Genomic DNA, 57,671 nt, shown 5'->3' on the forward strand with positions numbered 1-57,671 from the left:
GCCCCCCAACCCCGGGTGTTTCCACAACCCGGCCCCCCCCCCGCCTGCCCATAACCCCACCCTTTGCCGCCCCTCGCCCGTGCGGCAGGCCCCCCGCGGCGACGGCATTTCCGGGCCCCTGCGCAGGAAGTCGGCCAGACCGACTTCCTGCGCAGAAGACGGGAGGGTTGTGGGTCAATCACAGCTCCTTTCGCCGTCCCGCCGCGATCGTGATCGCGGCGGGACGGAACGCGCTGCAGGGTGAGCAGGGAGCGGATGGGATGGCAAAGGCCTGGCCCGCGTCATCGGACGCGGGCCAGCCCAAACATCAGGTGCCCCGCCCGCCCACCCCGTTGGAACGCCACGGGTGCCAGTGCGACGGAAGCGCTCCCACCTGGCCCGACCCGCAACCGCCGCGATGGGCGGGCGGCCGGGCCGCCCGAACCCGGGGGAATCCGGGCGGACCCGCCCCCGAGGCCCGAGCCCTTCGCGGCCCGCTCGCGCCGGCACTTCCGCTGACGGGCGCGCCAGCAGGCCGGAGGTCAGACACCCCATGTCGTTGGGTGTCAAGCGGCAATGGGTTGGGCGTGGTGTGACCAGGCGGTCGCCTCGTCGTAGAGGGTGCGGGTCTTGAGGCAGCCGTGGAGTATGCCGACCAGGTGGTTGCCGACCTGCCTGAGGGCCGGGTTGTAGCCGGCCTCACGGGCGCGCTGCTTGTCGTAGTAGGCGCGGGCGCCGGGCGAAGCCCTCAGGGCGGAGAACGCCTGCGTCTGCAACGCGTCGGCGAGCCGGTTGTTGCGGACGTAGCGGGCAGCCCCGAAGGCAAGTCCCCGACGGTCTACTTCGACGACGTGACGGGCAACTACATCCTCCAAGGCTGGAAGGTGCTCGACCTGGAACGTCTCTCGCAGATGGACATCCCCGGGCACGAGACCGTGATCGAATTCCCCAAGCGCATGATGCAGTTCTTCCCGGAGGTGAACGGTGGCAGCAGTCCCATCGCTTGAGGATCTGCTGCGGACCTGCACCCGCTCAGCTCTCCACCTGGAGATGCGCGATGGATACATGCGGGACGACCCGCTGTTCCTCCGTTGGCTCAGCGGACAGCGCGACGACCCTGCCGACCGCCCGTCGTGGTGGAGCCCCTGGTTGCAGCTCATCGAGGAGACCACGAGCCGCGGCGTTGAGGTGCGGCGCGCGCGGGTCGTCTCGGAACCGGTGAGCGAGTACATCCGGTTCGAGCACGAGATCACGTTCCGGAACATCGCCTCCGGTGAGCAGGTCAGGTGGCTTCCCCGTCGGCAGGCGACCGGCCTGGCGCTCCCGGGCAACGACTTCTGGCTGATCGACGGACAGCTTCTCCTGGTCCACCACTTCAGCGGTGACGGCGACTTCGTGGACGACGAGGTCACCACCGATCCGCAGACCGTGAAGCTCTGCACCTCCGCCTTCGAGGCCGTCTGGGAACGGGCAGTCCCGCACGAGGACTTCCGGCTGCGCTGACCGTGTCCGCGTCGTCCAGCGTTCAGCAAGCCAAGCAGGCCCTCGGCCAGCGTCTGCGCGACATCCGGCGAGACTCCGGACTCAGCGCGCGGGCGCTGGCCGAAGCTGCTGGGTGGCATGAATCGAAGTGCTCCAAGATCCAGAGCGGCCGGGTGATGCCATCGGAGGCCGACCTACATGTCTGGACGGCCATCTGCGGGGTCCCGGATCAGGCAGCAGACCTCATCGCGACGGCCCGGAACATCGAGGGAATGTACGTTGAGTGGCGGCGCCTTGAGCGCGCCGGCCTCAAACGGGCTCAGGAGTCCGTGCGTCCCCTGTTCGAGCGCACGCGGCGATTCCGGATGTACCAGTCGTGGGTCATCCCCGGCCTGCTCCAGACAGCGGCCTACACGCGCGAAGTGCTGCGCACGATCGTTTCGTTGCGCAGCACTCCGGACGATGTTGACGACGCTCTCGCGGTGCGAATGGAGCGGCAGAAGGTGCTGCATACGGGAGATCACCGGTTCGCCATCCTGATCGAGGAGTGGGTGCTGCGGACCGTCATCGGCACTCCGGACATCCTGGTCGGTCAGCTCGGCCATCTCATCACCGTCGGCTCCCTCCCATCGGTGAGTCTTGGGGTGATTCCCCTCGGTTCGACCAGAGGCGCCGGCTGGCCGGTTGAGTCCTTCACCATCTACGACGATGCGCAGGTGAACGTCGAGCTCGTCTCCGCCCACCTCACCATCACCCAGCCGGCCGAGATTTCCGAGTACGGCCAGGCATTCTCCGAGCTGGCCAGCATCGCTGTCTACGGTGCTGAGGCGAGATCGCTCATCACTGGAGCCATCAACGCGCTCGGGTGAATGCGAGCAAGCTCAAGCAAGTTCGTCGACTGCGCATCCTGCTGCTCCCTACCGTCTCTAAACGTCACCAGACGCCCTGAGACGGAGGGAGCGGCGTCATGCCAATACCGTCCGACCAGCCCGAGAAGTCCCCGAAGACGACCCCCAAGCGGCGCACGGCGAAGCGCGTCTACGGGGACCCGGCCGAGTCCATGAACCCCAAGCGGCCCGAGCTGCCGCCCGGGTGGAAGCCGCTGGACGACTATCGTGAGGCCAACTATTCCGGCCACGCCCCGTCCGTGGGCACTTTGCTCCAGAATGCCGCCGTGCAATCCACTTGCCCCTGTCACAACTGCGTTGCCCGCAGAGGGGCCGAGTGAGGCTGGTGCAGGCTGACGGTCTTCGACGGCTCGTGGACGACGGCCAGGACGCCTACCGGGAGGCTGCCGAACAAGTGGCTCGCGGAGTCCCCACCCCCGGCCGGTCGCCGTCGCTTACACGCTCTGGCTGCTCGTCCTGGTAGCGCTGGCAATAGCGCTGATCGCCTCCGGCCGCTACTGGCCGGCACCCGCGCCTTCGGGCGCCCACAAGCCCTGGCCTCTCGGAGAGGGTCTTCTGCCGGGCCGGACCGCACCACCCCGTAAGACTGCTCGCCCGGGTGCGGGCGAGCAGAGGCCAACCCGATTGGAGAGGTACATGAGCACCGTCACCATCGAGCCGGACCCGGAGGTCACCAACCTGACCCGCCGCCTGGACCACTCGGTCCCGGACGGCGACTTCGCCCCGGCGGGTACCGAGGTCTGACCGCAGTTCCGAACTGATGCCGGTTAGTTGGCGGCATGGGCGGGTCGGCGCGGGTGATCATCCGAGCCGACCCGCCGCTCGGCGTCGAACACACCCCAACCAAGGAGAGTCCGCATTGAAGAACGTCATCGCCACCCGCGTCCCCGCCGGCTCCTTCTTCGACCTCGATCGGAAGGACCCGGAACTGATCCGTCTGCGCGAGGAAGGCGCGGAGCGCGCTCTGCCGTTCGCCCTGATGGAGCGCCTGGTGAAGTCGGGCACCCCCTACGCGGAGCACGCCCGTTCTCTTAGCAGTGAACCCGTGACCGTGGCTGGGGCCACCTTCGGCTGGTTCGACGCCGAGCTTCACGGCGAGATCGCCGACGAGATCAACCTGACGGACTACGAGATCGTCCAGCACACTGACGAGCGCCGCGCGGCGCTGACCCAGGCCCTGGACCGCCTGTCGCTGGTCCACCCCGAGGGGTTCGCCCGCGTGCGCGAGTTCGTCCGGGGGCTGCTGTGGGTGGGCCTCAAGCCGGGCGTCCACACGTCCTCGCTGACCAGCTCCAGCGACCCGGCGCTCCCGTACGTCATCACGTTCTCCGACAAGGCGTGCCGCCACATTCCGCCGAACACGGTCAGCGAGCAGTCGTCCCCCCTCTTCTTGGCGGAGAACCTGCTGCACGAAGGCGTGCACCAGTCGATCAGCTTCCACGTCCTCCAGCGCCAGGTCTTCGCCGACGGGTACTCGGCCAAGACTTGTCCCAAGATCGAGATCAAGTGGCGGGCCGGGCAAGGAGAGGACCGCAACCAGTACTGGGAGATCGACAGGGCCTTCCACGCGACCTGCGTGTACAACCAGCTGCTGCGGTTCCGCCAGTTTGAACTGCGCCGCGACGACCTGACGCCCACCGAGCGCGCGAGCATCCAGAGCGCCTACGACGAGGGCCTGCCGGCCGTCCGCTACCTCATGCGCGAACTCGAACTCCTGCGTGAGCACTTCTCCCCGCACGGGGTGGAGCTGCTGGCCGACCTGCGTCTCGGCGAGGCCAACCTGATCCTCTGCCTCAAGCATGAGCGCCCCACCAGTGCGCCCAGGGTCAGCACCACCGTGTTCATCAACGCCAACGGCTATCTCGAATGCGATCTCGGCGAGGGTGACTGTGTCGTATTCGACGGGGCGCTCACGCCGCACGGCCGGACGCCGCTCAGCGCTGGAGAGAGCGTCACCCTCATCAGCTTCGGCTTCCGTGTGCATGACCAGGCTCTGCGCCCGCTCACGAACCTCCCGCCGGTCCCTCGGTAGGGAAGGTGCATTCAGCCGATCTGATACCCCTGTCCCGCTTCCCGCTGGCCAGCTCGCACCCGCCCGCGGTGCCCTCAACCGTGGGCGGCCCCGGCTGATAACGGCCGGGCCGCCCGGAACCAGGGGGACGCAGGTGATCGACCCGCCGAGCCGGAACGTTACGGCTTCTGCAGCGTCGGGTCGTCCGTCGGCGGCTTCGGCAGCGGGATCGGCTCGGCCGCCCGGTACCGCGGCGAGGTCGGGTCGGACAGCGCCGACGGCGGCGAGGGCTCCGCGATCGCCACCCCGGTGGCCACCGCCGTGGCCTCCTCCTTGACCTTGATCCCGGCCAGGTCGAAGGCCGACTTCAGCCGCTGGCGCAGCGCCCGGGACACCAGCGGCGCCTTGCCCGGCGCCGTCCGGGCCTCGATCCGTACCATCACCGAGTCCGCCGCCACCGACTCCACGCCCAGGATCGACACCGGCGCCCAGACCAGCTCGTCGTACGGCGCCTCCTTGGACAGCGACTCGGCGGTCTCCTGGATCAGGTCCTCGACCCGCTGCAGGTCCTCCTTGTACCCGACCTGCACGTCCACCGAGGCGGTCGCCCAGCCCTGGCTCATGTTGGCGATCCGCTTCACCTCGCCGTTGCGGATGTACCAGATCTCACCGTTGGCCCCGCGCAGCTTGGTCACCCGCAGCCCGACCTCCAGCACGGTGCCGGTGGCCACCCCGGTGTCGATGTCGTCGCCGACGCCGTACTGGTCCTCCATGATCATGAAGACCCCGGAGAGGAAGTCCGTCACCAGGTTGCGGGCGCCGAAACCGATCGCCACACCGGCCACACCAGCACTCGCCAGCAGCGGCGCCAGGTTCACCCCGAGCGCGGAGAGCACCATCAGCGCCGCCGTGCCCAGGATGCTGAACGAGGCCACGCTGCGCAGCACCGAGCCGATCGCCTCCGAGCGCTGCTGGCGCCGCTCCGGGTTCACCACCCCGTGGTTGGCCAGCAGCCCGCCCAGCCGGCTCTCCTCGTGGTGCTCGTGACCACGCGCCATCCGCGCTATCAGCTGGGTGATCAGCTTGCTCACCACGACCCGCAGGACCATCGCGAGCACGATGATGAGGATGATCTGGAGGCCGCCCGCCAGCCAGCTCTGCCAGTGCGTGTCGAACCAGCTGGCCGCCTGCTTGGTGGTGTCGGTGACCTCCTGCGCACTGGTGGGGATGCGCAGGTCCAGCTGCGGCAGCCCCGGCGCGGTGGGGGAGGGAGCCGGCGTCGGGGTGGAGAGCGTCGAGGACGCGTCGGTCAGACCGGTGGCGCCGGAGCGGAACACGTGCGGGACCTTCCTTGCTGGGGGCGTGACGGGCCCGCGCCGCCGCAAGCGGCCCGCGGACCGTGCGCCTCAGCCTATCCGTTGCCGAACACCCGCCCGGACACGCCGAAGGGCGTACAGAAGATCCCGGACGCCCCGTCAACGCCCCGGTGCGCTCCCCCCATGCACCGCCCCCGCGCCACCCGGACCGACCCCGAACGGCCCAGGCAGGCCGCCGTACGGGCCAGGGCGCTGCTCCGAGCGGCCGAGCCGTCCCCCGGGCGGGACGCCGCGCCATACCCCGGCGGCACCATGGTGCAACCCGACCTCTCCCAGGGCATACCGGGTATGACACAAGCCACACCCGGAGTTCATGTCGGGTCCGTTACGCAGGAGTGGTGGCGCCGTACAAAGGCGTAAGGCGACACTGGGGGAGATCGCGCACTCGTTGTGCGATCCAACCGCTCGTCCCGGCGCGAGCCACGCGCCGCAGGCGTCCAAGGAGGCATCCGTGCCGCATGTCCTGGTCCTCAACGCGTCCTACGAGCCACTCGGCGTCGTATCGATGCGCCGCGCACTCATCCTGGTCCTCAACCACAAGGCGGTCAGCCTGGAGGACTCGGGAGTCACTCTGCACAGCGCCACCAGCGCCCTTCCGGCGCCGTCCGTCGTCCGACTGACCCGCTTCGTCCGGGTCCCCTTCTGCGGGCCCGTCCCGCTCACCCGCCGGGCGCTGTTCGCCCGGGACCACGGCCGCTGCGTCTACTGCGGGGCCGCCGCCACCAGCGTCGACCACGTCATCCCGCGCAGCCGGGGAGGCCAGCACCGGTGGGACAACGTGGTGGCAGCCTGCCGCCGCTGCAACCACACCAAGGCCGACCGCCACCTCACCGAACTCGGCTGGCGGATGAAGCGCCCGCCCGCACCGCCCAGCGGCCTCGCCTGGCGGATCATCGGCACCGGGATCAAGGATCCGCGCTGGCGGCCCTACCTGGAGCCCTACGGCGGCTCGGACCAGCTGCGCGCCGCGCAGTGGGGCGAGTACGAGCACCACGACCATACCGAGCCGAACCACTCCGTCCCGATCGGCCGGGCGCACGGCGCCCACCCCGCCCCCGTCCGCCGCGGCGAGCAGCCCGAACCGCTCTCCGCCTGACCGAAGCACCACAAGGGCCCGCCCGTCATACCGTCGGTACGCGCCTCATGGGCCGCCGCGCCCCCCACACTGGGGAGCCCGGCGGCCCGCCGCTTTATTTTGGGGCCCGGCTCGCCGCCCCCTTTTTTTTTGGGCCCGGCTCGCCTCCGGGGCGCTCGGACCCGGCACCGACGGTCGGCGCTCCGGCGCTCGTACCTCGCTTGTCGCTTCTCCCTTTCGGCACCGGCGCGCCCCTTCGGCTCGCCGGGCTTGCCCGGGTGGCCTCCTACTGCTTCGGCGGCGCCGCCGGAGGCGTGGTGGCCGCGACCCCCGGCTGCCCCGGGCCCGGCTGGCCGGGCTGGCCGGGCTGGCTCGGCTGGGCCGGCTGGGTCGGCGGAGTGGTCGGCGGCTGCGGCGGGACGACCGGCGCGGTGACGGCGTACAGCTCGATGCCGTACAGCGAGTAGCCGAACTTGGTGGCCCGCGCCACGCCCTGCATCCGGACGAACCGGACGTTCGAGGCGTCGAAGCGCACCGTCTCGTCCCCGCCCTTGCCGTTGTCCACCACCGCCGCGTCCGTCCAGGTGCTGCCGTCCGGCGAGACCTGGAGCTTGTACGAGGAGGCGTACGCGGCCTGCCAGTGCAGCACCGCCGCGCCCAGGTGGACGGGGTGCGGCAGCTCCAGCTGCACCCAGGCGTCGTCCTTGGCCGGCGAGGACCAGCGCGTCTTGGGGTCGCCGTCGGCGACCGCCGAGGCCGGGAAGGACGGCGTCTCGTCGCCCGAGGAGGTCGCCGTCGAGCCGACCGCCAGGTCCGGCCCGCTGGTCGGCGGCACCACGTGCACCTGCAGCACCTGCTTCACGGTGGTGCCGCCCGCCACATACGACACCGGCACCTGGTACGTCCCGGACGGCGTCCCCGGCGCGGCGGTGACCAGCAGCGGCACGCCCACCCGGCCGCCGCGCGGCACGGTCACCGGGCCGGCCGGGGTCGCGGTCAGGCCCTTGGCGGCGGCCGGCACCTCGGTGCGCAGTTCGCCGGTGGTGCCCTCGGGGCGGCCGGCCTCGACGGTGGCCTGGGTCTTGGCGGGCGAGGCCGCGCCGGTGACCACGTCCAGCGCCGGGTCGGCCAGGCTGAGCCGGGCCGCCGGGACGTCCGAGTACCAGGGGATCACCTGGTTGACCACCGGCGGGTCGCCGCCGGGCTTCCAGGTCAGCCGGAAGGCGTCGGCCAGCTGTCCGCCGGCCGGCAACTCGTTGTAGCCGGGCTGCACGGTGCCGATGTCCGTCCAGGTGCCGTCGGAGCGGCGCACCGCGACGGTGGCGGTGGCGTGCACGTTCGGGTCGGTGAGCACGGTCAGCCGGTCCAGCGGACGGGCGCTGCCGAGCTCGACGGTGAGCGGCTGGTCCTGCGCGGTGGGCGGATTGGCGGCCCGGTACGCGGTGTCCGGGTTGCCGTCCAGCACGGCCGCGGCCGAGGAGCCGGGCAGCGCGTCGGGCCCGCCGGAGACGCTGGCCGGGGCCTCGTCGGGGGCGGTGACGGTGAACTCGCGCACCGCGACGGCGGTCTTCTGCGCGGCCGTGGCCCGCAGCCGTACCGCCCGTACCACCGTGCCCGGCGGCAGCTGGGCGCTGACCGTCTTCTGGTTCTTCACCACGGCGAGCTGCTTCCAGCCGCCCTCGCCGGTGCTGTACTCCAGTACGCCGTCGCGGATGTAGTCGTCCACGGCGGTCTGGGCGTCCGGGCCGTCGCCCCAGCCGCCCATCAGCACGGTGACACCGGTGATCGCCCGGCCGGCGCCCAGGTCCACGCCGACCGAGTCGCCGGGCTGCGGGGGAGCGGAGCTCCAGTAGAAGGTGTCGGCCTGGCCGTCGGCCATCAGCGCGGGCAGGTGGTCGTGCGCGGTGCCCATGCTGGTGGTCGGGGTGACCCCGCCGCTGACCACGCCGGACCAGTTGTCGGCGGCGCGCACCGCGCGGTCCAGGAACGGGCCGAGCACCCCCGCGCCGATGGTCGCCGGGGACTGGGAGAGCTGGGCACGCAGCCGGTTGAGCTGCACCCGGGCCTTCCAGGCCGCCGCGCCGTCGCCGCCCTTCTGGGCCAGCAGCATGTCCAGCGCGGCCTGCCCGGCCAGCCCGTAGTCGTGCAGCGGGCCCAGCCACGGCCCGGCCTCGGCGGCCAGCTGGGCGGTGGCCTGGGTGCCGGACAGGGTCTGCTGGGCGGTGGCCATCGCCGCGAAGGCGTCCCGCAGCGGGCCCGCGGCCTCGATCAGCTTGGCGAGGTCCGGGGTGGCGCCGGAGGTGGGCTCGGCGGCGGCCCAGAACCGGTCCAGCAGCGGCGTCAGGTAGCCGGACTCCTGCTTGGACAGCGGCGAGGAGGTGCTGTTGCCGGCCAGCGCGGTCACCGCGGACAGCGCCGACCCGGCGGGCGTGGCGGCGGCGCCGGTCGGCCCGGCCAGCGAGCGCACCGCGGCCTGCCAGGAGTCGTCGGGCTTGTAGCCGGTCGGGTTCCAGGCGAAGTCGCCGGCCGTGGCGAGCGCTATCCGGGAGGCCACCGGCTGCTGCATCGCGCCGGTCAGCAGCACCGCCGAGCGGGTGGCCACCTCCGGATCGCGCCCGGTGTAGGCACCGAGGAAGAGCCGGTCCGGGCTGGCGTCGTTGACCGGGTAGTTGTCCATGGTGACCAGCGGGTGCCCGTACAGGCTGCCGGTGTCGGAGGTCTGGGCGCCGGTGATCTTCTCCGGGATCACCCCGCCGCCGCTCCAGGCCACCTGCACACCGCTCGGCAGCGCGTCGGCCAGCGCCTTGCGGTACGGCGAGGTGCCCTGCTTGTGGTACTCGGTGGGGACGACGGACAGCGGCGCCAGGCCCGGGTTCTTGGCGATCAGCCGGTCCTGCACCTTCTTGATCAGCGCGGCCTGCGCCTTGGCGGCCGCGGCCGGACCGCTGCCGTAGGCGTCGTGGTCGTCGTCGCAGTGCCACTCGTCGTAGCTGACGTCCAGGAACTGCAGCTGGAAGGCGGTGAAGCCGAGCTTGCGCAGCCCGTCCAGCTTCGAGACCAGCGCGTTGACGTCCTCCTCGGAGCTGAAGCAGAGCGACTGCCCCGGGTCGATCGCGTAGCCGAGGGTGACGTGGTTCTGCCGGGCCCGGTCGCCGAGCTCGCGCAGCTCCGACTGCTGCGCGGCGGGGTAGGCGTCGCGCCAGCGGGACAGCCGGAACGGGTCGTCACCGGGGGCGTAGAGGTAGAAGTTCTGCTTGGAGCGGCCCAGGAAGTCGACCTGGTCGAGCCGCTGCTGGGCGGTCCACGGGGTGCCGTAGAACGCCTCCGCGGTGCCGCGCACCGCCGCGCCGCTCGGCCAGTCCCGCAGCGTGATCCCGGGCAGCCCGAGCCCGGCCGCGCCCGGCCCCTGGCCCTGCCCGGCCGGTACGGCGGAGAGCAGCTGGCGCAGGCTCTGCGCGGCGTAGAAGGTGCCGACCGCGTCCACGCCCGCCAGCACCACCACGCCGTAGGTCCCGCCACCCTGGGCGGGCAGCTGACCGGCCGCCAGCACGTAGCCGCCGTCCGTCATGCCCTCGGTCGAGGGCGCGACGCCGTCCTTGGAGCCGGCCGCGACGGCCAGCTGGCGCAGCGTCCGGTCCACCTCGCCGCCGGCGTCCTCGGCGGCCCCGCCGACGTACACCACCAGCGAGCCGGCGGCCGGCGTCCCGCCGTCCGGCTGCGGGGTCACCGAGGTGGCCCCGGCGATCGTCAGCACCTCGCGCACGGCGTCCACCGCGCCCCGGTCCACCCTGGGCGAGGGCACCAGCGTGACCGCGGCCGGCACCGTGACGGCCTTGCCCGCCACGGTCTGCTCCTGCGGGTGAGGGAACACCTGGGGGTTCGTCACACTGCCCAGCGGCGTCTGCGGCGCGCTGCTCACCACGTCCGGCCCGGGCGTCGCCGCGTACGCCGCCGACGGCATCGGCCCGGCCAGCAGCCCGCCGACCACCGCCGCGGCCGCGACCCCGGCCGCGATCTGCATCGCCCGCCGCCCCGGCCGCCCCGCCGCACGCTCCGCCCGCACGGATGCCAACAGCGGCTCCGTCCCCTTCAGATCGGCGATCAGCCGGTCCGCGGTCCTCGGCGCCAGCTGGCGGCACGTCCGCGCGGTGGCCCGCCGGGCACTCAGCGCGGCCGGATGCTGCAGCACCTCCCGCAGCGCCGGACTCTGCTCCAACTGCTGCCGCAGCCGCCGCCCGGCCACAACGGACACACGGGCTTGCACAGGAGCCTCCTCGACAGGCCTGGACCACAACGCGAGCAACCCCACCAGCTACCCAACCCGGTGTCAACGTCGGGGACGGCTATGTCGAGTTTGCCCGATTTCGCACCCCTGCTGGGACTGCCTCTGACAACGCCTCGGGCCCGCCCCGCCGGGTGGCGGAGCGGGCCCGAGGTGCAGCGCTCAGGAAACGAGGGTCAGGAACCGAGGGGTCATGAACGCGGGGGTGCCGGCAGCGCGGCCGTCCGCAGGTTCGGGATGACCCACTGCTGGGATCCGCCGTAGTGACAGTCCCACAGCTGCAGCCGGTTGCCGTTGGTCGCCTGCCAGCCCGGCAGGTCGAGGCAGCGGCCGGAGGCCGGGTGGTACAGCGCGTCGTTCGCGAGCGGGATCCACTTCTGCGCGGCGGTGCCGTCGCAGGTGCGGTACTCCATCTGGGTGCCGTTGCCCGTACCGGAGTTCACCGGCGCCAGGCACCCGTTCAGGACCCGGACGGTGCCGTCGTTGCCCAGCGAGAACTGCTGAGCGCCGCTCCCGTTGCAGTCCCACAGCTGGATCGCGGTGCCGTTGGCGGCCACAGCGCCGTTGAGGTCCACGCACTTGTTGCCGTCGACGTGAGACCGGATGACGCTGGCGGTGCCCGGTGCGGTGGGCGCCACCGTGAACGGGTAGACGGCGGTGCTGCTGATGCTCCCGTCGAAGCTGTCGGTCGGCTTGGACTGGTACTTGTACCGGCCGAGCACGAACGGCCCCGAGGACGGCGGGCTGGTGCTCGCCCGGTGGTAGCCGGTAGCGGCGAGGACGCCGTCCACGTACAGCGACATCGCACCAGTGTCCGCGTTGTAGGAGGCGGTCAGCCGGGTCCACACACCCGGCCGGAAGTTGGAGCCGGCGTTCATCGTGCCGGTGTAGTCGTACGACCAGGTGTCATCGTCGCTGACGGCCAGGCCGAAGGCCCAGAAGCCGTACTTGGCGTCGGCGTACAGGATGAAGTTGCTGCTGTGCACGGTGTCCTGGCTCGCGATGATGCCGCCCTTCGGGCCGGTCTTGGCCCAGGTGGAGACCGTGAAGCTCTTGCGGGTGTCGACGACCGGGCGTGACATCGTGATGGTGGAGCCGGCACCGGGACTGAAGGCGCCCACAGTGGTGGCCCGGCCGTCCACGGTGTCGCCGACCCAGTTCACGCCCGAGGCCGTTCCGTCGGCCTTCCTCTGGCCGTCGCTAACGGTGTTGCCGCCGGTGGGCGCGGCCAGCCAGTTGCCGATCGGGCGATTGAGGTTGCCCAGGGCGACCGGCGTCGCCTCCAGACCGGTCACCGTCGGGCCGCTGTTGACGTCGGGCGCCTTGGTGCCGACGCCGGCCCAGGCGACCAGCTGGTTGTTGGTGTCGACGGCCCAGAGGTCCGGGATGCCGTCGCCGGTGACGTCGCCGTTGGAGCCGACCTTCGGGTAGAGCTTGGCGTCGACGCCGTTGGCCAGCCAGCCCTTGGTGGGGTCGGCGAACGCCGAGGCGTCGAAGGTGCCCTGGGTGCTGCCCTTGGCCAACTGGTAGGCGTGGATGGTACGACCTGCTCGGCCGTCCGGTGAAGACCACCGACCCGGATTCGGGTGTCGGGACGACGTCATACGACGACAGCAAGAACCTCGTCATCGTCACGGATTCGCGCGGCAAGAGCGCAACCGCCGTCACCGACCTGCTCGGCCGTACCGTCGCAGCCTACGAGGGCACGGCGGTCGACCCGGCCAAGCAGGTCGCCGGCTGGACCTTCGACACGCTTGCCAAGGGCAAGCCAACCTCGTCCACCCGCTATGTGGGTGGGGCGAGCGGCGCTGCGTACAAGTCGGAGATCACGGGCTACGACATCGGGTACCGCGAGACCGGCGCGAAGGTGACCATCCCGGCCGTCGAGGGCTCGCTCGCCGGCGTCTACCAGACCGACAACACCTACGACGCGGCCGGCCGACTGACGACCACGACGATGCCGGCGGTCGCCAACATGGGTCGGGAGACCCTCAGCTTCGCCACTGACACGGCTGGACAGTTCGTCGGCCTGAGCAGCGTCTTCGGCTACGACCCGTCCACGACCTATGTGGCCGATGTCCGGTATGACCCGTACGGCCGGCCGTACCGCACCACGGTGGGCGGCGCGGGCGTGCAGGTGGTCGCCACGATGATGATCGACGACGCCACCGGTCGGGTGACACGCTCGATCCTGGACAAGCAGACCGCCGAGACGGCTCACGTCGACTCGACCGACTACACCTACAACCCGATGGGCCAGATCACCTCGGCCCGCAACGCCCAGGACGGCCAGGTCGCCGACCTGCAGTGCTTCACCCACGACTACCTCGGGCGGCTCACTCAGGCCTGGACCGACACCGGTAGCCAGGCCACCAAGCCGCAGCCGAGCGTCCCCGGCATCGGCGCCTGCACCAACGTCGATGGCCCGTCGGTGAACGGCGGCATGTCGAGCGTCGGAGGGCCGGCCCCGTACTGGCAGCAGTACGAGTACGACCTCATCGGTAACCGCACCAAGTTGGTCCAGAAGAACGTCAACGGCGACGCCACCAAGGACGTCACCACCGCCCAGACTTTCGGTACCGGCCCCAACACCCCGTCCTCCGACCCGAAGACGGGCGGCGGCACCGGCGGTCCGCACGCGCTGATGAAGTCCACCCAGACCGGCCCGGCCGGCACGGTGGTGACCTCGTACACCTACGATGCCGCGGGCAACACCACCTCGATCACCGACACCCCCGGAACCAGGACGCTGACCTGGAACGCCCAGGGCAAGCTCGACCAGATCACCGGTACCGGCCAGAGCGGCGCGACCAGCTACCTGTACGACGTGTCGGGCAACCAGCTGATCCGTCGTGACCCGGGCAAGACCACGCTCAACATGGGCGCCGACCAGCTGACCCTGGACACCGGCACCGGAGTGGTCACCAACGTCCGCAGCTACGCGACGCCCAACGGTCTCTCCGTCACCCGTACCACCACCAGCGGCACGTCCACGCTCGCCTACCAGGGCGCGGACCCGCACGGCACCAACGGCGTCCAGTTCGACGCGAACAGCCTCGCCCACGTCCGCCGCCCCACCGACCCGTTCGGCAACGAGCGCGGCACCCAGCCCGCTGCAGGTGTCTGGGCCGGCGACAAGGGCTTCGTCGGCGGCACCAAGGAGAACGCCACCGGCTTCACCCTCCTAGGCGCCCGCGAGTACGACCCCAAGACGGGCCGCTTCGTCAGCCCCGACCCCATCACCGATGCCGGTGATCCCCAGCAGTGGAACGCCTACGCGTACGCCAACAACAGCCCGGTCAACAAGTCGGACGCCAACGGCCTGAGCCCCAAATGCGACACCCCGGCCGAGTGCCAGGGCCTCGCGGCCGAAAAGGACAACGGCCACGGCTGCTCCTACATCACTCCGGCGAGCTGGTCGCCCCCTACCTTGGCTTCGCTGCCGCCGCCCACGGCGGAGGAGCAGGCCGCAGAGCACCGGAAGGACGCCGCCGACAAGGTCGTAAACGAGGCCAAGCACAAGCGCGAAGAGCTCGTGCACAAGGTGGTCGACATCGTCGGCGACCTGATCGGCTTCAACGACGCCCGCGACTGCTTCACCAAGGGCGACGTGATGGGCTGCATCAACACGGCCCTCAATGTGCTGCCCTGGGGCAAGATCTTCAAGGCCATCAAGGTCGGCATCCAGGCTCTCAAGATCTACAAGGAGATCAACAAGGCGTAGTCATTTTCAGCTCAACTTTCTTACTCGCAGGAGAGCGGCCGGATAGGTGATGAAGGGCGCCCTTTGCTTGCGGCAAGGGGCGCCCTTCGTTGGCTGGGATCTTGTACGCTCAAATGAGGGTGACCTCGTGGCACATCAATGATTGGGTGGTCGCAAGGGTGTGGAATGTCAGTGAGATCCGTTCTCGTGTAGGGAAGCTCGGCCTAGAGCTCGGTCCCACACTTCCAGCATGGGTGGTTTCTGAATTTGAGAGGAATTATTCCGTTGTTCTCCCGAAATCATATAGGAACTTCCTGCTGAGTGTTGGGGATGGTGGGGCCGGTCCATTTGGTGGACTGTGGTCGCTGAATCGATCCTATGGGCCTGTCAATGAGGAGTGGTGGCCGCGCTTTTTGGCGACTCCCTTTGCTTTCACTGAGGCTGTGGGGCCGGAAGTTATCGGCGATTATGATTATGATGAGGATGGGCTTGTTGTCGGGTCGATGATTGTCGCTGAAATTGGATGCGGTGCTTTCGTGCGTCTAGTTGTGACGGGGGATTCCGCAGGCAAGGTTTGGTTCGATAATCTCGGCATTGATTCCACGCTGGAGCCCGGGCCTGATTTTTGTGATTGGTATATGGATTGGGTTTGCTCCATGGGATGATCCCTCGTCTCGGGTGGCCAGTCGGCGAGCTGCTGAGCCGCATGGCGCGCCGACGCTCGTGTCGCGCAGCGTGGTCGGGCCGTCACCCGGGTAGGACTTGGGAGTCCTGACCGGGCGTTGCCGAGACATCGCAGGAGCCGCGAGTGGCCGCTTACCACGACAGTGACGGAGCCGACGGGCTGAAGGTGCCGCCGCAGGACGCGCCGCCACCGCCGGCCGAACTGGTGGCACTGGCGCAGGCGTACGGGGTGGATGCGCGATACCCGGGGCCGGGTGGGCAGGCAGTGGGGGCGCGGACGCTGGTGGCGGTGCTGGCGGCACTGGGGGTGGCGGCCGGGACGCCGGAGGAGGTGCGGGAGGCGCTGGAGCGTCACCGGGCCGAGCAGCAGGGTCGGTTGCTGTCGCCGTGCGTGGTGGTCCGGCAGGGGCGGCGCACCGCGCTGGACGTGCCGGCCGACGCCCGGCTGCGGGTGGAGCTGGAGGGCGGGGGCAGTTGGGAGCTGCCGCGCGGTCACTCACACTGGCTGCCCGCGGACCTGCCGCTCGGGCGGCACACGCTCAAGGCGGAGAGCAACGGCGCGACAGCAGCGGCACCGCTCATCGTCGCCCCGGAGCAGCTGCCCCAACTCCCCGGTCGCAGCTGGGGGTTCCTCGCCCAGCTGTACTCCGTCCTCTCCTCCCGCTCCTGGGGCATGGGCGACCTCGGCGACCTCGCCGAGCTGGCCCAGTGGGCGGGTGCCGGGCTCGGTGCTGGCTTCGTGCAGATCAACCCGTTGCACCAGGCGCTACCGGGCGCCCCGGGCACTCCCACCGACCCGTCCCCGTACCGTCCGTCCTCCCGCCGTTTCGCCGACCCGGTGCACCTGCGGATCGAGGCCGTCCCCGAGTACGCCTACCTGAACACCGCACAGCGGGAGCAGGCCGACGACCTGGCCCGCCGCGCCGCCCGGCTGCGCGACGAGGTGCTCGGCCACGACGGTCTGATCGACCGCGACGCCGTCTGGGCGCTCAAGCGGGAGGCCCTGGAGCTGTTGCACGAGGTGTCGCGCGGACCCGGCCGTCAGGCGGCGTACGAGGCGTACCAGCGGCGCGAGGGCGAGTGGCTGCGCCGGCACGCGCTCTGGAGCGCCCTGGCCGAGGCGCACGGCCCCGACTGGCACCACTGGCCGAAGGGCCTGCGTCACCCGGACGGCCCACAGGTCGAGCAGGCCGCCAAGGAACTCCAGGAACGCGTGGAATTCCACCGCTGGCTCGCCTGGCAGGTCGACCAGCAGCTCGCCCACGCCCAGCGCAGTGCCCGCGAGGCGGGCATGCCGGTCGGCCTGATCCACGACCTGGCCGTCGGCGTCCACCCCGACGGAGCCGACGCCTGGGCCCTCCAGGACGTCCTGGCCGGCGGCATCTCGGTCGGCGCCCCGCCGGACGCCTTCAACGCCCACGGCCAGGACTGGGGCCTGCCGCCCTGGCGCCCGGACGCGCTGGCCGCGGCCGGCTACGCCCCGTACGCGGAGCTGCTGCGGGCGACCACCCGGCACGCGGGGGCGCTGCGCATCGACCACGTGATGGGCCTGTTCCGCCTCTGGTGGATCCCGGCCGGGCACCCGCCGACCGAGGGCGCGTACGTGCGCTACGACGCCGAGGCGATGCTCGGCGTGCTGGCCCTGGAGGCGCACCGGGCCGGGACGGCGGTGATCGGCGAGGACCTGGGCACGGTCGAGCCGGGCGTCCGGGAGGAGCTGGCGGCGCGCGGCATCCTCGGCACCTCCGTGCTCTGGTTCGAGCGGGACTGGCAGGCGAACGGCGGCATCCTCGCCCCGGACCGCTGGCGGCCGGGCTGTCTGGCCACCCTCACCACCCACGACCTGCCGAGCACCGCGGCCCGGCTCTCCGGCGAGCACGTCGAGCTGCGGCACCGGCTGGGCCTGCTGGCCCGGCCGCTGGGGGAGGAGCAGGAGGAGGCGGCGACGGAGCTGGCGGACTGGCGGGCCGAGCTGGCCGGGCTGGGGCTGCTCACCCCGGGCGAGCCGCTGTCGATGCCGGTGCTGTACCGCTTCCTGCGGGCGACCCCGGCGGAGCTGGTCGGAGTGTGGCTGCCGGACCTGGTCGGCGACCCGCGCCCGCAGAACCTGCCCGGTACCTGGGACCAGTACCCGAACTGGCGCCTGCCGGTCGCCGACGGCGCCGGGGACCCGGTCACCCTCGACCACCTGGCCGCCGTCCCGACCGCCCGCCTGCTGGCCTACCTCCTCGCCCCGCCCAGCCCGCGCGACCCCGGCCGCTGACCGGGACGGGCCCCGCGGGCCGGAAGGCCGACCCCGACGCGCGCCCCCCCATAAGCGGCGGGTAAGTTGGAAACGTGGACAAGAGGAACGCTTTGCGAGCCGGCGCGGTCTGCGCAACGGTCACGCTGATGATGCTGCTGTCGTCGCCCGCCATGGCCCTCACCAGGGACGACGGTGACGACCCGGGTCCTGGCCTGAGCGTCGGCCAGACCATCGGCCTGTACGTGCTGATCCCGCTCGCGGCTTTCGCCATCATCGCGGCCCTCGCGGGCATGCCGTACGGCAAGAAGAAGAAGTAACCGTCGCGTCCACCAGGACCCGTACAACCCTGAAGGGGCGCCGGACGATCCCGTCCGGCGCCCCTTCAGGCGTTCCCGACATCCGGTCAGCGAGTCCCCGCCGCCCGGTCCACCGCCTGGGCCTTGAGCGCGCGCTCGATCCCGGCCCGCGCCTCGACCACCTGGCGCCGCAGCGCCGGGGCCGGCTCGGCCTCGGTCAGCCAGGCGTCCGTGGCGGCCAGCGTCTCGGCCGACACCTGCAGCGACGGGTACAGCCCGACGATGATCTGCTGCGAGATCTCGTGGCTGCGGGTCTCCCAGATGCCCTTGACGGCGGCGAAGTACTTCGCCGCGTACGGGGCCAGCAGCTCCCGCTGGTCCGACTGCTGGAAGCCGGCGATCACGGCCTCCTGGACGTAGTTGGTCAGCTTGTCCGACTCCACCACCGAGGCCCAGGCCTCCGCCTTGGCCTCGGCGGTCGGCCGGGCGGCGCGGCAGGTGGCCGCGTGCTCCTGGCCCGCCGCCGTGTTGTCCCGCTCCAGCTCGGCGGCGATCGACGAGTCGTCCGCGCGCCCGGTGGCCGAGAGCCGGGTCAGCAGCGTCCAGCGCAGCTCGGTGTCCACCGCCAGGCCCTTGACCTCCACCGACCCGTCGAGCAGCCCGGCGAGCAGGCCCAGCTGGCCGTCCGTCCGGGCGACCGTGGCGAGACTGCGGGCCCAGGCCAGCTGGTGGTCGCTGCCGGGCTCCGCGGCGCGCAGGTGCTCCTCGGCGGCGGCGGCCCAGCGGGCGAGGCCCTGCTCGCGCCACTCCGGGTCGGCGTAGGCGTCCAGGGCCAGCTTGACCTGGCGCTGCACGGACTGCACCACGCCGATGTCGCTCTCCCGCCCGATGCCGGACAGCGCCAGCGACAGGTAGTCGCGGGTGGCCAGCTCACCGTCACGGGTCATGTCCCAGGCGGAGGCCCAGCACAGCGCGCGCGGCAGCGACTCGGTGAAGCCGCCGAGGTGCTCGGTGACGACGGCCATCGAGTCCTCGTCCAGCCGGATCTTGGCGTACGACAGGTCGTCGTCGTTGAGCAGCACCACGGCCGGCCGGTGCCGCCCGACCAGCTCCGGCACCTCGGTGCGCGGGCCGTCGACGTCCAGCTCGATCCGCTCCGTGCGCACCAGCGAACCGTCGTCCGTCAGCTCGTACAGGCCGATCGCGATGCGGTGCGGCCGCAGCACGGCCTCGCCCTTGGCGCCGGCCGGCAGCGCGGGGGCCTCCTGCAGCACCGCGAACGACTCGATCTCACCGTCCGTGTTCAACACGACGGACGGCCGCAGCACGTTGATGCCGGCCGTCTCCAGCCAGGACTTCGACCAGGCCTTGAGGTCGCGTCCGCTGGCCTCCTCCAGCGCCCCGAGCAGGTCGCTCAACCGCGTGTTGCCCCAGGCGTGGCGCTTGAAGTACGCCTGCACGCCCTGGAAGAAGGCGTCCTGGCCGACGTACGCCACCAACTGCTTGAGCACCGAGGCGCCCTTGGCGTAGGTGATGCCGTCGAAGTTGACCTGGACGTCCTCCAGGTCGTTGATCTCCGCCATGATCGGGTGGGTGGACGGCAGTTGGTCCTGCCGGTAGGCCCAGGTCTTCATCTGGTTGGCGAAGGTGGTCCAGGAGTGCGGCCACCGGGAGCCGGGCGCCTCGGCCTGGCAGACGGCCTCGGCGAAGGTGGCGAAGGACTCGTTCAGCCAGAGGTCGTTCCACCACTCCATGGTGACGAGGTTGCCGAACCACATGTGGGCGAGCTCGTGCAGGATCGTCGCGGCGCGCGACTCGTACGCGGCGTCGGTGACCTTGGAGCGGAACACGTACTGGTCACGGAAGGTGACGGCGCCCGCGTTCTCCATCGCGCCGGCGTTGAACTCCGGGACGAAGAGCTGGTCGTACTTGGGGAAGGGGTACGGGTAGTCGAACTTCTCCTGGAAGTAGTCGAAGCCCTGCTTGGTGACCTCGAAGATCGCCTCGGCGTCCAGGAACTCGCGCAGCGACGGGCGGCAGTAGACGCCCAGCGGCACGCGCTGCTCGCCGTTCTCGTAGGCGTCGAAGACGCCCACGTACGGGCCGGCGATGAGCGCGGTGATGTAGGTGGAGATCCGGCCGGTGGGCTCGAACTTCCAGACCCGGGTGGCACCTTCGCCGACCGGCTCCGGCGTCGGCGCGTTGGAGACCACGACCCAGCCCTCGGGGGCGGTCACGGTGAACGCGAACGTGGCCTTCAGGTCCGGCTGTTCGAAGCTGGCGAAGACCCGGCGGGCGTCCGGCACCTCGAACTGGGTGTACAGGTAGGTCTCGCCGTCGACCGGGTCGACGAACCGGTGCAGGCCCTCACCGGTGTTGGTGTAGGCGCAGGTGGCGACCACGCGCAGCTCGTTCTCGGCGGCCAGGTTCGGCAGCGGGATCCGGCTGTCGGCGAAGCTGCCCGGGTCGAGCGGGGCGCCGTTGAGGGTGATCTCCTCGACGCTCGGGGCGACGAGGTCGATGAAGCTGTCCGCGCCGGGCGTGTTGGCGGCGAACCGGACCACGGTGGTGGACCGGAAGGTGCCACCGTCGCGGGCCGAGCCGAGGTCGAGCTCGATGTCGTACGCGTCCACCCGGAGGAGGTCGGCCCGGGTGCGGGCCTCCTCACGGGTCAGGTTGGTGCCGGGCACTCGCTGCACTCCTTTGTCAGGCTGATGGACCGAATCCTCGCATGCCCGACGGTCGAGCCCACCGGAAAATCGCAGGCGGGGCGGACCCGGGCCGAAGCCCGTGCCCGCCCCGCCCGGACGAGTGCCCGCGGCCCCGGGTCAGACCCCCGGGACCACGTCCGGCGTCACCACGGCCGTCACTTCGACCACTTGGTCATCGGCGACGTGTAGCTGCTGCCGCGACGGTAGGCGATGATCGCGCTGTTGTCGTCGGTCACGAAGAACTCCGACATGCTCATCCCGATGTCCATGCCGTCCGGCATCGCCATGGTGCCGATGTCGCTCGTCGAGCCGTCGGCCTGCGACAGCGTCACCAGCTTGGCCGGCTTGTCGTAGCCCTGGCTGACGATCGCCCGGACCTTGCCGTCCTTGGTGGTGCCGGAGACCAGGCGCATGTCGTTGCTGTCCGCCGAGCCGGTGGTGGACCAGATGCGCTTGCCGGTGTTCAGGTCGTACGCGTTGATGCCCGACTTGCTGCCGGTGATCTGGACGTACAGCGTGGTCCCGCTGACCACGTTGCTGCTGATGGCGTCGGACTGGCCGGACAGGCGCAGGCTGTCCGAGCCGGCCTCCTTGGTCGACATCTGGTTGCCGGGCTTGTTGTCCTTGTCGAACGGCAGGATGTAGTCGCCGTTCGGGCCGCCGGTCATCAGCACCACCAGGGGCTGGGTGCTGACGACCTTGTCGACGCGCTCGATGGTGCCGGTGAGCGTGATCGGCGAGCTGGCGGGCTGGCCGGTCTCGGCGTTGACGATCTGCAGCACCGACTTCGGGCTGACGTCGTAGCAGCGGTCGGTGATCGCGATCTGCGAGCCGGCCGTGGCGCCGTACACGGTGCAGTCCTTGCCGCGGCCCTTGAGCTGCCAGACGGGCTGGCCGTTGTCGATGTTCAGCGCGCCGACCGGGCCGACGGCGACCACCTTGTCGGTGACGCTCAGCGTCGGCGAGGACAGCCGGTCCGCGGTGGCCTTGACGCTCCAGAGCAGCTTGCCCGAGGAGATGTCGACGGCGCCGATGGTGGAGCAGTCGTAGTCACCGGTGTTGAAGGAGACCGCGACGATGTTCTTGGAGTTGTGCGAGTAGGAGGCGGTGCACAGCTCCTTGGAGCCGGACGGCACCGGGATGTTCCAGGCCTGCTTGCCGTCCGAGAGGTTGTAGGCCGTGATGCCGGTGCTGTCCGCGCGCACGGCGGTCTGGCCGGCGCCCCAGACTCCGAGCAACTGCGAACTGGTGTCCGAGTCCTGCGGCTTGGCGGCGTTCCAGGCGACCTTGTACGTCTCCTTGCCCGGGGCGGGCGTGGGGCCCCCGCCGGTGCCGGCGGTGGTGCTGCCGCCGTTGGAGGTGACGCTCGTGGTGCCGCCCGAGTCGGCCACCGGCCCCGGGTTGGGCTTGGGGTCGTGCCCCTTGAACAGGATGACCAGCGCGATCACGATGGCGACCACCAGCACACCGCCGATGATGCCGCCCCACAGCATCACGGGGTTGCGCTTCGCGGGCGCGGCGGGCACCGGCGCACCCGGGTAGGTGTACCCGGGCTGCTGCTGGTAGTTGTACCCGCCGGCGTTGTAGTCAGGGGTGGCGTAGCCGGCGCCGGCCGCGCCGCCGGGCATCGGGTCGTACGGGCCGATCGGCGCACCGCCCGGCGGCGGCGGGGCCTGGGCGGGGAGGCCGGGCGCGGTCGGTGCGTACGCCGCGTAGTCGACGCCGCCCGGCGGCTGCGCGGGCGGTGCCGGCGGCTGGGCCGGCGGTCCGGCCTGGCCCGGAACGGCCGAGCCGTCGAGCTGCGTCATCTGGTCCGCGACGGCGGCCGGATCCACGCCGCCGTTTGCGGGGCGTCCGAACGAGACGCCCCGGTTCTCCTGCGGGCCGCTGCCGGGCACTTCGCCCGCGCCCGGCGTAGGGTGATCCCCTGCCATCTGATTCCCCGTCATGTCTGGAAGCGTCCCCCTGCCGGTACCGTCCGCGGCCCGGTGGGACGGGTGAGATTCGGCACCATGCTAGTGGTGGGTGGTTTTCGGCCGTCGCCAGTACCGCCGAACCCCGCCCCCACGGGCCCTGACCGCGCAACACTTTCACCGGCCACCCACGCCGCCGCCACGGCCACCCCGCCCCCAGCACCGGCGCGCGCCCCCTACCCGCCCACCCCCAGCACCCTCCACCCACCCCGCACCTCCCTCCAGCGAGAGGGGGGCGCCCCCGGCCACCCGCCCTCCCGAGAGCCACCCCCCACACGACGGACCCCCGCGCCGTAGGCTTCAGGAGTTGAAGGGGACGCCCGCCAGAGGGATCCCCGCCCCTGGGAGGGTGGATCATGTCGACGGACACACCGGGCTCGCAGTCGTCCCTGCACCGGGCGAACCTGGAGCGGGTGCTCCGGGCGGTGCGGATGGCCGGTTCGCTCACCCAGGCCGAGATCGCCCGCGGCACCGGCCTCTCCGCGGCCACCGTCTCCAACATCGTGCGGGAACTGAAGGAGAGCGGCACCGTCGTGGTCGCCGACACCTCCTCCGGCGGCCGCCGCGCCCGCAGCGTCTCGCTCAGCGGCGACGCCGGCATCGTGGTCGGCATCGACTTCGGCCACACCCACCTGCGGGTCGCGGTCGGCAACCTGGCGCACCGGGTGCTGGCCGAGGAGAGCGCCCCGATCGACGTGGACGTCTCCGCCGCGCAGGGCTTCGACCGGGCCGAGGCGATGGTCGAGCGGCTGCTGGAGCAGGCCGGCTTCCGCCCGGAGAAGGTGATCGGCGTCGGCCTCGGCGTGCCCGGCCCGATCGACGTGGAGACCGGCGCGCTCGGCTCCACCGCGATCCTGCCCGGCTGGACGGGCATCGCCCCGGGCCGGGAGCTGGCCGAGCGGCTCGGCATGCCGGTGCACGTGGACAACGACGCCAACCTGGGCGCGCTCGGCGAGCTGGTCTGGGGCGCCGGCCGCGGTCTGAGCGACCTCGCGTACATCAAGATCGCCAGCGGCGTCGGCGCCGGGCTGGTGGTGAACGGCCAGATCTACCGCGGTCCGGGCGGCACGGCGGGTGAGATCGGGCACATCACCCTGGACGAGGCCGGCCCGGTCTGCCGCTGCGGCAACCGGGGCTGCCTGGAGACCTTCGTCGGCTCCCGCTACCTCCTCTCGCTGCTCAGCTCCACCCTCGGCCCCGACCTCACCCTGCCCCGGGTGGTCGAGCTGGCCCACCAGGGCGACCTCGGCTGCCGCCGGGTGATCGCCGACGCCGGCCGGCAGATCGGCACCGGCGTGGCCACCCTGTGCAACCTGCTCAACCCCCGCCGGGTGATCCTCGGCGGCGACCTCGCCGAGGCCGGTGAGCTGGTGCTCGCCCCGATCCGCGACTCGGTCGCCCGCTACGCCATCCCCAGCGCCGCCCGCCAGCTCTCGGTCGTTCCCGGCACCCTCGGCGGCCGGGCCGAGGTGCTCGGCGCACTGGCCCTGGTGATGAGCGAGATGGGGGAGTCCGGCGCCCTCGGCCGCCACTGAGGGCTCCCTGGTGGACGGCTGCCGGCCCGCCCGACCAGAACACCCATCCGTCAACACAGCATTGACGAGCATCTCCGGCCCCACCTCCCGGAATGGCGGTAACCCGTCGGTGGTACCGGGCGTGCCGGTCGGTGTCCGGCAAGCGGACATTAGACTCGACCGGTCGGCACCGACCGCGACCGCCGGCCTGCCGCCGGACCGGGCAGCGACGCCCGTCGGACCGTCCGCGGTCCGCGAACACTGAACGAGGAGGAACGGGTGGCCCTGCTGACCCGCATTCGGGGACCGCGCGATCTCGACCGGCTCACGCCCGGACAGCTGGCCGCACTGGCCCAGGAGATCCGGACCTTCCTGGTGACCGAGGTCTCCAAGACGGGCGGCCACCTCGGCCCCAACCTCGGCGTGGTGGAGCTCACCATCGCGATGCACCGGGTGTTCGACTCGCCGCGCGACCGCATCCTCTTCGACACCGGGCACCAGAGCTACGTCCACAAGCTGCTCACCGGCCGCCAGGACTTCTCCCGGCTTAAGATGAGCGGCGGCCTGTCCGGCTACCCGTCCCGCGCCGAGTCCGAGCACGACGTGATCGAGAACTCGCACGCCTCCACGGTCCTCTCCTACGCCGACGGCCTGGCCAAGGCCAACCAGCTGCTCGGCAAGAACGACCCGGTCGTCGCGGTGATCGGCGACGGCGCGCTGACCGGCGGCATGGCCTGGGAGGCGCTCAACAACATCGCTGACGCCAAGGACCTCCCGATCGTCATCGTCGTCAACGACAACGAGCGCTCCTACTCCCCGACCATCGGCGGGATGGCCAACCACCTCGCCACGCTGCGCACCACCCAGGGCTACGAGCGCTTCCTGTCCTGGGGCAAGGACGCGCTGCAGCGCACCCCGGTGGTCGGCCAGCAGCTGTTCGAGACGCTGCACGGGGCCAAGAAGGGCCTCAAGGACTTCATCGCCCCGCAGGGCATGTTCGAGGACCTCGGCCTCAAGTACATCGGCCCGATCGACGGCCATGACCTGACCGCCCTGGAGTCCGCGCTGACCAAGGCGCGCGGCTTCGGCGGCCCGGTGATCGTGCACTGCCTCACCGAGAAGGGCCGCGGCTACCACGCCGCCGAGAACAACGACGAGGACCGCTTCCACGCCGTCGGCGTGATCCACCCGGACACCGGCCTGCCGGTCAAGAGCTCGGGCAAGGACTGGACCTCGGTCTTCGGCGAGGAGATGGTCGCGCTCGGCCACGAGCGCGAGGACATCGTCGCCATCACCGCCGCGATGCTTCACCCGGTCGGCCTCGCCCCCTTCGCCAAGGCCTTCCCGGACCGCATCTTCGACGTCGGCATCGCCGAGCAGCACGCCGTCACCAGCGCGGCGGGCCTGGCCACCAACGGCCTGCACCCGGTGTTCGCGGTCTACGCGACCTTCCTCAACCGGGCCTTCGACCAGGTCCTGATGGACGTCGCCCTGCACAAGCTGGGCGTCACCTTCGTGCTCGACCGGGCCGGTGTCACCGGGACGGACGGCGCCTCGCACAACGGCATGTGGGACATGTCGATCCTCCAGGTCATCCCGGGCCTGCGGCTGGCCGCCCCGCGCGACGCCGACCAGGTCCGAGCCCAGCTGCGCGAGGCCGTCCTGGTCAAGGACGCTCCGACCGTGGTCCGCTACTCCAAGGGCACGGTCGGCCCGGCCGTCCCCGCGGTCGCCAAGGTCGGCGGCATGGACGTGCTGCGGGCCGCCGAGGAGCCGAGCGGTGCGCACCGCGCCGACGTGCTGATCGTCTCGGTCGGCGCGATGGCCCCCACCTGCCTGGAGGTCGCCGACCTGCTGGCCGCCCAGGGCATCACCGCCACCGTGGTGGACCCGCGCTGGGTCAAGCCGGTCGACCCGGCCCTGCCGGGCCTGGCCGCCGAGCACCGGGTGGTCGTCACGATCGAGGACAACGGCCGTACCGGCGGCGTCGGCGCGGCCGTCGCGCAGGCGCTGCGGGACGCGGACGTGGATCTGCCGGTGCGCGACTTCGGTATCCCACAGGAGTTCCTGGACCACGCCAGCCGGAACGAGATCCTGGCCGAAATCGGCCTGAACGCCCCCGACATCGCCCGCAAGGTGACCGCCCTGGTCGCCAGGCTGGACGTGGCGCCGGTCGAGGCCTGAGAACGGCCCGCCCGGGAACCGTCCCGACCCGTTCCGCCGACGACTGGTTGTCGTAGCTCCGTAACAGTTCGTCGCGGAACAAGCTGACAATCGCACTGAAAGGCGGGACCGGCGCCACCCGCGCCGATCCCGCCCGGTAGGTTGTCAACCGTGCCGACCCCCACCCGCCTCCGCCCCGCCGGACTGGCCGAGCGCCTGCCCGAGCGTGTCCGTACCCACCTTCGTCAGGGGTACTGGACCAGGCTGGTGCCGGCGCTCGCGCTGGTCGCACTGCTCACCCACATCCCCTCCTTCGCCCGGCCCGTCTGGAGCCCGGACGAGGGCTTCCTGGCCACCCAGGCCCGGATGCTGGCGGACGGCGGCGTGCTCTACGACACCGTGGTGGACCGCAAGCCGCCGCTGCTCCCCTGGCTCTACCAGGCCTGCTTCGCCGTCTTCGGCTCCGCCTCGCTGTGGCCGCTGCGCACCCTCGCGGTGGTGGCCCACCTGGTCACCGCGATCCTGCTGGCCTCGATCGCCCGCGGCCGCTGGGGCAACCGCGCCGGTGCCGGCGCCGGACTGCTCTACCTGCTGGTCTCCATCGGGCTCTCCCCGGAGGACACCCAGGCGGCGACCTTCGAGGTCTTCATGCTGCCCGCCATGGTGGCCGCCTTCCGGTACGCCGAGCGCCGCCGCTGGCTGGCCGCCGGCATCGCGGTCGCGCTCTGCTCGCTGACCAAGCAGACCGGCGGCGCCGTCATGCTGCCGGTGCTCTGGATGCTGCTGCAGGACGCCCGCCGACGAGGGGTGCGCTGGCCGCCCGCGCTGTTCAAGATCGGATTCGGCTTCGCGCTGCCGATAGCGCTGGTCGCGGTCATCCTGACCAAGCCCAAGGGCTTCCTCTTCTGGGTGGTCACCGGCAGCGGCGACTACGCCTCCTTCGGTGGCGCCTGGCTGCAGATGCTCGGCCGCGCCTTCGGCAACCTGGGCATCCTGGCCGCCGCGGGCCTCGGCTTCCTCTACCCGGTCGGCCGCCGGCTCTGGTTCAAGTACCGCCACCGCCCGCTGCCGGTGGCCGGCGAGGAGCACGGCTCGACCACCGACCTGTGGGTCTGGCTGCTCTCCTCGGCCGTCGCGGTCAGCGTCGGCTTCCACTTCTTCGGCCACTACTACCTGCAGCTGATCCCCCCGCTGGTGCTGCTGGGCACCGGGGCGGTGGCCACCTCGGCGATCCGCTGGAAGCCCGTCCTGGTGTACACCACGGTCGCCGCCACGGTCTTCTGGGGCCTGGCGCTGGCCTGGCCGGGGGAGCAGATGAACCGCAACACCGAGGTCGCCACCGCGGTCGCCGCCCAGACCACCCCCAAGGACACCGTGCTGGTCTGGGGCATGCACCCCGAGCTGTACTGGCTGGCCGACCGCAAGCCCGCCACCCGCTACCTGACCGCGGGCTTCCTCACCAACTACAGCGGCGGCAAGGACGGCAGCCCGAACGTCGGCGAGCAGTTCAGCGTCAACAACGCCTGGCAGACCTTCGACAAGGAGCTGGCCAACGGCCTGCCCGAGGTCTTCGTGGACGACTCCGGCATCTCCCCGTACCAGCCGGTGATGGTCCCCCGGATCGAGAACCTGCTGGACACCCACTACGAGATGATCGGCGTCATCGGCGACACCGTGGTGTACCGCCTCAAGCACTGAGCACAGCCGCCCCGGGCACCGGGCACAGCCGTGCCGTCCCGGGCGCCGGGTGCGTACGCAAGGAGCCCCCGGCGACCAGGTCGCCGGGGGCTCCTTGCGTAGCGCTACGCCTTACGCGGGCACCGAGGCCACGCCGGGGGCGAGGAACTTCTTGCCGGTCACCCGCTCCGAGACGCCCTCACGGTCCAGGTACGGGGTGATCCCGCCCAGGTGGAAGGGCCAGCCGGCACCGGTGATCATGCAGAGGTCGATGTCCTGCGCCTCGGCGACGACACCCTCCTCCAGCATCAGGCCGATCTCCTGGGCCACGGCCTCCAGGGCGCGGTTCAGGACCTGCTCCTCGGTGAGCACCGAGTCGCCGAAGGTCAGCAGCTCCAGCACCTCGGGGTCGAGGACCTGCTTGCCGTCCACCCAGGTGTAGAAGCCGCGCTTGCCGGCCTTGACCACCTTGCCGAGGTTCTCGGAGACGGTGAACCGCTCCGGGAAGGCGCCGTGCAGGGTCTCCGAGACGTGCAGGGCGATGGCCGGGCCGACCAGCTCCAGCAGCACGATCGGGGACATCGGCAGGCCGAGCGGCTCGACGGCCTTCTCGACGCTGGCGATCGGGGTGCCCTCGTCGATGATGTTCTGGATCTCGCCCATGAAGCGGGTCAGGATCCGGTTCACCACGAACGCCGGGGCGTCCTTGACCAGGACCGAGGTCTTCTTCAGCTTCTTCGACACGGCGAAGGCGGTGGCCAGCGACGCGTCGTCGGTCTGCTCGCCGCGGACGATCTCCAGCAGCGGCAGGATCGCGACCGGGTTGAAGAAGTGGAAGCCGACGACCCGCTCGGGGTGCTTCAGCTTCGAGGCCATCTCGGTGACCGACAGCGAGGAGGTGTTGGTCGCCAGCACACAGGTCGGCGAGACCACGTTCTCCAGGTCCGCGAAGACGGTCTGCTTGACGCCCATCTCCTCGAACACGGCCTCGATGACGAAGTCCGCGTCGCCGAAGGCGGCGGCCTTGTCGAGCGAGCCGCTGACCAGGCCCTTGAGGCGGTTGGCCTTGTCCTGGCCGATGCGGCCCTTGCCGAGCAGCTTGTCGATCTCGGCGTGGACGTAGCCGACGCCCTTGTCGACGCGCTCCTGGTCGATGTCGGTGAGGACCACCGGCACCTCCAGACGGCGGGCGAACAGCAGCGCCAGCTGCGAGGCCATCAGACCGGCGCCGACGACGCCGACCTTGGAGACCGGGCGGGCCAGCGACTTGTCCGGCGCGCCGACCGGGCGCTTGGCCCGACGCTGCACCAGGTTGAAGGCGTAGATGCCGCTGCGCAGCTCGCCGCTCATGATGAGGTCGGCCAGGGCCGCGTCCTCGGCGTCGAAGCCGGCCTGCAGGCTGGCCTTGTCGGCGAAGTCGGCGTCCTTGACGGCGGCGATGATGTCCAGCGCCTTGTAGGCGGCCGGAGCGGCGCCGTGCACCTTGCCGTCGGCGACCAGACGGCCCCAGGCGACGGCGTCGTCCCAGGCCTTGCCGCGGTCGACCGCCTCGCGCTCGACGGCGACGTCGCCCTTGAGGACCTTGGCGGCCCACAGCAGCGACTGCTCCAGGAAGTCGGCCGGCTCGAAGATCGCGTCGGCGATCCCCAGCTCGAACACGTCCTTGCCCTTGAGCTGCTTGTTCTGGTTCATCGAGTTCTCGATGATGACCTTGACGGCGTTACCGGCACCGATCAGGTTCGGCAGGATGGTGCAGCCGCCCCAGCCGGGGACGAGGCCGAGGAAGACCTCGGGCAGCGAGAAGGCCGGAACGCCCGCCGACACCGTGCGGTAGTCGCAGTGCAGGCCGACCTCGACGCCGCCGCCCATGGCCGCGCCGTTGTAGAAGGCGAAGGTCGGGACGGGCAGCGCGCCGATCCGCTTGAAGACCTCGTGGCCGCCCTTGCCGATGGCCAGCGCGTCCGCGTGCTGCTTGAGCAGCTCGACGCCCTTGAGGTCGGCGCCGACCGCGAAGATGAACGGCTTGCCGGTGATCGCGGCGCCGACGATCTTGCCCTCGGCGGCCTCGGCCTCGACCTGGTCCAGCGCCTCGGACAGCTTGAGCAGCGAGCCCGGGCCGAAGGTGGTCGGCTTGGTGTGGTCGAAGCCGTTGTCCAGGGTGATCAGGGCCAGCTTGCCGGCCTGCAGCGGCAGGTCCAGGTGGCGCACGTGGGCGGTCGTGACGACCTCGCCCGGGAACAGCTCGGCGCCGTGCTGGAGCAGCTCAGTCGTGGTGCTCATGGTCACTTACCACCCTCGAAGTGCGGGTTCTCCCAGATGATGGTGCCGCCCATGCCGAAGCCGATGCACATCGTGGTGAGGCCGTAGCGGACGTCCGGGCGCTGCTCGAAGCGGCGGGCCAGCTGGTTCATCAGGCGCACGCCGGAGGAGGCCAGCGGGTGGCCGAAGGCGATCGCACCGCCGAACGGGTTGACCCGCTCGTCGTCGTCCGCGATGCCGTAGTGGTCCAGGAAGGACAGCACCTGGACGGCGAAGGCCTCGTTGACCTCGAAGGCCTGGATGTCGTCGATGGTCAGACCGGCCTTGGCCAGCGCCTTCTCGGTGGCCGGCACCGGGCCGATGCCCATGACCTCGGGCTCGACGCCCGCGAAGGCGTAGGAGACCAGGCGCATCTTGACCGGGAGGCCGAGCTCCTCGGCGACGTCCTCGGCGGCCAGCAGCGAGGCGGTGGCGCCGTCGTTCAGACCGGCCGAGTTGCCCGCGGTGATGTTGCCGTGCGGGCGGAACGGGGTCTTGAGGTTCGCCAGGCTCTCCATCGTGGTGCCCGGGCGCATCGGCTCGTCCACGGTGGCCAGGCCCCAGCCGGTCTCGCCGACCTCGGGGTTGGTGTTGCGGATCGAGATCGGCACCAGGTCGGGCTGGATGTCGCCGTTGGCGTACGCCTTGGCGGCCTTCTCCTGCGAGCGCACGGCGTAGGCGTCGCAGCGCTCCTTGGTGATGTGCGGGAACCGGTCGTGCAGGTTCTCCGCGGTCATGCCCATGAACAGGGCGGACTCGTCGACCAGCTTCTCGGAGACGAAGCGCGGGTTCGGGTCGACGCCCTCACCCATCGGGTGACGGCCCATGTGCTCGACACCGCCGGCCACGACCACATCGTACGCGCCGAAGGCGATGCCGCCGGCGGTGGTGGTCACGGCGGTCAGGGCGCCGGCGCACATGCGGTCGATCGCGTAACCGGGAACGGACTTCGGCAGGCCGGACAGCAGGGCGGCGGTGCGCCCGATGGTCAGACCCTGGTCGCCGATCTGCGTGGTGGCCGCGATGGCGACCTCGTCGATGCGCTCGACGGGCAGGTTCGGGTTACGGCGCACGAGCTCCCGGATGCACTTGACGACGAGGTCGTCCGCGCGGGTCTCGTGGTAGATGCCCTTCGGGCCGGCCTTGCCGAACGGGGTGCGGACGCCATCGACGAAGACGACGTCCCTCGCGGTACGAGGCACGGGGGCTCTCCTCCCAGGGACCAACATTTTGAGGTGGGCGGGCTGCCGCCGGTGAAGACCCGAGCGGCGCCGCATCACCGTCATGCTACCCGCCGGTAACCAACCTGCCCAGGCCCCTCGGAGGGTTCGGACCATGTGTCCCGCGACACGTCCGACCAGGAAGGCTTCCCGGACGCGCCGAAGGGGATGCCGTCCGGACGGACGACATCCCCTTTTCGGAGTCATGCCTCGGGAGCGCGGCCCGGGTCAGCCCTGGGCTGAGGCGGCGGCGAACGCGGCGGCCACCGGCGGCGCCACCAGGTCGACCTGCCACTGCCGGGCGCCGAGCCGACGCAGCGCGGCGGCCACGCGCTCGGCGCTCGGCTCGACCGGCGGCTCCCAGGAGACCCGGCGCACCAGGTCCGGGGTGATCAGGTTCTCGGCCGGCAGGTTGTGACGCTCGGCCAGGTCGCTGACGGCGGCTCGGGCACCGGAGAGCCGGGCGGCGGCCACCGGGTCCTTCTCGGCCCAGGCCCGCGGCGGCGGCGGTCCGTCGTGCGGCGCGGCGGCCGGCGGCAGCTGGTTCTCCGGGATCTCCCGGCCGCGCTGCACCGCCGCCAGCCACTGGTCCAGCTGGCGCCGGTGCAGGCGCGGCCCGAAGCCCTGGACGGCCTGCAGTGCGGCGATGTTCAGCGGCATGGCCAGCGCGGCGTTGACGATCGCGGCGTCCGAGAGCACCCGGCCGGGGGAGACGTCGCGCTCCTGCGCTATCCGGTCGCGGGTCAGCCACAGCTCGCGCACCACGGCCAGCTGGCGGCGCCGGCGGACCTTGTGCAGCTGCGAGGTGCGCCGCCACGGGTCGGTGCGCGGGGCCGGGCGGGGCGCGGCGGCGATCGAGGCGAACTCCTCCAGGGCCCAGCCGAGCTTGCCCTGGGCGTCCAGCTCCTGTTCGAGTGCGTCGCGCAGCTCGACCAGCACCTCGACGTCCAGAGCCGCGTAGCGCAGCCAGGGCTCGGGCAGCGGGCGGGTGGACCAGTCGACCGCCGAGTGCTCCTTGGCCAGGCTCAGCCCGAGCACGTTCTCGGTCATCGGCCCGAGGCCGACCCGGGCGAAGCCGGCGATCCGCCCGGCCAGCTCGGTGTCGAACAGGCGCTGGGGTCTCATGCCCACCTCGGCCAGGCAGGGCAGGTCCTGGGTGGCGGCGTGCACCACCCACTCGGCGTCCGCGATGGCGGCGCCCAGCCCACTGAGGTCGGGGCAGGCGATCGGGTCGATCAGGGCGGAGCCGGCACCCGCGCGGCGCAGCTGGATGAGGTACGCGCGCTGCCCGTAGCGGTAGCCGGAGGCGCGCTCGGCGTCGACGGCGACCGGTCCGGTGCCCGCGGCGAAGGCGGCGACCGTGGCGGCCAGCGCCCGCTCGTCCGCCACGACGGGCGGGATCCCCTCCTTCGGTTCGAGGAGCGGGACCGGGGCTGCTTCTTCTGGGATGGCTGCTACGGCGTCGGTCACCCCCCAAGGGTACGACGGTCCCCGGAACTGGGAGTGTTGTCGGACTGGTCAGACCGTTACGGGCGGCGGCGAAGGTGCCGTCCGCACATGGCTGCGGCGGCTGCCCCGATGCCTGCGGCGGCCGCTCCCACGCCTGCGGCGGCTCAGAAGGAACGTTCCTCCTGAGCCGCCGTTGTGGTTCGACAAGCAGTTCGGGTTCGATCGGCTCAGTGGATGATTCCGGTGCGCAGTGCGACCGCGACCATGCCCGCGCGGTCCCCGGTGCCGAGCTTGCGGGCGATCCGGGCCAGGTGGCTCTTCACGGTGAGCGCGGACAGGCCCATTGCCACGCCGATCGCCTTGTTCGACTGGCCCTCGGCGACCAGCCGCAGCACCTCGACCTCGCGGCCGGACAGTTCGCGGTAGGCGGCCTGCTGCGGGCCCGGCGCACCGGGGGCCCCGGGCGCTCCCGGAGCACCGGCGGCGCCCGGCATGCCCGGCATCCCGGGGCGGCGCATCCGGCCGGCCAGTCCGGCGGCGCCGAGCGGCAGGCCCGGGCGGCCGGGCATCGCGACATTGGTGCGGGTGCCGGTGACCACGTAGCCCTTGACGCCGCCGGCCAGCGCGGAGCGGACCGCGCCGATGTCGTCGGCGGCCGACAGTGCCAGGCCGTTGGGCCAGCCCGCGGCACGTGTCTCGGCGAGGATGGTCAGCCCGGAGCCGTCCGGAAGGTGGACGTCGGCGACGCAGATGTCGCGTGGGGTGGAGACCCGGGGGCGGGCCTCGGCGATCGAGGACACCTCGATCACGTCGCGGACGCCGAGCGCCCACAGGTGGCGGGTGACGGTGTTTCGGACGCGGGGATCGGCGATGACCACCATGGCGGTGGGCTTGGTCGGGCGGTAGGCGACCACGTTTGCGGGGTGCTCAAGAAGGACCGACACCAGGCCTCCTGCGGGGAGTGGCGGACGGAACCCCGATGGGGGCGGTCGGAGTGTTCCGCGTTCGGAAAGGGTCACAGTCTGCTTCGGCAGCAACCGTGTCCGGCTTTAGCGAAAGATCACGATCTAGTGAGTAACAATACGGACAAATCGCGCATGTGACTGATGCGACATGCTTGGAATTCGTACAAAATCGATCAGAAACGTCACTGATCGGTCGCTTCTGACCAGCTAATTGACGCAGAGCGGGATCGAAGTCACACTCCGTCAGTCCTGGGGGTGGTGTCGGGGCGGGAGGTGCCGCCCGGCCCGGACGCCACTCGTCAGTGCGACCGCGGGCGTCGCCGGGCGGGCATCGGGACCACCCCACCGAGTGACGTGACCTCGGCCGGCGGCTGCGCGGTCGGGGTGGCCGGTGGCAGCCCGGCGCTGATGCAGAGCAGATCCCCCCAGGCCGCCAGGTGCCGCTCGAACCGGCCGTCGGCCGGCGTCCAGGAGGCCCGGATCTCGATCTCGGTCGAGGACGGACGGTCCGCCAGACCGCCGAAGTACTGCGAGGCGCACCGGGTCACCGTGCCGGACGGCTCCGCGTACCCGGCGCCCTGCGCCTGCAGTGCGTCCATCAGCCAGGCCCAGCCGACCTCGGAGAGCATCGGGTCGCCGGCCATCTCCGGCTCCAGCTCGGCCCGGGTCATGGTGACCACCCGGAACTCCCCGTTCCAGGCCTCCTGCCCGGCCGGGTCGTACAGCAGCACCAGCCGGCCGTCGGCCAGCTCCTCGCCGTCCACCTCCACGGTGGCGGTCAGCGCGAACGCGTGCGGGGCGAGCCGGCGTGGGGCCGGCGCGGGGGAGAGCTGGAGCTCGGGCCGGAGCCGCGCCCCGCTCAGGGCCTCCACGGCGGCCCGGAACTCGCTCGGCGCCCCCTCCCGACCCGTTCCGCCACCTGCTCCGCCACCCTGCGTGGGGTGCCCGCCGACCGCTGCCATGACCCGAAGACTAGGTCGAAAACCCGGATTATCGCCGCAACTTCCGTCCGAGCGGCGTGCCGGAACGGCAAACCCGGACAGATCTTGGAGGAACCGACGAGGCCGCCCGGGGAGGACGCTCCGAGGCGCATGCGAAGATTTGACCCGTGAGCGAGACTACGGCAGACCCGACGGCGGCCCCCCTCGACGGCCGACCCACCCCCGCGCGCCGCGGCGCCGCGCACGACTCCGCGTTCCTGCGCGCCTGCCGGCACGAGCCGGTGCCGCACACCCCGGTGTGGTTCATGCGCCAGGCGGGCCGCTCGCTGCCCGAGTACCTGAAGGTCCGCGAGGGCATCCCCATGCTGGAGTCCTGCATGCGGCCCGAGCTGGTCAAGGAGATCACCCTGCAGCCGGTGCGCCGGCACAAGGTGGACGCGGCGATCTTCTTCAGCGACATCGTGGTGCCGCTCAAGGCCGTGGGTATCGACGTGGACATCAAGCCCGGCATCGGTCCGGTCATCGCCGATCCGATCCGCACCTTCGAGGACCTCCAGCGGCTGCGCCCGCTGGAGCCCGACGACGTCCCGTACGTCACCGAGGCCATCGGCCTGCTGGTGGACGAGCTCGGCGAGACCCCGCTGATCGGCTTCGCGGGTGCGCCGTACACCCTGGCCAGCTACCTGGTCGAGGGCGGGCCGTCCAAGAACCACGAGAACACCAAGGCCATGATGTACGGGCAGCCCGAGCTGTGGGCCGCCCTGGTGGACCGGCTCGCGGACATCACCTCGGCCTTCCTGAAGGTGCAGATCGAGGCGGGCGCCTCGGCGGTCCAGCTGTTCGACTCCTGGGTCGGTTCGCTCGCGCCGGACGACTACCGCCGCTCGGTGATGCCGGCCAGCACCAAGGTCTTCGACGCCGTGGCCCACTACGGGGTGCCGCGGATCCACTTCGGCGTCGGCACCGGCGAGCTGCTCGGGCTGATGGGCCAGGCCGGCGCGGACATCGTCGGCGTCGACTGGCGGGTGCCGCTGAACGTCGCCGCCGAGCGGGTCGGCGCGGGCAAGGGCCTGCAGGGCAACCTCGACCCGGCGGTGCTGTTCGCGCCGACCAAGGTCGTGGAGACCAAGGCCCGCGAGGTGCTGCACGCCGCCCAGGCGCTCGGTACCAGCGGCCACATCTTCAACCTCGGCCACGGCGTGCTGCCGTCCATGGACCCGGACGCGCTCTCCCGCCTGGTCGCGTTCGTGCACGAGGCCAGCGCGCGCTGACGCGTCGAACCACGGCGGCGGGCCCTCCGGTCACGGCGGGCCCGCCGTCGTCGTTCAGCCCTCGGCGCCTCCCCCAACTTCGTTGACAGGCCTCCCCGTTGAGGCGGGAGTGCCGGTCGGGCACGAGCTATCCGGCGGTCATCTCGATCCCCGCTCGCCGCAGCAGCGCCGCCGTCACCCCGTCCCCGGGCCGCAGCTCCCCGGTGAACGTCCCGTCGTGCACCCGCCCGCAGCCGCACGACGGACTGCGCGCCATCAGCAGCGCCCGCCGCGCCCCCGCCGCCTCGGCCGCCGCCAGCGCCGCCCGGGCACCGGACACGAACTCCTCGGTACGGTCGGCCCCGGTCGTGTCCACCACCCGCGCCCGCGCGTCGAGCACGTCCGCCCCGTCCCCACCCACGATCTCCGCCGCCGGCCGAGGCGTCGGCAACCCGCCCGCCCCCTCCGGACAGACGACGACCGCGCGCCCCTCCTCGACCAGCCGTACGGCCTCCGCCGAGGTCCTCGCCCGCCCGTCGTACCGGCAGGGCACCCCGGCCAGACACGCGCTCACCACGATCGGTTCCATAGCACACAGATTAAGTGGCGGTTCCTCGTGCCCCTCAAGTCGCTATCTTGGGGGCATGAGCGAGCTGCCGGACTGGATGTACGCGCCCAGAGACGAGGGCTGGTTTGCCGATGACCTCGACCACCTGCCGCAGGCGCCGCGGCACACCGAACTGATCGATGGAGCACTCGTCTTCATGATGTCCCCCCAGCGCTGGTGGCACGGTGACGTCGTCACGGACCTCGTTTACACGCTGCGCCGCCAGGTGCCGAAGGGACACCGGGTCGGCAGGGAGATGTCGATCAAGCTCGACAAGCGGAACCGCCCCGAGCCGGACGTGCTCGTCGTCCGGGCCGAGTTCGAGCCCGATCGCACCCAGTTCACTCCCGATGAAGTGGCCCTCGTCATCGAGGTCGTCTCCCCGGAGTCCGCGCACCGGGATCGTACGGTCAAGTTCCGCAAGTACGCCGAGGCAGGTATCCCGCATTACTGGATCGTCGAGGAGGAGGACGGCCTGCCGGTTGCGCACGTCTTCGAGCTGGAGCCGGTGACCTCCTCCTACGTTCCGGCCGGGATCTTCCGGGGCAAGCTCGTACGCCCGGTGCCCTTCCCGATCGCGATCGACCTGGACGAGCTGGTGCCCAACAGCGGGCGTGCAGCGGATTGAGGGTTCGGTGTAAAGACCTGCGAGACTGCGAGGCATGTCGGATGCACAGGTCGTCGTCGTCGGTGGTGGGATCGCGGGGCTGGCTGCGGCCGCCTTCCTGAGCGGGGTGGCCGGGGGGCCGGCGCGGGCCCGGGTGACGGTGCTGGAGGCGTCGGGGCGGGTCGGCGGGAAGCTGTGGGGCGGTGAGGTCGGCGGGGTCCGGGTGGACCTCGGGGCCGAGTCGGTGCTGGCGCGGCGGCCGGAGGCGGTGGAGCTGGCGCGGGCGGTCGGGCTGGGGGACGAGCTGGAGCCGCCGACCACCGCTAAGGCGGCGATCTGGACCAGGGGCGCGCTGCGGCCGCTGCCGGGCGGGCAGGTGATGGGCGTCCCGGGAGACCTGGAGGCGCTGGCCGCCTCCGGGGTGCTCACCGCCGAGGGCCTGGAGCGGGCCCGGCACGAGCGGGGGACCGAGGTCGGGGCGGACGTCGCGATCGGACGCTACGTCGCCGACCGGCTCGGCCAGGAGGTGGTGGACCGGCTGGTCGAGCCGCTGCTGGGCGGCGTCTACGCCGGGCGCTCCGACGAGATCTCGCTGCGCGCCGCCGTGCCGCAGCTGCTGCCGATCGCGCAGGGCGGCGGCTCGCTGGTCGAGGGGGTGCGCGAGCTGGCCTCCCGGCCGACGGTGGTCGGCACCCCGGTGTTCCAGGGGCTGCGCGGCGGCCTCGGCACCCTGCCGGAGGCGGTCGCCGAGGCCTGCGTCAAGGCGGGCGTGGACCTGCGCACCGACACCCCGGTGGACGAGCTGCGCCGCACCCCCGAGGGCTGGCGCGTGGTCGCCGCCGGCGAGGTGCTGTACGCCGACGCCGTGGTGCTGGCCGTCCCGGCCCCGGCCGCGGCCCGGCTGCTGCGCGCGGATGCCCCGGCGGCCGCCGTCGAGCTGGCCACCGTCGAGTACGCGGGCATGGCGCTGGTGACCCTGGCGTTCCGCCGCGCCGACCTGGCCGAGCTGCCCAGCGGCAGCGGCTTCCTGGTGCCGCCGGTGGACGGGCGGCGGATCAAGGCCTCGACCTTCTCCTCCAACAAGTGGGGCTGGCTGGACCGCTCCGCCCCGGACTCCTTCCTGCTGCGCACCTCGCTGGGCCGCTACCGTGAGGACGAGGCGCTGGAGCTGCCGGACGAGGAGCTGGTGGCCCGCTCGCTGGCGGACCTGGAGGAGGCGATCGGGCTGACCGCCCGGCCGTACGACACCTTCGTCTCGCGCTTCACCGCCGGCCTGCCGCAGTACCCGGTGGGCCACCTGGACCGGGTGGCCCGGGTGCGGGCGGCGGCGGAGGCGGTGGGCGCGCTGGCGCTGTGCGGCGCCGTGTACGACGGGGTGGGCATTCCGGCCTGCATCGGTTCGGCGGCCGCCGCCGCGGCGGCCATCGACAAACTGTTGACCCCGGCGACCGGGGAAGGTTCCACGGAGAGGACAATGGGCGCATGACTGAGACCGTTGAGCAGCAGCCGGAGCAGCAGCCCGAGAAGAAGAAGGCGCGCGACCTGAACCAGGTCATCCGCTACACCATGTGGTCGGTGTTCAAGCTCAAGGGCGGCCTGCCCGAGGACCGCACCGCCCTGGCTGCCGAGGTGGACGAGCTGTTCGCCCAGCTGGCCGCGAAGGACGTGACCGTGCGCGGCACGTACGACGTGTCCGGTCTGCGCGCGGACGCCGACATCCTCGTCTGGTGGCACGCCGCCGACTCGGACGACCTGCAGGAGGCGTACAACCGCTTCCGTCGTACCGGCCTGGGCCGCCACCTGGAGCCGGTCTGGTCGAACATGGCGCTGCACCGCCCGGCCGAGTTCAACAAGTCGCACATCCCGGCCTTCCTCGCCGACGAGCGCCCGCGCGACTACGTCTGCGTCTACCCGTTCGTCCGCTCCTACGAGTGGTACCTGCTGCCGGACGCCGAGCGGCGCGCGATGCTCGCCGAGCACGGCCAGATGGCCCGTGGCTACCCGGACGTGCGGGCCAACACGGTCGCCTCGTTCGCGCTCGGCGACTACGAGTGGCTGCTCGCCTTCGAGGCGGACGAGCTGCACCGGATCGTCGACCTGATGCGCGACCTGCGCCCCTCCCGGGCCCGGCTGCACGTCCGCGAGGAGGTCCCGTTCTTCACCGGCCGCCGCAAGCCGGTGAGCGAGCTGCTGAACGGCCTGGTCTGACCCGCGCCCTACGGAGGCCGGTCCCCTGTGTACGGGGGGCCGGCCTCCGGTCGTTGCCACGGGCGCGGGTTACGTCCGGTGCGGGCGGAGGGCGGCGCGCAGGCGGGGGTCGGGGAGGGCGGCGGGGCCGTTCATGGCGACGGCGGTGAGGAGTTCGCGTTCCTCGTCGTCGGCGAGGCCGTGCTGTCGGGCGGGCCGGACCTCGCGCAGGACCTCCTGGCCGATGGGGGAGGCCCAGCGGGTGTAGGGGTAGACGTCGACGCGGGCCATCAGCAGGGTGCCCGAGGTGAGGATCAGCGGCAGGGAGAACCAGGCGAGCGGGGCGAGGGTGTCACCGCCGGTGAAGCCGCTGAGGGAGAGGGCGGCGGCGAGCAGGACCAGGGTCAGCAGCAGGGCGTGCCGGACGTGGCGGACCACCACCACGGTGTCGCGCTGCACCGGGGCCGGGGTGGCCAGGCCGGCCAGCGAGAGCCGGGCGCCGATCTCCAGCACGGTGGGGTGCTCGGCCATCGCCCGGCGCAGCTCGTCCGTTCGGCACTGGCCCTCGGGGCCGACGGTGGCGATGATCGCGCGCTCCAGGCGGCTGCGGCCCTTGGGGTCGACCACGGTGGTCCAGCCGGTGTGGGCGAGGTGCAGGCGTCCCCGGCCGGCCATCAGGACGAGGGCGAGTTCCACCACCCGGTCCGGGCCGCCGGCCAGGTAGGCGGTCTCGTACAGACCGATGCCGACGGCCTCCGGTGGACGCAGCAGGTCCTGATCGGCCAGGGCGTCGGCAGCGGCGGTCATCCGTACCAGCCGGAGGCAGGCCAGCACCGCTGCGACACAGGCCGGGATCAGGAACAGCAACCACATGGGCTTGTTCTATGCCTGGGCCGACGGCGTGGGGAACGGCTTCCCGGAGCGCGATACCGAACTGTGACGTCAGGAGCCGCCACAGCTGCTCCCGCAGCTCGAACCGCAGCTGGACCCGCAGCTGGAGGAGGACCCGCAGCTGCTGGAGTGCGAGGAGCCGCACGAGGAGTGGTGCGAGGACCCGCACGAGGAGTGGTGCGAGGAGCCGGAGTCGGGAGAGCCGCAGGACGAGGTGCTCGACGAGCAGGAGGAGCCCGAAGAGGAGGAGCCCGACGAGGAGGACGAGGAGGAGAAGAGGGACGAGGACGAGGACGAGGAAGCCTGCCGGATCGCCTCCTCCTCGGCCGCCGCGGCCAGCATCGCCGACTCCAGCTCCTGGTTGTCCATCGCGGCCGCGGCCATCCCGCCGAGGGCGACCGCGCCCAGCATCGCGCCGCCGGTCAGCTTCGGCGGGACACCGGACTTGGGCGTCCACGGGGTGCCCTGCATCAGGGTCAGCTGGCGCTGCCCGGCCGGGGTGATCCGGCCCCTGGCCGGCGCGGTGGTGACCAGCGCGCCGGCGCCGGCGAACAGCAGGAAGCCCGGGACGAAGAGGTTGGGGCGGTCGGAGAGGATCTCGCCGTTGTCGAGCAGCAGGGCGACCGGGATGGAGACCGCGACGAGGAGCATCGCCTGCCAGAGGAACCGACGGGCCTTCCGGGCGCGCTCCAGCCGTTCGGGGCGGCGCATCAGGCCGCGGTCGGCGAGCCGGTCGCCGATCTCCTGGACGGCGGCCGAGCGCATCACCATACGGCGCAGCGGGCCGAGTTCACGGCTGCCGGTCGGGCCGACGGCATCGTGGATCGCCTGGTCGACGGCGTCGTAGGGCTTGGTGCCGGTGAGGGTGACCAGGCCGGCGCGGTTGACCACGGCCTGCTCGCCGAGGTGCATCCGGACCATCGCGGTGTCGAAGACCCGGCCGGGGCCGCCGGCCAGGAACGCGGTGTCCAGCAGCGGCAGCCCGCGGCCGGGCAGGCCCTGCGGGTACGGGACGTGGCCGACCCGTTGCCGGGTCTGGACGGCGTACAGGGCGGCGGCGGCCAGCAGGACGGCCGGGATCAGGAAGTAGCTGTTGTGCCACATGGGCGGTTCCCCCGAGATGATGTCGGTTCAGCGTTCGCGCAGGGCCCGGCGCAGGCGGGCGAGCGGGCCGGGAGGCCGCTCGGGCGCCGGGTGGAGCCACAGCTCCAGGGCCCGGCGGCGGTCGACGGCGAGCGGGCCGCCGTCGGTGCGCACCCACTCGGCGAAGGCCCGGGCGTCGGCGCGGTAGCCGCCGGTCTGCGGGTGGGTGCGGGCGTAGTCGAGGAAGAGCGGCCCGTACTGTGCCCCGAGCAGGCGGGGCAGGTCCGGGGCGACCTTCGCGGTGGTGTCTCGCCGTTTGGCGGCGAGGCCGGTGGACTGGGCGCGGACCTGGCTCGGATCGAAGCCGGGCGGGACGGGCCCGCCGGCCACCAGGGCGGCCATCAGCTCCTCCTGGCGCTGGGCCAGGCGCTCCCGGGCTGTGCCGGTCGCGCACTCGCCTCCGAGGAGCGCCTCGGCGCGGTTGTCGGTCTCGGATGCGCCTTTCAGGTCGGTCATCGCAGGGTGCTCCCCTCCAGCACCCGGCGGATGGCGTCCAGTTCACCGGCCAGCTCGGTGGGCGGCGGGAAGTCGGCGTCCCGTTCCAGCAGGACGCCGGGCGGTGCGACCCGCGCGCAGAGTTCGGCCAGGACCTCCAGCACCGGTTCGGTGACGGGGTGGGCGTGGGTGTCGTGCCAGACGCCGTCGACCAGGGTGCCGCCCGCGACGTGCACGTAGGCGAGCGCCTCCAGCGGCAGGCGATCGAGTTCGGCGGCCGGGTCGGTGCCCAGGTTGACCCGGTTGGTGTGCAGGTTGGCGACGTCGATCAGCAGCCGGACGCCGGTGCGCTCGACCAGTTCGGCGAGGAACTCGCCCTCGGTGAACTCGTCGTCCGGCCAGGCGAGCTGGGCGGCGATGTTCTCCAGGGCGAGCGGCACCGGCAGCTGCTCCTGGGCGATCCGGACGTTCTCGGCGATCACCCGCAGCGAGTCCCGGGTGCGGGGGACGGGCAGCAGGTGGCCGGCCTCCAGGCCGCCGGCCCGGACGAAGGCCAGGTGCTCGGTGACCAGTGGGGAGTCGAGAGCCAGCGCCGTCCCGGCGAGTTTGCCGAGCCGGGCGGGGTCGGGCAGGTCGGCGCCGCCGAGGCCGAGGCCGACGCCGTGCGGGACGACGGTGACGCCGCGCTCGCGCAGGACGGTGAGCGAGGTGGGCAGGTGGTCGGCGCAGATGTTCTCGGCGACCACCTCGACCCAGTCCAGGCCGGGTTGGCGCTCGACCACGGTGTCGATCTCGGTGCGCCAGCCGACGCCCACGCCGAGCCGGGTGGCGGTGGCGGAGCCGGGCAGGTCCAGGGCAGGGGAAGTCATCGGTTCGCCCCCTTCGGAGGGCTGGACGGGGAGGCCGTCGGGCGGTGCGGGCGTCGTCGCCAGGACCGCGCGGCCGTGCTGCTGAGGATGTCCCCGGGCGGGGTGGTTGCCAAGCCTCACCCGGTCTTCTCAGAGCATTATTTGAGCTTGCCGTCCTGGTGCTGACGGACTCTAGTCCCCGGCCCGGGGCAGCCCCGCAGGTGGTGGCCCGTCGGCGGGAAAGTCGGAGGCGGCGACGGGTCGACGCGGCTAGCGTGCGAATCCATGACTTCGACTGAACTGACGATCCGAGACTTCCGCCCCGCCGACGCCGAGGCGGTGGCGGCCGCCCACCGGGCCGGGCGCGAGCACCTGGTGATGAGCGCCGAGGCCCTGCTCTGGATGAACGCCCGGCAGAATCCCGACGAGCACTTCCGCACCTTCGTCGCCGAGCTGGACGGCCGGGTGGTCGGCGCGGTGCGCTGCGGCCTGGTGCTCGGGACGACGACCACCGGCGTCGGCGACGCCAACGGCAGCGTGCTGCCGGAGTTCCGGCGGCGCGGCGCGGCGACCGCGCTGCTGGCCGCGGCCGAACGGCACCTGGCCGGGCACGGGGTGACCGAGCTGCACAGCTGGCTGGACGAGGAGCCCGAGTCGCTGGCCTTCGGCTCCGCCCGGGGCTACGAGCTCGGGAGCACGGCGCAGTTCGGCGGGAGGGACCTGACACTGCCGCTGCCCCAGGCGCCGGTCCGGCCGGCCGGTGTCGAGCTGCGCCCGGCCACCGACTGGGTGGACGATCCGCGCCCGCTGTTCCTGGTGGAGGCGGAGGCCATCCGGGACGAGCCCGGCGAGGTGTCGATGGACGCCCTGGACTACGAGGAGTGGCTGCACGGCGACTGGGCCCGACCGGACCTGGACCGGGGGCTGACCGTCGTCGCGGTGGTGGACGGCGAGCCGGCCGCGTTCACCATGGCGCAGACCGACGGGGTGGACCGCTACTGGTCCGCGTTCACCGCCTGCCGCCGAGAGTTCCGCGGCCGCGGTCTGGCCAAGCTGGCCAAGCTGGAGTCGCTGCGGCTCGCTGCGGCGGCCGGCTACCGGAGCGCGTACACCAGCAACGACATCACCAACGCGCCGATGCTGGCGGTCAACGCGTGGCTCGGGTACGAGCGCTGTGCGGGGGAGCGCAAGGGGATCAGGGGTCTGAAGTAGCCAGGGGTTTGCCTATGGTCTGACGGTCCGAATTTCCGCGATGGGGTGGTGAACCGTTGGCAGTTGAGTGTTGTTGAGTGGTCTTTAATGTTCGTGAGCGACCTTCGAGGCGCTGTACAGCTCGGCCGGGGAGCTGATCCGCGACCACGGCTTCATCTTCGTCGCCCGTACGCCCCGGCGCGCGCCGTGCATCGTGCTGTGCGGGGTGTTCGCCTTCGGCTCCGCGATGGCGGTGGAGGCGCTGACCGCGGCGAGCCGGAACTCGCCGTTGGCGGCGCTGTTCCGCTCGCGGGAGAAGGGGTTCGTCGCGGTGGAGGGGCGGGTGATCGGTCTGGACACCGTGGACGTCACCGTCGAGGTCTGCCGCGTGCTGCCCTCGCCCCGGTCCGACGTCCCGTCGGGGTTCCGGGGCGAGGTGTCCACCGGTCGTCCCGAGATCTGAGACGATTGGTCTCGACCACGCGGCGCGAAACCGGACAGCCCGGGAGGGACTGGGGCATGAACTCCGGCCGTCCGCGCAGGTTTTACCCCACTCCTGGCGCAAGGTGGGCATAATCGCGCGCATGACGATCAACCGTGCGAACGTGAGCGCGATTGCCGAGGACCTGTACGTGTGGCTCCCCCCGAAGCGGGGCTGGGGCCTGGCCAACTGTGGCCTGCTGGTCTCGGAGACCACCGCGCTCTGGATCGACACCCCGTACGACCCGTCGCTGGCCGGGGAGTTCCTCACCGCGAGCCGACGCCTGCTGCCGACCGGGGTGGAGATCGACCGAGTGGTCGTCACCCATGCCAACGGCGACCACCTGTGGGGCGCCGGGGTGCTCCCGGACGCCGAGGTGATCGCCACCCGCGAGGCGCTGGACCACATCCACTGGGAGCCCTCCCCGCAGCAGCAGCACGCGCTGATCGCCAACAGCGACCCGGACTCCCCGCTCGGCGGCTACCTGCGGGAGCACTTCGGTCGCTTCGACTGGTCCGAGACCGAGGCGGTGCACCCGGACACCGTCTTCACCGGCGAGCTGGAGCTCAAGGTCGGCCGCTACCCGGTCCAGATCACCAGCCTGCCCGCCGCCCACACGGGTGGGGATCTGATGGTCCACCTCCCGCACCAGCGCGCGGTGTTCACCGGCGACGTGGTCTTCTCCTCGACCCCCGAGCAGCCCGGCGACCACCCCTCGCACTGGGCCGGCCCGCTGGCGAACGTCATCGGCGCCTGCGAGCAGGCCCTCGCCACCGGCGCCGAGATCTTCGTCCCCGGCCACGGCCCGGTGCTCGACCGCGACGGCGTCCGCCGGCACATCGGCTACCTCGACTACGTCCGCGAGCGCGCCCACGCCCTGCACGGCGCCGGGATACCCGCACTGGACGCCGCTCGGCGGGTGATCGCCGAGCAGCGCCACCCCGAACTCGGCCTGCCCGAGCGGCTGGTGCTCACCGTCGCGGCCGAGTACCGGCACCTGGACGGCTCCGCCAAGCCCGGCATCCTGGAGTCGATGGGCCAGGTCGCCCTGGTGGCCCGCGAACTGGCCGAAGAAACCGCCCGCGTCCCGCGCCCGCGCTCCGGCCGGAACTGACCCCCGCGGCCCAGGCGCCAGCCGGCCAGGACACCCGAGGACTTCGATGCAGATCGCGCTGATCGCCCTGGTGCTGGCCGCCGCCGCGGCCACGGTCGTGCTCTCCCGTGGCCGGGCCCGCGCCGTCGCCCGGGCGACGGCCGCCGAGACCGCCCGCGACCACGGCGAGGAGCGCGCCCGGGCCGCCGAGGCCCGACTCGCCCGCGCCGAACAGGAGTTGCACGACTCCCAGGAGGCCGTGCGGCACTCCGTCGAGGAGGCCCGCCGGGCCGGGGAACGCCACCGGGCCGCGGACGAGCGCCACCGGGCCGCCGAGCGACAGGCCCGGGAGGCGCAGGAGGCCGTGCGGGAGGCCGTGCGGGAGGCCGAGCAGCGGGGCGCCGCCGCGACCACCCGGGCCGAGGAGGCCGAACGCCGGCTCGCCACCGCCGAGCAGCACGCCGCCGCGCTGCTCGCCGAGATCGGCCACCTCGCCCAGGAGCGGGTCGCCGCCACAGCCGTACGCCTGACGCACGCCAACGCCCCGCTGGTCGGCCCGCTCGACCCGGAGGCCGTCGGAGCCGAGGCCGTCCGAGCCCTGCAGTCCGTCCTGGACGCCGCCACCGCCGCCCTCGCCGACGAGCGCGAACGGGTCGACGCCGCCGCCCGGGCCGCCATGCGCGGCGCCACCTCCCGGATCCAGACCCTGCTCTACCAGATCCAGAGCCTGGTCCAGCAGCTCCAGCACGACAACGACGACCCCCGGCTGCTGGAGGTCGACTTCCGCAACGAGGTCGCGCTGCGCCGGATCCAGACCGTCGCCGTGCTCTGCGAGGCCTGGCCGGGTCTGGCCCGCACCGACTCCCCGCTCACCGAGGTGGTGGTCGGCGCGCTCTCCCGGGTGCCCGGCTATGCCCGGATCAAGGTCGCCAACCACCTGCGGGAGCAGCGGCTCGCGGTGGTCGCCCGGGCCGCCGAGCCGATCGCCATCGCGATCGCCGAACTGCTCGCCAACGCCACCGCCTACTCCCACCCGGAGACCGACGTGCCGGTCACCGTCCAGCAGGGCGGTCGCGGCGCGCTGGTGATCACCGACGACAGCGGCATCGGCATGGACGAGGACCAGCTGCGCCGGGCCCGCCGTCTGCTGGCCGGCCCGCCGGACGTGCTGCTCACCGAGCTCGGCAACCCGCCCAGGACCGGCTTCGCGGTGGTCGGCAAGCTGGCCCGGCAGTACGGCTTCACCTGCCACATCGAGCCCTCGCCGTACGGCGGCATGCGGACCATCCTGCGGATCCCGGCCGCGCTGGTGACGGTGGTGGACGAGGAGCAGCCGCTGTCGGTGCTCACCCCGCTGCCGCTGCGGGCCGGCGGCGGCCCGGCTCCGGCGCCCACGGTCCTGGCCGTGCCGCCGATGCGCGATGCCGACGAGCAGGACGGGCCGGTGCTCGACGACCGCCACAACCAGCCCGGCCCGCTCCCGCCGCCGGCCATCCACGCGGTGCCCGACCCCGACCCGGTCGCTGAGCGGCCCGGCGACGACAGCGGCCTGCCGACCCGGCGTCGCCGCCGTCCGCTGACGGCCGAGGAGCCCGCCGGGGAGCCGACGGGGGACCTGGGCGCGTCTGCGGTCGCACCGCATGTCCGCAGCCCCGAGCAGGCCGCCGCCCGCTGGCAGGCGTTACAGCGGGGTACCGACGCCGGCCGGGCCGCCCTGACGCAGGGCGCCCGCACCGGCGCCGTACCCGAAGAGAACAGCACCACCGGTGACCACACCACCGGCCCGACCTTGGAAGGAGCCGAGCATTGAACCCTCCCCCCGCCGAAGCAGGGGAATTCCTGGCTCAGGAAGCCCCACAGGTCAGCGACCTGAAAGGTCTCACTCCCTCAACGCCAGCCGGGACGGAACCTGCCCGGTTTGGTGCAGCAAAGCTGACGTGGCTCGTGCTTGGTTCTCGCAACGCGCCGTTGTACTGGCTTGGTTCTCGCTCAGCACTGAGCGCATCCTGCTCGACCACGTGGGCGGTCATTCGTCCTGGCGGCGAAACCCTGTCTCCCGCCCTGCTCCGTAGGAGTTCGGTTCCATCCCTGGCCGAAGCCGGGGACACCCTCGGAGGTTTCCAGTGAGCAGCTCGCCCAGCCCGACCGCCACCGACGAGATCTCATGGGTGCTGAACCCGTTGCTGGAGCTGCCGGGGGTGCTGCACGCGGTGGTCGCCACCGGTGACGGACTCGTCGAGGCCGCCTCCGACGGCCTCGGCCGGGCCTCCGCCGAGCGGGTCGCCGCGATGACCGCCACCGTGCACGCCGCCGCCCGCGCCTTCACCACCGCCTTCACCGACGCCGAGCGGCCCCGACTGGCCCAGACCGTGGTGGAGTCCGACCTCGGCTACGCCGTCGTCGTCCCGGCCGGGGAGAACACCTCGCTCGCCGTGTTCACCGCCCCGGACGCCCAACTCGGCAACGTGGCTTACCAGATGCAGCTCCAGGTCGCCGCCCTGGGCCGCGCGCTCGCCAGCCCGTCCCGGCGGCAGGACCCCACCGCAGGGTCATGAGTGCCGTCCCCCGCAGGCGGATGGTGCCCGCCTACCTGGCCACCGGCGGCCGCAGCCGCCCCGGCACCGAGGGCTTCGAGCGGCTGACCGTGCTGTTCGCCGACCGCGCCGAACCGCCGACCGGACTCGAACCCGAACACCGCCGGCTCTGGGAACTGCTGCGCCCCGGCGCGCTGACCGTGGTGGAGGCCGCCGCGCACCTGCGCCTGCCGGTCAGCGCCACGGTCTTCCTCGCGGCCGATCTGGTCGAGGCAGGCTTCCTGCACGCCCGCGCGCCGATCCCGCGTGCCCAGCAGACCGACCGTTCCATCGTCGAGAGGCTCCTCGTTGGACTCCGTGCGCTCCGGTGACCGGGCCGGCTCCCCCGAGGGGCGGCCGAGCCGGGTGGGCTACCTGCCCGACCGGGACCAGACGCTGATGAAACTGGTGGTCGCCGGCCCGTTCGGGGTCGGCAAGACCACGCTGATCCGCACCCTCTCCGAGATCGCCACCCTGCACACCGAGGAGGCGATGACGGAGTCCGGGCGGCCGGTGGACGACCTGGCGGGCCTGCCCGAGAAGTCCACCACCACCGTCGCGGTCGACTTCGGCCGGCTCACCCTGCCCGGCAACCTGGTGCTCTACATGTTCGGCACCCCGGGCCAGCGCCGCTTCTTCCCGCTCTGGCAGGACGTCGCCCGCGGCGCGCTGGGTGCCCTGGTGCTCGCCGACACCCGCCGGCTGGCCGACTCCTTCGAGATCATGGACATGGTCGAGGAGCAGGGGCTGCCGTACGCCGTGGCGGTCAACCGCTTCCCGGATTCCCCGGACCACCCGGTCGAGGTGCTGCGCACCCACCTGGACCTGCACGCCGCCACCCCGCTGCTGCACTGCGACGCCCGCGAGCGCGGGAGCAGCCTCGACGCGCTGATCGCCCTGGCCGAGCACGTCCTCGACACCCTGCCCGCCGCCGCCACCACCACCGCCACCGCCGCCGCCCGGGAGGGCTCGTGACCGTCGAGACCCGCCCGACCCCGATCTACGGCCCGGTCTTCGCCGCCGACCCCCAGCTGGTGTACGAGCGGCTGCGCCGCCACGGCGCCGTCGCCCCGGTGGAGATCGCGCCCGGCGTGGACGCCCTGCTGGTCACCGACTACCAGGCCGCCCTGGACCTGCTGCGCGACACCGACACCTTCTCCAAGGACTCCCGCGCCTGGCAGCGGACCGTCCCGCCGGACTCCCCGCTGCTGCCGGTGCTCGGTTACCGCCCCACCGCCCTGTTCAGCGACGGCGGGACCCACGCCCGCTACCGCGCGGTGATCACCGACGGCCTCGCCCTGTTCGAGCCGCACCGACTGCAGCGCCAGGTCGCCGAGGCCGCCCACCAGCTGATCGACGGGTTCGCCGCGGTCGGCCGCGCCGACCTGATCGCCGAGTACGCCCGCCGGCTGCCCGCCTTCGTGCTCACCACCTGGTTCGGCGTGCCCGAGGAGCAGCGAGCCCGGGTGGTGGCCGCGATCACCGGGCTGATCGAGTCCACCGAACGGGCCGGCGCCGCGTACGGGGAACTCGTCGGGGTGGTCACCGGGATGGTCGCCGAGCGGCGCGAGCGCCCCCGTAACGACCTCGCCTCCTGGTTCGTCACCCACCCGGTCGCGCTGGACGACGAGGAGGTGATCCGCCAGATCACCCTGACCATGATCGCCGGGCACGAGCCGACCACCAACCTGATCGGCAACGCCCTGCTGCGGCTGCTCACCGACGCCCGCTACGCCGGCTCGCTGTTCGGCGGCGCGATGACCGCCCACCAGGCGATCGACGAGGTGCTCTGGCACGAGCCGCCGATGGCCAACCTCTCCGCCCACTACCCGCGCTACGACATCACCTTCCACGGCCGGGAGATCAGGGCCGGCTCGCTGGTGCTGGTCTCGTACGCGGCCGCCAACTCCCAGGCCGCGCCGCCCACCGACGGCACCGAGCTGCGCAGCGGCGAGAGCGCCCACCTGGCCTGGGCGGCCGGCCCGCACGCCTGCCCGGCCCGCGACCCGGCCCTGCTGATCGCGATCACCGCGATCGAGCAGCTGACCAGTCGGCTCAGCGACCTCGAACTGGCCACCCCAGCGGGGGAGTTGCTCTGGCGCCCGGGCCCCTTCCACCGCGCCCTGGTACACCTGCCGGTCCGCTTCGCGCCGCTGGCCGGATAGCCGGAAGGCCCGGACGACGATCGTCCGGGCCTTCCGCCGTCCGTCCTACTCGGCCGGCCGCAGCGTCAGCGAGATGCTGTTGATGCAATACCGCTGGTCGGTCGGCGTCCCGTAGCCCTCGCCCTCGAAGACGTGCCCCAGGTGCCCGCCGCAGCGGGCGCAGCGCACCTCGACCCGGCGCATGCCGAGCGAATCGTCCTCGATGTACTCGACCCGGTCCTCGGCCAGCGGCGCGTAGTACGAGGGCCAGCCGCAGTGGCTGTCGAACTTGGTCTCGGAGCTGAACAGCTCCGCCCCGCAGGCCCGGCAGCTGTAGACGCCGACCGTCTTGGTGTCGGTGTACTCGCCGACGAACGGGCGCTCGGTGCCCGCCTCGCGGAGGACGTGGTACTCCTCGGGGCTGAGCTGGGCGCGCCACTCGGCCTCGGACTTCTGGATCTCGTAGCTCATCACGACTCCCGCTCGGCGTACGTCAGACGTTGGAGGCAACGTTCGCGAGGTGCTTCAGAATTTCGGGCCCGAGGTTGGTGACGTCGCCCGCGCCCATGGTGAGCAGCAGGTCGCCCGGGCGGGCCAGCCCGGCCAGCAGGGCGGGGGCGGCGGCGAAGTCGTGCTCGGCGGTGATGTCGGCGCCGGCCCGGCGGGCGGCGTCGATGATCAGCTCGCTGGTCACGCCCGGGATCGGGTCCTCGCGGGCCGGGTAGATGTCCAGCACCACCGAGGCGTCGGCCAGCGCGAGGGCCTGGCCCATCTCCTCGGAGAGCTGCTGGGTGCGGCTGAACAGGTGCGGCTGGAAGACCACCAGGACGCGGCCCTCGCCGTCCAGGCCCTCGCGGATCGCCTCCAGGTCGGCGGTCATCTCGGTCGGGTGGTGGGCGTAGGAGTCGATCACCTGGACGCCGGACTCCTCGCCCTTGAGCTGCAGGCGGCGGCGCACGCCGGTGTAGGCGCCGATCGCCTTGGCCAGGTCGGCGGCCGGGACGCCCAGGGCGACGCCGGCGGCCAGCGCGGCGACCGCGTTGTGGGCGTAGTGCCGGCCGGGCACCGAGACGGTGAAGGCCAGCTCGGCGCCGTCCAGCAGCACGGTGACCTCGCTGGTCATGCCGTGGGCGACCACCGACAGGACGCGCACGTCGGCGTCCTCGGCGGAGCCGACGGTCACCACGTTCAGCCCCTCGCGGGCGGCCACCCGGGCGGTCAGCTCGCGGGCGCCGTCGTGGTCGGCGGAGACCACCAGGGTGCCGCCGGGGGTGATCCGGCCGACGAAGGTCTCGAAGGACTCGTAGATCTCCTCGATCGAGGCGTAGTTGGCGTGGTGGTCCAGCTCCACATTGAGCACGATCGCCACCTCGGGCGCGTACTTGTGGAAGCTGCGGTCGCTCTCGTCGGCCTCGGCGACGAAGATCTCGCCGGCGCCGTGGTGGGCGTTGGAGCCGGGGGCGTCGAGGTCGCCGCCGATCGCGTAGGACGGCTCCAGGCCCAGCTCGCCGAGGGCGACGGCGAGCATGCTGGTGGTGGTGGTCTTGCCGTGGGTGCCGGCCACCGCCAGCGCCCGGCGGCCGCCCATCAGCGCGGCCAGCGCGTCGGAGCGGTGCACCACCGGGATGCCGCGCTCGTGGGCGGCGGCCAGCTCCGGGTTGTCGGCGCGGATCGCGCTGGAGACGACGACGCAGCTGGTGCCGTCCGGCACGTGCTCGGCGGCGTGGCCCACGTGCACCGTCGCGCCGAGGGCGCGCAGCGCGAGGACGGTCTCGGACTCCTTGGAGTCGCTGCCGGAGACGCTGGCACCGCGCACTGCGAGGATCTTCGCCAGGCCGGACATCCCGGCGCCGCCGATGCCGATGAAGTGCGGGGCGTGCAGGTCGTGCGCGGCGTCGTTCAAGGCGTGTGCTCCGTACGGGCGGGGGCTGGTGGGCAGGCGGGTCCGGCGATGTGCGAATCGTCCTCGCGGGCGGACCGCAAGGACGATTCTGCACCACGGGCGCGCGGAGCTAGGAGTCGCTGGCGAACAGCCTCAGCACCGGGACCCCCACCTTGTGCCGGGCCTGGGAGGCCCAGTCGCGATGGAAGAACTCCTCCACGAAGTGCGGTGAGGTGAGCACCACCACTTCGTCCGCGCGCTGTTCCTCGACCACCGCGCGCAGCCGCTCCAGCGGCTTGTCCTCGACCAGTTCGCCGGCCGCCTCGGCCCCGGCCCGGCGCAGGTGGCGCAGGCTGTGCTCGAGCGATTCACCGGCCAGGGTCGGACCGCTCTCGGATTCGTCGTGCTCGTGCACCACCTTGTCGAGGTGGCCGAGGGCGACGTCGTCGAGCGCCCGCAGCAGTTCGTCCTGCTTGCCGCGCGGCTGCATCAGGACGACGAAGGACACCTTCTCGTCGCTGTGGAGCGTCGTGACGAGCTCCACGTCCGCGTCCGAGAGAGCCTTTTCGATCATCAGTACCGTCTTGAACACGTGAGTCCCTTCCAGTGGCCGGCCCCCAGGCCCCGGCATCGCATAACGGGATCACGATCGGGGGGTCACGGGGTCATCCGAACCCAGGTGACGCAGGTAGCGGGTGAAGAGGAATCCTTTCTGCTCGATCAATGAGACCAGCCGCATCCGTTGCACGTCAGGCATTTGCGCATCGTGGACGATGCGCGGCGCGTCGCCGCCCGTGATCAACGGGGCCAGCGACAGGCACAGCTCGTCCAGCAGGCCCGCCGCCGCGAGCTGTCCCAGCAGCCGCGGGCCGCCCTCGCTCAGCAGACGGGTCCAGCCCCGCTCCACCAGGGCCGCCACACCGGCCCGCAGGTCCACCGAACCCCGCCCGGCGAGCACCAGGTCGGCCACCTCGGCGACCGCCCGGCGGCGCTCCTCGGGGGCGTCCTCGACGGTGATCACGACCGTCCTGACCAGCGGTTCCGCGAACAGCGGTGCACTCAGGTCGAGGTCCAGCGAGCGGCTCACGATCGCGATCGCCGGGGCCGGGGCCTGCCCCGCCGCCGCCCGCGCCGCCGCGAACTCCCGACGGGCCCGGGCCGGACGGTAACCCTCCGCGCGGACCGTCTCGGCGCCCACCAGCACCACGTCCGACAGGGCGCGCAGCACACCGAAGATCCGCTTGTCGGCGTCGCCGGACAGGCCCTCGGACAGGCCCTCCAGCTTCGCCCCGCCGTCCAGTCCGGCCACCATGTTGGCGCGCAGCCACGGGTGCCCCTGATTCACCTGGTCGGGGTACGCGTAGACGGCGGCGAGCGACTCCAGCGCGGCCGGATCGGCGACCGGCGCACCCAGCGGGCTGATCAACTGTTGCATGCCCTCAGTGTTCCACCGAGGGCCGTTCGGAGGCGGTCCGGAGGCCGTCCGGAGGCGGTTCGGAGGCCGCATCGACCAGGCGTACCCTCTACTGATGTGCCCGCAGCCTCCCACCCCGCCACCGCGACCGAGTCCATAGCCGCCGCGAGCCCGGCCGGCAACCCGATCGCGCTCACCGACCGCCGCCCCGTCGTGCCCGCCGAGCGGCTGGTCGCCGAGATGGTCCCGCCGCCCCGGTTCGCCGACGTGAGCTTCGGGACGTACATCCCGGACCAGACCCAGCCCAGCCAGTACGAGGCCGTGCAGGTGCTGGAGCAGTTCGCGGGCACCCTCGCGCGAGGAAACGGTTCTGCGCCCAAGCGCAGCTGGTTCCGCCGCTCCGCCCCCGCGCCCACCGGCCCCGCCGGGGTCTACCTCGACGGCGGCTACGGCGTCGGCAAGACCCACCTGCTCGCCTCGCTCTGGCACGCCGCCCCCGGCCCGAAGGCCTTCGGCACCTTCGTCGAGCTGACCAACCTGGTCGGCGCGCTCGGCTTCCAGCAGGCCGTCCAGACCCTCTCCGGGCACACGCTGCTGTGCATCGACGAGTTCGAGCTGGACGACCCGGGCGACACCGTGCTGGTCTCCACGCTGCTCGGCCGCCTGGTCGAGAACGGCGTCAAGCTGTGCGCCACCTCGAACACCCTGCCGGAGAAGCTCGGCGAGGGCCGCTTCGCCGCCGCCGACTTCCTGCGCGAGATCCAGGGCCTGTCCGCGCACTTCCGCCCGATGCGGATCGACGGCCAGGACTACCGCCACCGCGGCCTGCCCGACGCCCCGCCGCCGTACACCGACGAGACCGTCGAGACCGTCGCCGCCCGCACCCCGGGCGCCTCGCTGGACGACTTCGACGCCCTGCTGGCCCACCTCTCCGCCGTCCACCCCAGCCGCTACGGCGCGCTGCTGGACGACGTCACCGCGGTCTGCCTGCGCGGCGTGCGCCAGGTCGACGACCAGTCCACCGCGCTGCGCCTGGTCGTCCTGGCCGACCGGATGTACGACCGCGAGCTGCCCATCACCGCCTCCGGCCTGCCCTTCGACCAGGTCTTCCCGGAGGACATGCTGCGCGGCGGCTACCGCAAGAAGTACCTGCGGGCCATCTCCCGCCTGGTCGCCCTGGCCCGGGACAGCGAGAAGCTGGGGTGAACGTCTTCGAGGGCGGAGGCCGCGAGCCCGCCATGAGGTTCGAGACGCACGCGGCCTGAGCGAAGCGGCCACGGTTGTCAGTCGTGGGTCGTACGGTGGACTCGTGCGACCCATCACGAGTATTGAGCGGTCCGTGGCGCCCTTCGAGGTCGTCAGTCCCTTCCAGCCGAACGGTGACCAGCCGACGGCGATCGCCGAGCTGGAGCGGCGGATCAGGGGAGGGGAGAAGGACGTCGTGCTGCTCGGTGCCACCGGTACCGGCAAGTCGGCCACCACGGCCTGGATGATCGAGAAGCTACAGCGCCCCACCCTGGTGATGGCGCCGAACAAGACGCTGGCCGCGCAGCTGGCGAACGAGTTCCGCGAGCTGCTGCCGAACAACGCGGTCGAGTACTTCGTCTCGTACTACGACTACTACCAGCCCGAGGCGTACGTCCCGCAGACGGACACCTACATCGAGAAGGACTCCTCGATCAACGAGGAGGTCGAGCGGCTGCGGCACTCGGCGACCAACTCGCTGCTCACCCGCCGTGACGTGATCGTGGTCGCCTCCGTCTCCTGCATCTACGGCCTCGGCACCCCGCAGGAGTACGTGGACCGGATGGTCCCGCTCAAGGTCGGCCAGGAGATCGACCGCGACGTGCTGCTGCGCCGCTTCGTGGACATCCAGTACGCGCGCAACGACGTGGCCTTCACCCGGGGCACCTTCCGGGTCCGCGGCGACACCATCGAGATCTTCCCGGTCTACGAGGAGCTCGCCGTCCGGATCGAGATGTTCGGCGACGAGATCGAGGCGCTCTACACCCTGCACCCGCTCACCGGCGAGATCATCAGCCAGGACGAGCAGATCTACGTCTTCCCCGCCTCGCACTACGTGGCCGGCCCCGAGCGCATGGAGCGGGCGATCACCGGCATCGAGCAGGAGCTGGAGCAGACGCTCGCCAAGCTGGAGAAGCAGGGCAAGCTGCTGGAGGCCCAGCGGCTGCGCATGCGCACCACCTACGACATCGAGATGCTGCGCCAGATCGGCACCTGCTCGGGCGTCGAGAACTACTCGATGCACTTCGACGGCCGCGAGCCCGGCTCCCCGCCGAACACCCTGCTGGACTACTTCCCGGAGGACTTCCTCCTGGTCATCGACGAGTCGCACGTCACCGTCCCGCAGATCGGCGCGATGTACGAGGGCGACGCCTCGCGCAAGCGCACCCTGGTCGAGCACGGCTTCCGGCTGCCGTCCGCGATGGACAACCGCCCGCTGAAGTGGGAGGAGTTCCTGGGGCGGATCGGTCAGACGGTCTACCTGTCGGCGACGCCCGGCCCGTACGAGCTGTCCCGCGGCGACGGCCAGGTCGAGCAGATCATCCGCCCGACCGGCCTGATCGACCCCGAGGTGATCGTCAAGCCGACCGAGGGCCAGATCGACGACCTGGTGCACGAGGTCCGCAAGCGGGTGGAGCGGGACGAGCGCGTCCTGGTCACCACGCTGACCAAGAAGATGGCCGAGGACCTCACCGACTACATGCTCGGCCTGGACATCCGGGTCCGGTACCTGCACAGCGACGTGGACACCCTGCGCCGGGTCGAGCTGCTGCGCGAGCTGCGCGCGGGCCGGTTCGACGTGCTGGTCGGCATCAACCTGCTGCGCGAGGGCCTGGACCTGCCCGAGGTGTCGCTGGTGGCGATCCTGGACGCGGACAAGGAGGGCTTCCTGCGCTCCGGCACCTCCCTCATCCAGACGATCGGCCGCGCCGCCCGTAACGTCTCCGGCCAGGTCCACATGTACGCGGACCGGATCACCCCCTCGATGGAGAAGGCGATCGAGGAGACCAACCGCCGCCGGGACGTCCAGCAGGCCTACAACAAGGAGCACGGGATCGACCCGCAGCCGCTGCGGAAGAAGATCGGCGACATCCTGGACACCCTCGCCCGCGAGGACGTCGACACCGACGAGCTGCTCTCCACCGGCTACCGCGGCGCGGGCCAGAAGGGCGGCAAGGCCCCGGTGCCGATGCTGGGCTCGGAGCGCAAGCCCGCCAAGTCGCTGCCGGCCGCCGAGCTGGCGGACCTGATCCAGGAGATGACCGACCGGATGCACACGGCCGCCGCCGATCTCCAGTTCGAGGTCGCGGCGCGGCTGCGCGACGAGGTGAAGGAGCTGAAGAAGGAGCTGCGGCAGATGCGCGAGGCCGGTGTGGCCTGACCTGTCTGCCGGTGCGTCGGGCTTGGCCGGTTCTCGCACCGGTCAAGCCCGGCGGTGTCTCAGCCTTGCCACAAACCGGGTAACTCGGAGGGGGCGGGGGTGCCGCAGGCCCTAGGCTGGCCTGCGGCACCGCGCCCTCGGGACGGGGTTGCGGGCCGTCTTGCAGAGGGGGCCTCAGCCGGGGGACGGCGACGGGGTGTTCCACCGGGAGCCGTGCGGGTGTGACCGCGTGGCCGGCAGAGAGGACAACGTCGTGTCGGTGAACCTTGCCAAAGGGCAGCGGGTCAGCCTCCAGAAGGGGGCGGGCGGCACCCTGACCGTGGTCCGGATGGGGCTCGGCTGGCAGGCCGCCCCCAAGCGGGGCCTGTTCGGCAGCCGGACCAGGAAGATCGACCTGGACGCCTCGGCACTGCTGTACGCCGAGAAGACCCCGTCCGACGTGGTGTTCTTCCAGCACCTGGAGTCCACCGACGGCTCGGTGCGGCACACCGGGGACAACCTGGAGGGCGGCTCCGGCGCCGAGGACGACGAGGCGATCCTCGTCGACCTGTTGCACGTGCCGGCGCA

General features: G+C 72.0%; 45 protein-coding genes and 1 pseudogene (1 of these 46 cut by a window edge). 26 read left to right on the forward strand and 20 right to left on the reverse strand.

The features are described from left to right. Nucleotides 1–545 precede the first annotated feature (545 nt). Nucleotides 546–854 carry a hypothetical protein gene (locus ACIRYZ_RS17400; RefSeq protein WP_402945263.1) on the reverse strand — a complete coding sequence of 103 codons (309 nt, stop codon included), beginning with the start codon at nt 852–854 and terminating at the stop codon, nt 546–548. Here ACIRYZ_RS17400 and ACIRYZ_RS17405 point away from each other — a divergent pair. The 4 genes from ACIRYZ_RS17405 (at nt 750) to ACIRYZ_RS17420 (ending at nt 4,401) form a co-directional block, all read left to right on the forward strand. Then, complete coding sequence (locus ACIRYZ_RS17405; RefSeq protein WP_402945235.1) at nt 750–986, forward strand: hypothetical protein; 237 nt, start codon at nt 750–752, stop codon at nt 984–986. The two genes, ACIRYZ_RS17400 and ACIRYZ_RS17405, sit on opposite strands and share 105 nt — an antisense overlap. A 43-nt stretch (nt 987–1,029) precedes the next feature. Continuing rightward, a complete protein-coding gene (locus ACIRYZ_RS17410) occupies nt 1,030–1,482 on the forward strand; it encodes a DUF6879 family protein (RefSeq protein WP_402944863.1) in 453 nt (150 codons plus the stop codon). Next, nucleotides 1,479–2,330, forward strand: coding sequence for a helix-turn-helix domain-containing protein (locus ACIRYZ_RS17415; protein WP_402945238.1), 852 nt, complete (start codon nt 1,479–1,481; stop codon nt 2,328–2,330). The genes ACIRYZ_RS17410 and ACIRYZ_RS17415 overlap by 4 nt, the downstream gene beginning before the upstream one ends. Nucleotides 2,331–3,228: 898 nt before the next feature. Next, nucleotides 3,229–4,401, forward strand: coding sequence for a hypothetical protein (locus ACIRYZ_RS17420; RefSeq protein ID WP_402944866.1), 1,173 nt, complete (start codon nt 3,229–3,231; stop codon nt 4,399–4,401). Nucleotides 4,402–4,559: 158 nt separating this feature from the next. Here ACIRYZ_RS17420 and ACIRYZ_RS17425 read toward each other — a convergent pair whose 3' ends face one another. After that, nucleotides 4,560–5,717 carry a mechanosensitive ion channel family protein gene (locus ACIRYZ_RS17425; RefSeq protein WP_402944869.1) on the reverse strand — a complete coding sequence of 386 codons (1,158 nt, stop codon included), beginning with the start codon at nt 5,715–5,717 and terminating at the stop codon, nt 4,560–4,562. Nucleotides 5,718–6,207: 490 nt separating this feature from the next. On the opposite strand from ACIRYZ_RS17425, the gene ACIRYZ_RS17430 reads away from it, so the two are divergent. Then, nucleotides 6,208–6,852, forward strand: coding sequence for an HNH endonuclease (locus tag ACIRYZ_RS17430; protein WP_402944871.1), 645 nt, complete (start codon nt 6,208–6,210; stop codon nt 6,850–6,852). 265 nt (nt 6,853–7,117) lie between these two features. Here ACIRYZ_RS17430 and ACIRYZ_RS17435 read toward each other — a convergent pair whose 3' ends face one another. Both ACIRYZ_RS17435 and ACIRYZ_RS17440 read right to left on the reverse strand, forming a co-directional pair. After that, a complete protein-coding gene (locus tag ACIRYZ_RS17435; RefSeq protein WP_402944874.1) occupies nt 7,118–11,095 on the reverse strand; it encodes a beta-N-acetylglucosaminidase domain-containing protein in 3,978 nt (1,325 codons plus the stop codon). A gap of 209 nt (nt 11,096–11,304) precedes the next feature. Next, on the reverse strand, nt 11,305–12,636 hold the full coding sequence (locus ACIRYZ_RS17440) for a ricin-type beta-trefoil lectin domain protein (RefSeq protein WP_402944876.1): 1,332 nt from the start codon (nt 12,634–12,636) through the stop codon (nt 11,305–11,307). Between the two features lie 38 nt (nt 12,637–12,674). Here ACIRYZ_RS17440 and ACIRYZ_RS17445 point away from each other — a divergent pair, with 38 nt between their 5' ends. The 4 genes from ACIRYZ_RS17445 to ACIRYZ_RS17460 all read left to right on the forward strand — a co-directional run bounded on the left by ACIRYZ_RS17445 (nt 12,675) and on the right by ACIRYZ_RS17460 (nt 18,062). Next, nucleotides 12,675–14,837, forward strand: coding sequence for an RHS repeat-associated core domain-containing protein (locus ACIRYZ_RS17445; RefSeq protein WP_402944879.1), 2,163 nt, complete (start codon nt 12,675–12,677; stop codon nt 14,835–14,837). A 119-nt stretch (nt 14,838–14,956) separates the two neighbouring features. After that, the gene (locus ACIRYZ_RS17450) at nt 14,957–15,481 is read left to right on the forward strand and encodes an SMI1/KNR4 family protein (protein WP_402944880.1); all 525 of its coding nucleotides are present in this window, start codon (nt 14,957–14,959) and stop codon (nt 15,479–15,481) included. Nucleotides 15,482–15,624: 143 nt separating this feature from the next. Further along, the gene (gene malQ / locus ACIRYZ_RS17455; protein WP_402944882.1) at nt 15,625–17,763 is read left to right on the forward strand and encodes a 4-alpha-glucanotransferase; all 2,139 of its coding nucleotides are present in this window, start codon (nt 15,625–15,627) and stop codon (nt 17,761–17,763) included. 74 nt (nt 17,764–17,837) lie between these two features. Then, nucleotides 17,838–18,062 (forward strand): hypothetical protein, encoded by a 225-nt coding sequence (locus ACIRYZ_RS17460; RefSeq protein WP_393026050.1) that lies wholly within the window; start codon nt 17,838–17,840, stop codon nt 18,060–18,062. Between the two features lie 86 nt (nt 18,063–18,148). Here ACIRYZ_RS17460 and pepN read toward each other — a convergent pair whose 3' ends face one another. Together pepN and ACIRYZ_RS17470 are read right to left on the reverse strand one after the other, a co-directional pair. Beyond that, the gene (gene pepN, locus ACIRYZ_RS17465) at nt 18,149–20,731 is read right to left on the reverse strand and encodes an aminopeptidase N (protein ID WP_402944885.1); all 2,583 of its coding nucleotides are present in this window, start codon (nt 20,729–20,731) and stop codon (nt 18,149–18,151) included. Nucleotides 20,732–20,907: 176 nt separating this feature from the next. Then, entirely contained in the window at nt 20,908–22,701 is a 1,794-nt protein-coding gene (locus ACIRYZ_RS17470; protein WP_402944888.1) for a PQQ-binding-like beta-propeller repeat protein, read from the reverse strand. 380 nt (nt 22,702–23,081) lie between these two features. Here ACIRYZ_RS17470 and ACIRYZ_RS17475 point away from each other — a divergent pair, with 380 nt between their 5' ends. The 3 genes from ACIRYZ_RS17475 (at nt 23,082) to ACIRYZ_RS17485 (ending at nt 28,100) form a co-directional block, all read left to right on the forward strand. Next, nucleotides 23,082–24,260, forward strand: a complete 1,179-nt coding sequence (locus ACIRYZ_RS17475) for an ROK family protein (protein ID WP_380614155.1) — start codon at nt 23,082–23,084, stop codon at nt 24,258–24,260. Between the two features lie 258 nt (nt 24,261–24,518). After that, a complete protein-coding gene (gene dxs / locus ACIRYZ_RS17480) occupies nt 24,519–26,423 on the forward strand; it encodes a 1-deoxy-D-xylulose-5-phosphate synthase (protein WP_402944891.1) in 1,905 nt (634 codons plus the stop codon). Nucleotides 26,424–26,573: 150 nt separating this feature from the next. Beyond that, nucleotides 26,574–28,100 (forward strand): ArnT family glycosyltransferase, encoded by a 1,527-nt coding sequence (locus ACIRYZ_RS17485; RefSeq protein ID WP_387620774.1) that lies wholly within the window; start codon nt 26,574–26,576, stop codon nt 28,098–28,100. 111 nt (nt 28,101–28,211) lie between these two features. Here the strand turns inward: ACIRYZ_RS17485 and ACIRYZ_RS17490 are convergent, their stop codons facing one another. The 5 genes from ACIRYZ_RS17490 to ACIRYZ_RS17510 form a co-directional block, all read right to left on the reverse strand. Next, a complete protein-coding gene (locus ACIRYZ_RS17490) occupies nt 28,212–30,359 on the reverse strand; it encodes a 3-hydroxyacyl-CoA dehydrogenase NAD-binding domain-containing protein (protein WP_402944895.1) in 2,148 nt (715 codons plus the stop codon). A 2-nt stretch (nt 30,360–30,361) separates the two neighbouring features. Next, nucleotides 30,362–31,579, reverse strand: a complete 1,218-nt coding sequence (locus ACIRYZ_RS17495) for a thiolase family protein (protein WP_393026069.1) — start codon at nt 31,577–31,579, stop codon at nt 30,362–30,364. Nucleotides 31,580–31,825: 246 nt separating this feature from the next. Next, nucleotides 31,826–33,067, reverse strand: a complete 1,242-nt coding sequence (locus ACIRYZ_RS17500) for an HRDC domain-containing protein (protein ID WP_402944897.1) — start codon at nt 33,065–33,067, stop codon at nt 31,826–31,828. A 206-nt stretch (nt 33,068–33,273) separates the two neighbouring features. After that, nucleotides 33,274–33,990, reverse strand: coding sequence for a response regulator transcription factor (locus ACIRYZ_RS17505; protein WP_030288221.1), 717 nt, complete (start codon nt 33,988–33,990; stop codon nt 33,274–33,276). A 320-nt stretch (nt 33,991–34,310) separates the two neighbouring features. Continuing rightward, the gene (locus tag ACIRYZ_RS17510; protein WP_387620787.1) at nt 34,311–34,973 is read right to left on the reverse strand and encodes a DUF3000 domain-containing protein; all 663 of its coding nucleotides are present in this window, start codon (nt 34,971–34,973) and stop codon (nt 34,311–34,313) included. A 146-nt stretch (nt 34,974–35,119) separates the two neighbouring features. Here ACIRYZ_RS17510 and hemE point away from each other — a divergent pair, with 146 nt between their 5' ends. After that, nucleotides 35,120–36,223, forward strand: coding sequence for a uroporphyrinogen decarboxylase (gene hemE, locus ACIRYZ_RS17515; protein WP_402944899.1), 1,104 nt, complete (start codon nt 35,120–35,122; stop codon nt 36,221–36,223). 127 nt (nt 36,224–36,350) lie between these two features. Here the strand turns inward: hemE and ACIRYZ_RS17520 are convergent, their stop codons facing one another. Then, nucleotides 36,351–36,791 (reverse strand): DUF523 domain-containing protein, encoded by a 441-nt coding sequence (locus tag ACIRYZ_RS17520; RefSeq protein ID WP_402944902.1) that lies wholly within the window; start codon nt 36,789–36,791, stop codon nt 36,351–36,353. 55 nt (nt 36,792–36,846) lie between these two features. Between ACIRYZ_RS17520 and ACIRYZ_RS17525 the strand changes: the two genes are divergently transcribed. From ACIRYZ_RS17525 to hemQ, 3 genes are read left to right on the forward strand one after another with little or no spacing between them, the layout of a single operon-like run. Continuing rightward, on the forward strand, nt 36,847–37,437 hold the full coding sequence (locus ACIRYZ_RS17525) for a Uma2 family endonuclease (RefSeq protein WP_402944904.1): 591 nt from the start codon (nt 36,847–36,849) through the stop codon (nt 37,435–37,437). A gap of 34 nt (nt 37,438–37,471) precedes the next feature. Beyond that, on the forward strand, nt 37,472–38,902 hold the full coding sequence (hemG, locus tag ACIRYZ_RS17530) for a protoporphyrinogen oxidase (RefSeq protein ID WP_402944905.1): 1,431 nt from the start codon (nt 37,472–37,474) through the stop codon (nt 38,900–38,902). After that, nucleotides 38,899–39,624 carry a hydrogen peroxide-dependent heme synthase gene (gene hemQ, locus ACIRYZ_RS17535; protein WP_380614165.1) on the forward strand — a complete coding sequence of 242 codons (726 nt, stop codon included), beginning with the start codon at nt 38,899–38,901 and terminating at the stop codon, nt 39,622–39,624. The genes hemG and hemQ overlap by 4 nt, the downstream gene beginning before the upstream one ends. 69 nt (nt 39,625–39,693) lie before the next feature. Here hemQ and ACIRYZ_RS17540 read toward each other — a convergent pair whose 3' ends face one another. The 3 genes and pseudogenes from ACIRYZ_RS17540 to ACIRYZ_RS17550 form a co-directional block, all read right to left on the reverse strand. Further along, the gene (locus ACIRYZ_RS17540) at nt 39,694–40,476 is read right to left on the reverse strand and encodes a TIGR04222 domain-containing membrane protein (protein WP_402944908.1); all 783 of its coding nucleotides are present in this window, start codon (nt 40,474–40,476) and stop codon (nt 39,694–39,696) included. A gap of 69 nt (nt 40,477–40,545) precedes the next feature. Beyond that, entirely contained in the window at nt 40,546–41,598 is a 1,053-nt protein-coding gene (locus ACIRYZ_RS17545; RefSeq protein ID WP_402944910.1) for a TIGR04222 domain-containing membrane protein, read from the reverse strand. Nucleotides 41,599–41,625: 27 nt separating this feature from the next. After that, nucleotides 41,626–42,941, reverse strand: a pseudogene (locus ACIRYZ_RS17550) (DUF692 domain-containing protein). Between the two features lie 264 nt (nt 42,942–43,205). Here ACIRYZ_RS17550 and ACIRYZ_RS17555 point away from each other — a divergent pair. Further along, entirely contained in the window at nt 43,206–44,132 is a 927-nt protein-coding gene (locus tag ACIRYZ_RS17555) for a GNAT family N-acetyltransferase (RefSeq protein ID WP_402944912.1), read from the forward strand. Nucleotides 44,133–44,216: 84 nt separating this feature from the next. Here ACIRYZ_RS17555 and ACIRYZ_RS17560 read toward each other — a convergent pair whose 3' ends face one another. After that, nucleotides 44,217–44,471 carry a hypothetical protein gene (locus ACIRYZ_RS17560; RefSeq protein ID WP_402944915.1) on the reverse strand — a complete coding sequence of 85 codons (255 nt, stop codon included), beginning with the start codon at nt 44,469–44,471 and terminating at the stop codon, nt 44,217–44,219. Between the two features lie 224 nt (nt 44,472–44,695). Between ACIRYZ_RS17560 and ACIRYZ_RS17565 the strand changes: the two genes are divergently transcribed. From ACIRYZ_RS17565 to ACIRYZ_RS17590, 6 genes are all read left to right on the forward strand, one after another. Then, nucleotides 44,696–45,706 carry an MBL fold metallo-hydrolase gene (locus ACIRYZ_RS17565; RefSeq protein WP_402944916.1) on the forward strand — a complete coding sequence of 337 codons (1,011 nt, stop codon included), beginning with the start codon at nt 44,696–44,698 and terminating at the stop codon, nt 45,704–45,706. A gap of 46 nt (nt 45,707–45,752) precedes the next feature. Then, nucleotides 45,753–47,495 (forward strand): ATP-binding protein, encoded by a 1,743-nt coding sequence (locus tag ACIRYZ_RS17570; RefSeq protein ID WP_402944919.1) that lies wholly within the window; start codon nt 45,753–45,755, stop codon nt 47,493–47,495. Nucleotides 47,496–47,808: 313 nt separating this feature from the next. Then, nucleotides 47,809–48,240: a roadblock/LC7 domain-containing protein gene (locus ACIRYZ_RS17575; protein ID WP_355671806.1), complete on the forward strand. Its 432-nt coding sequence runs from the start codon at nt 47,809–47,811 to the stop codon at nt 48,238–48,240. After that, nucleotides 48,237–48,590: a DUF742 domain-containing protein gene (locus ACIRYZ_RS17580; protein ID WP_402944922.1), complete on the forward strand. Its 354-nt coding sequence runs from the start codon at nt 48,237–48,239 to the stop codon at nt 48,588–48,590. Before ACIRYZ_RS17575 ends, ACIRYZ_RS17580 begins: the two co-directional genes overlap by 4 nt. Next, entirely contained in the window at nt 48,568–49,233 is a 666-nt protein-coding gene (locus ACIRYZ_RS17585; RefSeq protein ID WP_402944924.1) for a GTP-binding protein, read from the forward strand. The genes ACIRYZ_RS17580 and ACIRYZ_RS17585 overlap by 23 nt, the downstream gene beginning before the upstream one ends. Then, a complete protein-coding gene (locus ACIRYZ_RS17590) occupies nt 49,230–50,423 on the forward strand; it encodes a cytochrome P450 (RefSeq protein ID WP_402944927.1) in 1,194 nt (397 codons plus the stop codon). Before ACIRYZ_RS17585 ends, ACIRYZ_RS17590 begins: the two co-directional genes overlap by 4 nt. 45 nt (nt 50,424–50,468) lie before the next feature. Here the strand turns inward: ACIRYZ_RS17590 and msrB are convergent, their stop codons facing one another. The 4 genes from msrB to ACIRYZ_RS17610 all read right to left on the reverse strand — a co-directional run bounded on the left by msrB (nt 50,469) and on the right by ACIRYZ_RS17610 (nt 53,719). Beyond that, a complete protein-coding gene (gene msrB, locus ACIRYZ_RS17595) occupies nt 50,469–50,873 on the reverse strand; it encodes a peptide-methionine (R)-S-oxide reductase MsrB (RefSeq protein ID WP_380614176.1) in 405 nt (134 codons plus the stop codon). A gap of 22 nt (nt 50,874–50,895) precedes the next feature. After that, entirely contained in the window at nt 50,896–52,305 is a 1,410-nt protein-coding gene (murC, locus tag ACIRYZ_RS17600) for a UDP-N-acetylmuramate--L-alanine ligase (RefSeq protein ID WP_402944930.1), read from the reverse strand. Between the two features lie 109 nt (nt 52,306–52,414). Then, a complete protein-coding gene (locus ACIRYZ_RS17605; protein WP_393026115.1) occupies nt 52,415–52,876 on the reverse strand; it encodes an indole-3-glycerol phosphate synthase in 462 nt (153 codons plus the stop codon). Nucleotides 52,877–52,927: 51 nt separating this feature from the next. Beyond that, nucleotides 52,928–53,719 carry a pyrimidine reductase family protein gene (locus ACIRYZ_RS17610; RefSeq protein ID WP_393026117.1) on the reverse strand — a complete coding sequence of 264 codons (792 nt, stop codon included), beginning with the start codon at nt 53,717–53,719 and terminating at the stop codon, nt 52,928–52,930. A 135-nt stretch (nt 53,720–53,854) separates the two neighbouring features. Here ACIRYZ_RS17610 and zapE point away from each other — a divergent pair, with 135 nt between their 5' ends. The 3 genes from zapE to ACIRYZ_RS17625 form a co-directional block, all read left to right on the forward strand. Continuing rightward, nucleotides 53,855–54,904, forward strand: a complete 1,050-nt coding sequence (gene zapE, locus ACIRYZ_RS17615) for a cell division protein ZapE (RefSeq protein ID WP_402945241.1) — start codon at nt 53,855–53,857, stop codon at nt 54,902–54,904. Between the two features lie 103 nt (nt 54,905–55,007). Then, on the forward strand, nt 55,008–57,104 hold the full coding sequence (gene uvrB, locus ACIRYZ_RS17620) for an excinuclease ABC subunit UvrB (RefSeq protein ID WP_402944934.1): 2,097 nt from the start codon (nt 55,008–55,010) through the stop codon (nt 57,102–57,104). Nucleotides 57,105–57,357: 253 nt separating this feature from the next. Continuing rightward, nucleotides 57,358–57,671: the 5' portion of a TerD family protein gene (locus ACIRYZ_RS17625; RefSeq protein WP_402944936.1), read on the forward strand. Its footprint extends 265 nt past the window's final position; the window shows 314 of its 579 coding nt (coding positions 1–314); it begins with the start codon at nt 57,358–57,360; the stop codon falls past the right edge of the window.

This window comes from Kitasatospora sp. NPDC101155, assembly GCF_044768305.1.
Classification (GTDB): Bacteria; Actinomycetota; Actinomycetes; order Streptomycetales; family Streptomycetaceae; genus Kitasatospora.

Excerpts from the sequence above, each read along its gene's own strand:
- ACIRYZ_RS17410 (WP_402944863.1), top strand. The coding sequence starts at position 1,030 with ATGCGCGATGGATACATGCGGGACGACCCGCTGTTCCTCCGTTGGCTC.
- ACIRYZ_RS17470 (WP_402944888.1), bottom strand. The coding sequence starts at position 22,701 with ATGACGGGGAATCAGATGGCAGGGGATCACCCTACGCCGGGCGCGGGC.
- ACIRYZ_RS17475 (WP_380614155.1), top strand. The coding sequence starts at position 23,082 with ATGTCGACGGACACACCGGGCTCGCAGTCGTCCCTGCACCGGGCGAAC.
- ACIRYZ_RS17490 (WP_402944895.1), bottom strand. The coding sequence starts at position 30,359 with ATGAGCACCACGACTGAGCTGCTCCAGCACGGCGCCGAGCTGTTCCCG.
- ACIRYZ_RS17510 (WP_387620787.1), bottom strand. The coding sequence starts at position 34,973 with ATGGCAGCGGTCGGCGGGCACCCCACGCAGGGTGGCGGAGCAGGTGGC.
- ACIRYZ_RS17520 (WP_402944902.1), bottom strand. The coding sequence starts at position 36,791 with ATGGAACCGATCGTGGTGAGCGCGTGTCTGGCCGGGGTGCCCTGCCGG.
- ACIRYZ_RS17525 (WP_402944904.1), top strand. The coding sequence starts at position 36,847 with ATGAGCGAGCTGCCGGACTGGATGTACGCGCCCAGAGACGAGGGCTGG.
- hemG (WP_402944905.1), top strand. The coding sequence starts at position 37,472 with ATGTCGGATGCACAGGTCGTCGTCGTCGGTGGTGGGATCGCGGGGCTG.
- hemQ (WP_380614165.1), top strand. The coding sequence starts at position 38,899 with ATGACTGAGACCGTTGAGCAGCAGCCGGAGCAGCAGCCCGAGAAGAAG.
- ACIRYZ_RS17540 (WP_402944908.1), bottom strand. The coding sequence starts at position 40,476 with ATGTGGTTGCTGTTCCTGATCCCGGCCTGTGTCGCAGCGGTGCTGGCC.
- ACIRYZ_RS17545 (WP_402944910.1), bottom strand. The coding sequence starts at position 41,598 with ATGTGGCACAACAGCTACTTCCTGATCCCGGCCGTCCTGCTGGCCGCC.
- ACIRYZ_RS17555 (WP_402944912.1), top strand. The coding sequence starts at position 43,206 with ATGACTTCGACTGAACTGACGATCCGAGACTTCCGCCCCGCCGACGCC.
- ACIRYZ_RS17565 (WP_402944916.1), top strand. The coding sequence starts at position 44,696 with ATGACGATCAACCGTGCGAACGTGAGCGCGATTGCCGAGGACCTGTAC.
- ACIRYZ_RS17570 (WP_402944919.1), top strand. The coding sequence starts at position 45,753 with ATGCAGATCGCGCTGATCGCCCTGGTGCTGGCCGCCGCCGCGGCCACG.
- ACIRYZ_RS17580 (WP_402944922.1), top strand. The coding sequence starts at position 48,237 with ATGAGTGCCGTCCCCCGCAGGCGGATGGTGCCCGCCTACCTGGCCACC.
- msrB (WP_380614176.1), bottom strand. The coding sequence starts at position 50,873 with ATGAGCTACGAGATCCAGAAGTCCGAGGCCGAGTGGCGCGCCCAGCTC.
- ACIRYZ_RS17610 (WP_393026117.1), bottom strand. The coding sequence starts at position 53,719 with ATGCAACAGTTGATCAGCCCGCTGGGTGCGCCGGTCGCCGATCCGGCC.